Origin of the sequence: Glaciecola punicea (assembly GCF_001756615.1) — a bacterium.
Classification (GTDB): Bacteria; Pseudomonadota; Gammaproteobacteria; order Enterobacterales; family Alteromonadaceae; genus Glaciecola; species Glaciecola punicea.
Genome location: NZ_LZXY01000012.1, coordinates 1 through 57671 on the forward strand (window position 1 = coordinate 1; position 57671 = coordinate 57671).

Annotated in this window: 53 protein-coding genes, 4 tRNA genes, 1 other RNA gene, 2 pseudogenes and 1 riboswitch; of the genes and pseudogenes, 41 read left to right on the forward strand and 19 right to left on the reverse strand. The window is 43.2% G+C overall.

The genetic code is table 11. The features are described 5' to 3' along the window. From tilS to tadA, 3 genes are all read left to right on the forward strand, one after another. Positions 1 to 1370, forward strand: a 1370-nt coding sequence (gene tilS, locus BAE46_RS12405; protein ID WP_070113023.1) for a tRNA lysidine(34) synthetase TilS, incomplete at its 5' end; no start/stop codon positions are given. An 11-nt stretch (positions 1371 to 1381) separates the two neighbouring features. Beyond that, positions 1382 to 1654 carry a DUF480 domain-containing protein gene (locus tag BAE46_RS12410; RefSeq protein WP_070113025.1) on the forward strand — a complete coding sequence of 91 codons (273 nt, stop codon included), beginning with the start codon at positions 1382 to 1384 and terminating at the stop codon, positions 1652 to 1654. Beyond that, positions 1647 to 2171: a tRNA adenosine(34) deaminase TadA gene (gene tadA / locus BAE46_RS12415; RefSeq protein ID WP_070113027.1), complete on the forward strand. Its 525-nt coding sequence runs from the start codon at positions 1647 to 1649 to the stop codon at positions 2169 to 2171. Before BAE46_RS12410 ends, tadA begins: the two co-directional genes overlap by 8 nt. Before the next feature lie 99 nt (positions 2172 to 2270). Here the strand turns inward: tadA and BAE46_RS14850 are convergent, their stop codons facing one another. Both BAE46_RS14850 and mltF read right to left on the reverse strand, forming a co-directional pair. Next, complete coding sequence (locus BAE46_RS14850; RefSeq protein ID WP_006004771.1) at positions 2271 to 2420, reverse strand: hypothetical protein; 150 nt, start codon at positions 2418 to 2420, stop codon at positions 2271 to 2273. 365 nt (positions 2421 to 2785) lie between these two features. Then, the gene (gene mltF, locus BAE46_RS12420; RefSeq protein WP_070113029.1) at positions 2786 to 4288 is read right to left on the reverse strand and encodes a membrane-bound lytic murein transglycosylase MltF; all 1503 of its coding nucleotides are present in this window, start codon (positions 4286 to 4288) and stop codon (positions 2786 to 2788) included. A 440-nt stretch (positions 4289 to 4728) separates the two neighbouring features. On the opposite strand from mltF, the gene purL reads away from it, so the two are divergent. Next, positions 4729 to 8658, forward strand: a complete 3930-nt coding sequence (purL, locus tag BAE46_RS12425) for a phosphoribosylformylglycinamidine synthase (RefSeq protein WP_070113084.1) — start codon at positions 4729 to 4731, stop codon at positions 8656 to 8658. On the opposite strand, the gene tnpA is transcribed toward purL, so the two are convergent. Next, positions 8581 to 8991, reverse strand: a complete 411-nt coding sequence (gene tnpA, locus BAE46_RS15235; protein ID WP_425307108.1) for an IS66 family insertion sequence element accessory protein TnpA — start codon at positions 8989 to 8991, stop codon at positions 8581 to 8583. The genes purL and tnpA overlap by 78 nt on opposite strands. A gap of 660 nt (positions 8992 to 9651) precedes the next feature. Between tnpA and BAE46_RS15240 the strand changes: the two are divergent. Both BAE46_RS15240 and BAE46_RS14670 read left to right on the forward strand, forming a co-directional pair. Then, positions 9652 to 9933 (forward strand): annotated as a pseudogene (locus BAE46_RS15240) (Mu transposase domain-containing protein); the annotation flags it as partial. A gap of 54 nt (positions 9934 to 9987) precedes the next feature. Further along, positions 9988 to 10366: pseudogene (locus tag BAE46_RS14670) on the forward strand (IS1595 family transposase); the annotation flags it as partial. A gap of 206 nt (positions 10367 to 10572) precedes the next feature. Here the strand turns inward: BAE46_RS14670 and BAE46_RS14405 are convergent. From BAE46_RS14405 to BAE46_RS12450, 3 genes are all read right to left on the reverse strand, one after another. Continuing rightward, positions 10573 to 12102: a hypothetical protein gene (locus tag BAE46_RS14405; protein WP_083256874.1), complete on the reverse strand. Its 1530-nt coding sequence runs from the start codon at positions 12100 to 12102 to the stop codon at positions 10573 to 10575. A gap of 208 nt (positions 12103 to 12310) precedes the next feature. Next, entirely contained in the window at positions 12311 to 12895 is a 585-nt protein-coding gene (locus BAE46_RS12445) for a DDE-type integrase/transposase/recombinase (RefSeq protein WP_070113035.1), read from the reverse strand. Beyond that, the gene (locus tag BAE46_RS12450; protein ID WP_070113037.1) at positions 12892 to 13287 is read right to left on the reverse strand and encodes a hypothetical protein; all 396 of its coding nucleotides are present in this window, start codon (positions 13285 to 13287) and stop codon (positions 12892 to 12894) included. The genes BAE46_RS12445 and BAE46_RS12450 overlap by 4 nt, the downstream gene beginning before the upstream one ends. A 436-nt stretch (positions 13288 to 13723) precedes the next feature. Between BAE46_RS12450 and BAE46_RS12455 the strand changes: the two genes are divergently transcribed. Beyond that, on the forward strand, positions 13724 to 14170 hold the full coding sequence (locus BAE46_RS12455; RefSeq protein ID WP_070113039.1) for a hypothetical protein: 447 nt from the start codon (positions 13724 to 13726) through the stop codon (positions 14168 to 14170). A 961-nt stretch (positions 14171 to 15131) separates the two neighbouring features. Here BAE46_RS12455 and BAE46_RS14855 read toward each other — a convergent pair. Then, positions 15132 to 15293, reverse strand: coding sequence for a hypothetical protein (locus BAE46_RS14855; protein ID WP_171901034.1), 162 nt, complete (start codon positions 15291 to 15293; stop codon positions 15132 to 15134). Positions 15294 to 15309: 16 nt separating this feature from the next. Between BAE46_RS14855 and BAE46_RS12460 the strand changes: the two genes are divergently transcribed. Further along, complete coding sequence (locus tag BAE46_RS12460) at positions 15310 to 15546, forward strand: HipA domain-containing protein (RefSeq protein ID WP_141729348.1); 237 nt, start codon at positions 15310 to 15312, stop codon at positions 15544 to 15546. Between the two features lie 164 nt (positions 15547 to 15710). Beyond that, on the forward strand, positions 15711 to 15965 hold the full coding sequence (locus tag BAE46_RS12465; RefSeq protein ID WP_070113043.1) for a hypothetical protein: 255 nt from the start codon (positions 15711 to 15713) through the stop codon (positions 15963 to 15965). A gap of 93 nt (positions 15966 to 16058) precedes the next feature. Here BAE46_RS12465 and smrA read toward each other — a convergent pair whose 3' ends face one another. Beyond that, positions 16059 to 16646, reverse strand: a complete 588-nt coding sequence (gene smrA, locus BAE46_RS12470; protein WP_070113045.1) for a DNA endonuclease SmrA — start codon at positions 16644 to 16646, stop codon at positions 16059 to 16061. Between the two features lie 364 nt (positions 16647 to 17010). On the opposite strand from smrA, the gene BAE46_RS12475 reads away from it, so the two are divergent. Beyond that, entirely contained in the window at positions 17011 to 17928 is a 918-nt protein-coding gene (locus BAE46_RS12475; RefSeq protein ID WP_006004784.1) for a homoserine O-succinyltransferase, read from the forward strand. A gap of 117 nt (positions 17929 to 18045) precedes the next feature. Next, on the forward strand, positions 18046 to 18633 hold the full coding sequence (locus tag BAE46_RS12480; RefSeq protein ID WP_006004786.1) for a DUF938 domain-containing protein: 588 nt from the start codon (positions 18046 to 18048) through the stop codon (positions 18631 to 18633). 46 nt (positions 18634 to 18679) lie between these two features. Here BAE46_RS12480 and BAE46_RS12485 read toward each other — a convergent pair whose 3' ends face one another. Both BAE46_RS12485 and BAE46_RS12490 read right to left on the reverse strand, forming a co-directional pair. Beyond that, the gene (locus BAE46_RS12485) at positions 18680 to 20764 is read right to left on the reverse strand and encodes a M13 family metallopeptidase (RefSeq protein WP_070113047.1); all 2085 of its coding nucleotides are present in this window, start codon (positions 20762 to 20764) and stop codon (positions 18680 to 18682) included. A 236-nt stretch (positions 20765 to 21000) separates the two neighbouring features. After that, complete coding sequence (locus tag BAE46_RS12490) at positions 21001 to 22236, reverse strand: GNAT family N-acetyltransferase (protein WP_006004791.1); 1236 nt, start codon at positions 22234 to 22236, stop codon at positions 21001 to 21003. Positions 22237 to 22280: 44 nt separating this feature from the next. On the opposite strand from BAE46_RS12490, the gene BAE46_RS12495 reads away from it, so the two are divergent. The 9 genes from BAE46_RS12495 (at position 22281) to BAE46_RS12535 (ending at position 30236) form a co-directional block, all read left to right on the forward strand. Further along, positions 22281 to 22724 carry a regulatory protein RecX gene (locus BAE46_RS12495; RefSeq protein ID WP_006004793.1) on the forward strand — a complete coding sequence of 148 codons (444 nt, stop codon included), beginning with the start codon at positions 22281 to 22283 and terminating at the stop codon, positions 22722 to 22724. A 274-nt stretch (positions 22725 to 22998) separates the two neighbouring features. After that, a complete protein-coding gene (alaS, locus tag BAE46_RS12500; protein WP_070113049.1) occupies positions 22999 to 25611 on the forward strand; it encodes an alanine--tRNA ligase in 2613 nt (870 codons plus the stop codon). Positions 25612 to 25920: 309 nt separating this feature from the next. Beyond that, a complete protein-coding gene (gene csrA, locus BAE46_RS12505; protein ID WP_006004799.1) occupies positions 25921 to 26112 on the forward strand; it encodes a carbon storage regulator CsrA in 192 nt (63 codons plus the stop codon). Between the two features lie 156 nt (positions 26113 to 26268). After that, a tRNA-Ser gene (locus BAE46_RS12510) sits at positions 26269 to 26361 on the forward strand. Between the two features lie 22 nt (positions 26362 to 26383). Continuing rightward, positions 26384 to 26460: transfer RNA gene (locus BAE46_RS12515), tRNA-Arg, on the forward strand. Between the two features lie 68 nt (positions 26461 to 26528). Further along, a tRNA-Arg gene (locus BAE46_RS12520) sits at positions 26529 to 26605 on the forward strand. 374 nt (positions 26606 to 26979) lie between these two features. Next, positions 26980 to 27243, forward strand: a complete 264-nt coding sequence (locus tag BAE46_RS12525; protein ID WP_006004801.1) for an OadG family protein — start codon at positions 26980 to 26982, stop codon at positions 27241 to 27243. Positions 27244 to 27301: 58 nt separating this feature from the next. Next, complete coding sequence (gene oadA / locus BAE46_RS12530; protein WP_006004803.1) at positions 27302 to 29104, forward strand: sodium-extruding oxaloacetate decarboxylase subunit alpha; 1803 nt, start codon at positions 27302 to 27304, stop codon at positions 29102 to 29104. A 1-nt stretch (position 29105) separates the two neighbouring features. Further along, positions 29106 to 30236, forward strand: coding sequence for a sodium ion-translocating decarboxylase subunit beta (locus tag BAE46_RS12535; RefSeq protein ID WP_040520487.1), 1131 nt, complete (start codon positions 29106 to 29108; stop codon positions 30234 to 30236). Between the two features lie 192 nt (positions 30237 to 30428). On the opposite strand, the gene BAE46_RS12540 is transcribed toward BAE46_RS12535, so the two are convergent. The 6 genes from BAE46_RS12540 to pspF all read right to left on the reverse strand — a co-directional run bounded on the left by BAE46_RS12540 (position 30429) and on the right by pspF (position 37012). Next, positions 30429 to 31217: an ATP-binding cassette domain-containing protein gene (locus BAE46_RS12540; RefSeq protein ID WP_006004809.1), complete on the reverse strand. Its 789-nt coding sequence runs from the start codon at positions 31215 to 31217 to the stop codon at positions 30429 to 30431. Continuing rightward, on the reverse strand, positions 31210 to 32301 hold the full coding sequence (locus BAE46_RS12545) for an oligopeptide/dipeptide ABC transporter ATP-binding protein (RefSeq protein WP_006004811.1): 1092 nt from the start codon (positions 32299 to 32301) through the stop codon (positions 31210 to 31212). Before BAE46_RS12545 ends, BAE46_RS12540 begins: the two co-directional genes overlap by 8 nt. Continuing rightward, positions 32301 to 33194 (reverse strand): ABC transporter permease subunit, encoded by an 894-nt coding sequence (locus BAE46_RS12550; protein ID WP_006004813.1) that lies wholly within the window; start codon positions 33192 to 33194, stop codon positions 32301 to 32303. The genes BAE46_RS12545 and BAE46_RS12550 overlap by 1 nt, the downstream gene beginning before the upstream one ends. Further along, positions 33181 to 34212: an ABC transporter permease gene (locus BAE46_RS12555; RefSeq protein WP_006004815.1), complete on the reverse strand. Its 1032-nt coding sequence runs from the start codon at positions 34210 to 34212 to the stop codon at positions 33181 to 33183. Before BAE46_RS12555 ends, BAE46_RS12550 begins: the two co-directional genes overlap by 14 nt. Further along, the gene (locus BAE46_RS12560) at positions 34209 to 35810 is read right to left on the reverse strand and encodes an ABC transporter substrate-binding protein (protein WP_040520552.1); all 1602 of its coding nucleotides are present in this window, start codon (positions 35808 to 35810) and stop codon (positions 34209 to 34211) included. Before BAE46_RS12560 ends, BAE46_RS12555 begins: the two co-directional genes overlap by 4 nt. 104 nt (positions 35811 to 35914) lie before the next feature. Further along, a complete protein-coding gene (gene pspF / locus BAE46_RS12565; protein WP_006004817.1) occupies positions 35915 to 37012 on the reverse strand; it encodes a phage shock protein operon transcriptional activator in 1098 nt (365 codons plus the stop codon). A gap of 230 nt (positions 37013 to 37242) precedes the next feature. Here pspF and pspA point away from each other — a divergent pair, with 230 nt between their 5' ends. The 6 genes from pspA (at position 37243) to maiA (ending at position 42158) form a co-directional block, all read left to right on the forward strand. After that, positions 37243 to 37950, forward strand: coding sequence for a phage shock protein PspA (pspA, locus tag BAE46_RS12570; RefSeq protein ID WP_006004819.1), 708 nt, complete (start codon positions 37243 to 37245; stop codon positions 37948 to 37950). Positions 37951 to 38033: 83 nt separating this feature from the next. Next, positions 38034 to 38276, forward strand: a complete 243-nt coding sequence (pspB, locus tag BAE46_RS12575) for an envelope stress response membrane protein PspB (protein ID WP_051987306.1) — start codon at positions 38034 to 38036, stop codon at positions 38274 to 38276. Then, entirely contained in the window at positions 38273 to 38743 is a 471-nt protein-coding gene (locus tag BAE46_RS12580; protein ID WP_006004823.1) for a PspC domain-containing protein, read from the forward strand. Before pspB ends, BAE46_RS12580 begins: the two co-directional genes overlap by 4 nt. 144 nt (positions 38744 to 38887) lie before the next feature. Further along, positions 38888 to 39697, forward strand: coding sequence for a phenylalanine 4-monooxygenase (gene phhA, locus BAE46_RS12585; protein WP_070113051.1), 810 nt, complete (start codon positions 38888 to 38890; stop codon positions 39695 to 39697). A 178-nt stretch (positions 39698 to 39875) separates the two neighbouring features. Beyond that, complete coding sequence (gene tyrR, locus BAE46_RS12590) at positions 39876 to 41432, forward strand: transcriptional regulator TyrR (protein ID WP_006004825.1); 1557 nt, start codon at positions 39876 to 39878, stop codon at positions 41430 to 41432. Between the two features lie 72 nt (positions 41433 to 41504). Then, positions 41505 to 42158 carry a maleylacetoacetate isomerase gene (gene maiA, locus BAE46_RS12595; protein WP_006004826.1) on the forward strand — a complete coding sequence of 218 codons (654 nt, stop codon included), beginning with the start codon at positions 41505 to 41507 and terminating at the stop codon, positions 42156 to 42158. Between the two features lie 22 nt (positions 42159 to 42180). On the opposite strand, the gene BAE46_RS12600 is transcribed toward maiA, so the two are convergent. Then, complete coding sequence (locus BAE46_RS12600; RefSeq protein ID WP_040520558.1) at positions 42181 to 42639, reverse strand: Lrp/AsnC family transcriptional regulator; 459 nt, start codon at positions 42637 to 42639, stop codon at positions 42181 to 42183. Positions 42640 to 42942: 303 nt separating this feature from the next. Between BAE46_RS12600 and BAE46_RS12605 the strand changes: the two genes are divergently transcribed. Together BAE46_RS12605 and ffs are read left to right on the forward strand one after the other, a co-directional pair. Continuing rightward, positions 42943 to 43992, forward strand: a complete 1050-nt coding sequence (locus BAE46_RS12605; protein ID WP_006004828.1) for a Glu/Leu/Phe/Val dehydrogenase dimerization domain-containing protein — start codon at positions 42943 to 42945, stop codon at positions 43990 to 43992. Between the two features lie 208 nt (positions 43993 to 44200). Continuing rightward, positions 44201 to 44297, forward strand: an RNA gene (ffs, locus tag BAE46_RS12610) — signal recognition particle sRNA small type. A 144-nt stretch (positions 44298 to 44441) separates the two neighbouring features. Here the strand turns inward: ffs and BAE46_RS15140 are convergent. Then, positions 44442 to 44585, reverse strand: coding sequence for a hypothetical protein (locus BAE46_RS15140; protein WP_342341491.1), 144 nt, complete (start codon positions 44583 to 44585; stop codon positions 44442 to 44444). 433 nt (positions 44586 to 45018) lie between these two features. Between BAE46_RS15140 and BAE46_RS12620 the strand changes: the two genes are divergently transcribed. The 6 genes from BAE46_RS12620 to BAE46_RS12645 are packed head-to-tail and all read left to right on the forward strand — an operon-like array spanning position 45019 to position 49988. Next, positions 45019 to 45783, forward strand: a complete 765-nt coding sequence (locus tag BAE46_RS12620) for a DUF3450 domain-containing protein (RefSeq protein ID WP_070113053.1) — start codon at positions 45019 to 45021, stop codon at positions 45781 to 45783. Between the two features lie 5 nt (positions 45784 to 45788). Next, complete coding sequence (locus BAE46_RS12625) at positions 45789 to 47153, forward strand: MotA/TolQ/ExbB proton channel family protein (RefSeq protein WP_006004831.1); 1365 nt, start codon at positions 45789 to 45791, stop codon at positions 47151 to 47153. Position 47154: 1 nt separating this feature from the next. Beyond that, positions 47155 to 47679, forward strand: a complete 525-nt coding sequence (locus BAE46_RS12630; protein WP_006004832.1) for a MotA/TolQ/ExbB proton channel family protein — start codon at positions 47155 to 47157, stop codon at positions 47677 to 47679. Between the two features lie 11 nt (positions 47680 to 47690). Next, entirely contained in the window at positions 47691 to 48089 is a 399-nt protein-coding gene (locus tag BAE46_RS12635; RefSeq protein WP_006004833.1) for an ExbD/TolR family protein, read from the forward strand. Positions 48090 to 48091: 2 nt separating this feature from the next. Next, the gene (locus tag BAE46_RS12640; RefSeq protein ID WP_006004834.1) at positions 48092 to 48709 is read left to right on the forward strand and encodes an energy transducer TonB; all 618 of its coding nucleotides are present in this window, start codon (positions 48092 to 48094) and stop codon (positions 48707 to 48709) included. Continuing rightward, a complete protein-coding gene (locus BAE46_RS12645) occupies positions 48702 to 49988 on the forward strand; it encodes a tetratricopeptide repeat protein (RefSeq protein ID WP_006004835.1) in 1287 nt (428 codons plus the stop codon). The genes BAE46_RS12640 and BAE46_RS12645 overlap by 8 nt, the downstream gene beginning before the upstream one ends. Positions 49989 to 50052: 64 nt before the next feature. On the opposite strand, the gene BAE46_RS12650 is transcribed toward BAE46_RS12645, so the two are convergent. Then, entirely contained in the window at positions 50053 to 52293 is a 2241-nt protein-coding gene (locus tag BAE46_RS12650) for a tRNA(Met) cytidine acetyltransferase TmcA domain-containing protein (RefSeq protein WP_070113055.1), read from the reverse strand. Positions 52294 to 52488: 195 nt separating this feature from the next. After that, a riboswitch (TPP riboswitch) is annotated at positions 52489 to 52589 on the forward strand. A 51-nt stretch (positions 52590 to 52640) separates the two neighbouring features. Here BAE46_RS12650 and BAE46_RS12655 point away from each other — a divergent pair. From BAE46_RS12655 to rimI, 7 genes are all read left to right on the forward strand, one after another. Beyond that, complete coding sequence (locus BAE46_RS12655) at positions 52641 to 54770, forward strand: TonB-dependent receptor (RefSeq protein WP_070113057.1); 2130 nt, start codon at positions 52641 to 52643, stop codon at positions 54768 to 54770. 142 nt (positions 54771 to 54912) lie between these two features. After that, positions 54913 to 55167: a YkoF family thiamine/hydroxymethylpyrimidine-binding protein gene (locus BAE46_RS12660; protein ID WP_040520562.1), complete on the forward strand. Its 255-nt coding sequence runs from the start codon at positions 54913 to 54915 to the stop codon at positions 55165 to 55167. A 2-nt stretch (positions 55168 to 55169) separates the two neighbouring features. Further along, positions 55170 to 55778 (forward strand): nicotinamide riboside transporter PnuC, encoded by a 609-nt coding sequence (gene pnuC, locus BAE46_RS12665; RefSeq protein ID WP_006004843.1) that lies wholly within the window; start codon positions 55170 to 55172, stop codon positions 55776 to 55778. Beyond that, positions 55768 to 56616: a phosphotransferase gene (locus tag BAE46_RS12670; protein ID WP_070113059.1), complete on the forward strand. Its 849-nt coding sequence runs from the start codon at positions 55768 to 55770 to the stop codon at positions 56614 to 56616. Before pnuC ends, BAE46_RS12670 begins: the two co-directional genes overlap by 11 nt. A gap of 45 nt (positions 56617 to 56661) precedes the next feature. Further along, positions 56662 to 56738, forward strand: a tRNA-Trp gene (locus BAE46_RS12675). A 64-nt stretch (positions 56739 to 56802) separates the two neighbouring features. Continuing rightward, entirely contained in the window at positions 56803 to 57099 is a 297-nt protein-coding gene (locus BAE46_RS12680) for a hypothetical protein (RefSeq protein WP_006004847.1), read from the forward strand. Between the two features lie 4 nt (positions 57100 to 57103). Further along, positions 57104 to 57559, forward strand: a complete 456-nt coding sequence (gene rimI / locus BAE46_RS12685) for a ribosomal protein S18-alanine N-acetyltransferase (protein WP_158309261.1) — start codon at positions 57104 to 57106, stop codon at positions 57557 to 57559. Positions 57560 to 57671 lie beyond the last annotated feature (112 nt).

The window sequence follows — 57671 nt, forward strand, 5'->3', positions numbered from 1 at the left end:
CAGACCACTGCCAAGGCGTTTTTACCTTTGATGATACCGGGCCCGACGAAGAACCCTTATTTGAGCTATGCCTCGCCTACAGTGGAGGTTTAGATTCAACCGTGCTACTGGATGTTGCAAACCAGGTATGCAAAAAACAAGGTATAAGGCTTACGGCCTTTCACGTAAATCATGGCCTTAGCGCTAACGCGATGCGCTGGCAAAGCCACTGTCAACATGAATGTGAACAACGCCAAATCCCTTTTTTTTCCTGCGCGGTTTCGCTCAAAAAATTGGCCCAAAAAAGCTTAGAAGCACAAGCCCGCGATGCTCGTTATAGTGCGCTTAATAATTATGCGCAAACATCTAAGGTGGTGCTGCTTGCCCAGCATGAAGACGATCAAGCAGAAACATTTTTACTACAGTTAAAGCGCGGAGCTGGCGTGCAAGGGCTCAGTGCAATGCCTATGTACATGACCCACGCTAGCGGCACAATTTACCTGCGACCGTTTTTAAAGCTTTCGCGCGCCCAACTACTGCGCTATGCCAAGCAGCATAGTCTTCTTTGGATTGAAGATGAATCTAACGCAGATAACCGTTATGATCGTAATTTTCTGCGCAATCAAATTATACCAAAACTCACACACCGCTGGCCTAGCATTAATAAAACCATCGCACGAAGCGCTGACAATTGTGCACAAGCGCAACTGCTTATTACTGAATACATGCAAGTGCTTGAAAAAGACATAATAGACGAGCAGAGTGCACTGAGTATAGCGCGCTTTACTCTTCTGTCTGAGCATACCCAAAAAAGCTTTATCAGGCATTGGTTATTAAGTATATATGGGCTTAACATGTCGAGTGTGCAGCTCAATAGCGTGCTAAGTTTTAGCAAGCCCTCACAAAACACCTCACCGTATATTGAAGTGAAAGGTAAGGCGATAGAGCGCTTTCAAGGCAAACTGCATGTTATTGATATGGCCATGACGATAAAAACCGACAGCAATCCCCCAGTTGACATTCAGTGGCACAAGGGTAATGAAATACGCCTTAGCCCATATTTAGTGTTACGCCTGCTTACCAACGATCCTAAAGAAGACACATCAAAAATGCTCTTGCCAGACGCTACACATATATTTAGTTTACCAAAAGAAGGCCTTACCTGCGTTTTTGGCGGCAGTAATTTACGCTTTAAAAGCAGTCAGAAACGACCTGTAAAAAAACTAAAGGCGATGTACCAAGAGTGGCAAATATCGCCTTTGCAACGACGCCAAACGCCGGTTTTTGCCTTGGCCGATGAAGCTATCGCGGTAGCTTTGCCGCAGCTAAAAATCAGCTGTAGCAACATTCAAAACGAAGTCGTGGTAGCTTTGCTTAAAAAATCAATATAACAGGACCTACTATGTTAGTTGAGTTAACCCCGCTTCAAGGTCGTGTGATTGGCGTACTGATTGAAAAAGAAATCACCATGCCTGATCAATACCCACTTTCGCTTAACGCACTAACGTTTGGCTGTAAGCAAAAAAGCAGTCGCGACCCCATAATGCACTTGCGTGAAAGTGAAGTGCAAAGTGTGTTATATGAACTGCGCGATAGTATGAGTAGCAGCGGTAGACAAAATAAAGTGATTAAACTACATAAACTACATAAACTAAAAAATAGAAGCAATGAATAGCACAGTAGATCTGACACAAAAGCAGCACGAATACTTTATGCAACAGGCTATACAGCAGGCTGCATTAGCACAGCAAATTGGTGAAATTCCGGTAGGCGCAGTGGTAGTCTTAGACGGTCGCGTTATTGGCACCGGCTACAACCGCTCAATTACCGATAACGATCCTTCACTGCACGCCGAAATGGTCGCCATCAGAAACGCCGCGGCCAACACTGGCAATTATAGACTGCCTGGTGCGTCTATTTATGTAACCTTAGAGCCGTGCAGCATGTGCGCTGGCTTACTGGTACACAGCCGCATAAAGCAACTGGTGTATGGCGCTCACGATCTAAAAACAGGCGCAGCAGGCTCGGTCATGAACATTGTGCAGCATGATACTTTAAATCATAAGTTAGAGGTGGTTTCAGGCGTGTTAGGGGAGGAGTGCAGTGCGCATTTATCGAAATTTTTCAGTGATAGGCGCGCACAAATAAAAGCGCACAAAGTCCTACGTGAATGGCAAAATAAAAGTGAGTGAAAATCTTGGGTATAGCTTTATAGTAAGGTGTTGTGTAAGCGAGGCGCTTGCTAGACTGTTGTGAAATCTAGTCACGCCGCGCTGGATGTGTTGCCACGATTAGGCTTTTTGAAATTCTTGGTTCAATTCAGTTGCGTCAAACTGCTTACGTCTTAACAGCACTTTTTGGTGCAATTTCTTAAGCAATACTCTACGTTGGTTGTTGCTGCGTAGTCGTCTTGTACGACTCATATTAGTGGTTTTTCTCATTTCAGTGCTACTCCTTGAAGCAAATCTTATGTCGTTTGCTTTTTGTGTTTTCCGATTTTACGGTATTAATCTTTTCGTATTCAATGTTAGGCAGTCAACGCACCATTTTCATGACAGTTTTGTGTATCTTTTTTGACAGAATTCAATAGCATGATGTTGATATTAATACCAATCCTCGCGTAAATATGATCACACGAAATACGTGTTTTGCTCATTTTTCGCAAGAGTATAATGCTATCGACTTAACTATTTTATTCGGATGAGGGTGCTGGCGTGGCGTGGTCTTGTTTTATTTTGTTTAAGACTGTGGCTTCTGTGTCGCTAGGATTGTCAAACGTGCTGTCGGTGTTGCTATTAAAATGTGATTATTCAACTTGCTCGTCGTTACCTTGTACGAAGATAGTGTCAATATCGTTGCTGTCAACATTGTCAAGATCAAATGGTTCATCTATGTTTTGCTCTAACCACATTAGACTATCATAGTAGCGACGAATATTCTCAACATAATTTACCGCTTCGTTACCGCGAGCGTATCCAAAGCGTGTTGTTTTGTAATATTTCTTTTGGCGCAGCAGTGGCAAATGTTTTTTAACGTCTATCCACAAGTCTGGGTTATACCCCTTGCTCTGGGTTATGCGTCTGGCATCTTCTAGGTGGCCAAGCCCGATATTATATGCCGCCATAGCCATCCACTGCCTGTCAGGCATTTGAATTCTGGCGGGAACGCGGCTCAAAAGGCTGGCATAGTAGCGTGCACCGCCGCTAATGCTCTGTTCGGCGTCGGTTCGTTCATCAACTCCTAGGTCTGATGCGGTTGCTCGGGTGAGCATCATTATACCGCGAACCCCGGTTGGCGATACGGCGTCAGGTTCCCAATGGCTTTCCTGATAGGCCATGGCTGCAATTAAGCGCCAGTCAATATCGCCGGCATGCACTTCAAACATTTCTCTGTATTTTGGCAGTTTATTGTTAACTGCGCGCATGAAGGCGCGTGTATCAACAAAGTCAAAGGTGCGCACATGACCATAATACTTGTCTTCAAGCACAGCTAACTTGCCGCTTGATTGCATATAACCAAAATATTCAAGTAAAGCGGCTCTGACCGAGTCGTCGGTGCTTTTGTTTAGCATCCAGCCCAATTTTAAAGTGTCAGTAATTGAAAAGCCTATGCCTAAATTGGGATAGCGACGCCTAGCAACCGCTAAAACATTAGAGTCTGAAATAGTATAGTCAAGTTCACCGTTTGCGACCATTTCTAATAGTTCTTCAATGTCTTTCTCGGCGGTTTCTTGCCAACTAAAATTATACATTTCACCAGCTTTGTCTTGCATGGGTTCGCGATACAAGTCGTTGGCGATAATGGTGAGATCCCCTTGTAAATCCTTTAAGCTGCGTGGTCTGTCTTTACCTTTTTGATAGACTAATTCAAAGTTTAATGTTTGATACGCGGGTCCGAACTTATACGCCTGCTTTCGGGCGCTTGTCATAGTGATGTTTGCGGCAAGCAAATCGACGCGCTTTGCATCTAGCTGCTCAATAAGTTCGGCATACGAGTAATAAGGATAAACTTCTAGTTTAACGCCAAGAAAGTCGGCGAAACCTTCAGCAAGCTCAAATTCGAAGCCTTCTTGAGTAACGGGTCCGTTGAAATAGGTAGTGCGTCCATAAATAGAGCCAACCTTTAACACACCTTCGTTAGTGATACGCGCAAGTTCAGTGGTGTTCGTATAAGGCTGGCAGCTTGCTATAAGCACGAGAACGACCAGCAATGGCAGAAGCTTCATAGCATGCATGAATCTTGCGGCGACCCAATAGTGTTGCAGCTGTGACTTTGTGCACTGTTGATGTAGCACTTTGCGGCTCTTCATTTATTGCTTAATAGCCTTATTAATTTGACCGTTAAATGCACAGTCGTGTGAATCTATTGCTGTAATTATGCAGGTTTTCGATTTCTTGTGCCAGCAAAGAAGACTTTGCGCGATTATACTTTTCATCACTTATAATATAGGCAATCACGAAACTCTATATCATTTCTTGAATTTGTCGAGAAAACCCTGTTAGTAGTGCGAGGTTATGCCAGCAGCGAGCTCATCCACATAAAGGTAACAAAAAAGCGCGCCAATCGTAGAATCGGGTAAGCAAAAGCCTTACTAAATCAATTAGTTTCCTCTATAATTCAAATATATTTTGTGTGTGTAATGCAAGCGCTGGCTTGGGCCCTTGTTGTATCATGTTAAGCGGTGTTTCAATATTGGGCTGCAATATATGCACCATACTTATGTCTTTTATTACCCGGTGGATTAAAACTATGCTCAATTTGTTTGGCTCTTCAATGCTGTCTGATTTTAACAAGCAAAAGCTCTTAGATCAGCTAATTAAACAGGGCGTAAGCGTAACTGACGTATGCGCTCACTTTGTCCATTTTGTGGACACTAAGCAAGACCTTACTAGCATTGAGCAGCAAACGTTAACAAGCTTGTTAACCTACGGGCCATCGGCAATGTCTGCAGCGCGCGCCGGAAACGAAGACTTAGTGTTGGTAGTTGCACCGCGCATGGGTACTATTTCGCCCTGGTCGAGTAAAGCCACTAATATTGCAAACAACTGCGGGCTTGACGCAATAAAGCGTATTGAGCGCGGAATTGAATATAAGTTTTGGGGTGAAAATTTAAGCCAGCACTTAGTTCTTATTGAAAATGCTATTCACGATCGGATGACCCAAATGGTATTAGCAAAGCAGCATGACGCGCTTTGTTTATTCACGCAAAGCCAACCCAAGCCATTAAGCCCTATCGATGTGCTAGGGCTTGGCAGAAAAGCCTTAGAAGACGCCAACAACATACTTGGCTTAGCCTTAGCTGAAGACGAAATAGATTACTTACACAGCAGCTTTGAAGGCCTTGGGCGAAATCCGCATGACGTTGAACTATATATGTTTGCGCAAGCCAACTCTGAACACTGCCGACATAAAATATTTAACGCCGACTGGACCATAGACGGCGCAGTACAGCCTAAATCGTTGTTTAAAATGATTAAAAATACCTTTGCTGTGACCCCTGAATTTGTGTCCTCGGCCTATAAGGACAATGCCGCGGTAATGGATGGCTATAGCGCAGGGCGCTTTTATGCAGACCCTATTACCCATCAATATAGCTACAACCATGAAGCTATTGATATATTAATGAAGGTAGAAACGCATAATCATCCTACTGCTATTTCCCCGTTTGCAGGGGCAGCGACCGGTTCAGGTGGCGAAATAAGAGACGAAGGCGCAACCGGCCGGGGCTCAAAACCTAAAGCTGGGCTGGTAGGCTTTAGTGTATCTAATTTACATATACCCAATCATGCGCAGCCTTGGGAGCAGCCTTACGGCAAGCCTAGCCGTATTGTTGACGCTTTGGAAATAATGACCCAAGGCCCGCTTGGCGCAGCGGCCTTTAATAACGAATTTGGACGACCTAACATTCTTGGTTATTTTCGTACTTATGAGCAAAGCGTGAATAGTTTTAATGGACTTGAAGTACGCGGTTACCACAAACCCATTATGTTAGCAGGTGGTGTAGGCAATATAAAACGCAGCCACATTGAAAAAGGTGAAATTACCAAAGGCGCTAAGCTCATTGCTTTAGGTGGCCCCGCCATGAATATTGGTTTAGGCGGCAGTGCGGCATCGTCTGTTGCGTCAGGGCAAAGTAATGAAGACTTAGATTTTGCTTCAGTGCAGCGTGAAAACCCAGAAATGGAGCGCCGCTGTCAAGAAGTGATTGATAGATGCTGGCAGCTAGGCGACAGTAATCCCATTCAGTTTATTCACGATGTCGGCGCCGGGGGCTTGTCAAATGCCTTTCCTGAGCTGGTTAACGATGCCGGCCGCGGTGGCGTATTTGAATTACGAGAAGTGCCCTGTGATGAGTCGGGTATGTCGCCTTTAGAAATTTGGTGTAACGAGTCTCAAGAGCGCTATGTAATGTCGGTAGCGCCAGAAAACATGCCTTTGTTCATTGAAATATGCGAACGCGAGCGTACTCCTTTTAAGGTTGTTGGGCATGCCACGCTTGAACAGCACCTTACCCTAAGCGATAAAAAGTTTGGCAATAAACCCATTGATATGCCCCTTGATGTACTACTAGGCAAACCGCCAAAAATGCATCGAGACGTAGTAAGCACCACCGCAAAAGGCGACGATTTCGACGCCCAACACATAGACCTAAACGACGCTGCGCAGCGTCTGTTGGCATTGCCGACAATAGCCGATAAAACATTTTTAATCACGATTGGCGATAGAAGTGTAACGGGCATGGTCTGTCGCGACCAAATGGTAGGCCCGTGGCAGGTGCCGGTGGCCGACGTTGGTGTAACAAGCGCATCGTTTGATTCTTACTACGGCGAAGCCATGGCGATTGGCGAGCGAACACCCGTTGCATTATTAAACCATGCGGCGGCTGCTCGTTTAGCGGTGGCAGAGTCGCTAACTAACATTGCCGCGGCTAATATAGGCGATATAAAACGCATTAAGCTTTCAGCAAACTGGATGGCATCGGCTAACCATCCGGGTGAAGACGCAGGACTATACGCCGCCGTTAAAGCCGTGGGCGAAGAATTATGCCCAGCATTAGGATTGGCTATTCCGGTTGGAAAGGACTCTATGTCTATGCGTACGGCGTGGTCACAAGAGAGTGAAAGTGGACCGCAAGAAAAATCAGTTACCTCGCCGCTGTCGCTCGTGATTACCGCCTTTGGCGCTGTTAAAGATGTGCGTAAAACATTAACGCCTGAGCTTACTGTCAATATTGAGTCAAGTCTGCTCCTAATTGATTTAGGCAGAGGCAAGGCGCGCATGGGCGGCTCTTGTCTAGCCCAAGTATATAATGCGCTAGGACATGAAGTCCCCGATGTAGACTGCGCCAACGATTTGCTCAATTTTTATAATTTAATCCAAAAGCTAGGTGAAAAGGAACTTATTCAAGCCTATCACGATCGCTCCGACGGTGGCTTATTTACCACCGTTGTAGAAATGGCTTTTGCCGGTAACGCAGGAATCGATATAGACCTTACTCAAATTAGCTTAGCTAACGCTGACATTCCAAGCAGTAACCTAGCAAAAATTCTCTTCAATGAAGAATTAGGCGCCGTTATACAAGTTGCTGATGTTGACTTAGCGGCGGTCAAAAGCATCATTGAAGCGTTTTCATTGAGCGATTGCGTGCATGAAATTGGGCATGTAAATACCCATGATAAGGTGCGTATAAGCCATAACAATGAAGTGGTGCTTGAAAACACTCGCACACATTATCGCCTAGCGTGGGCTAGTACCACCTTGGCAATGCAGTCGCTGCGAGACAATCCACAAAGCGCTGAGCAAGAGCATGCCCTTAGGGGAGACAATAAAAACCCAGGGCTACACGCGCGTTTAAGTTATGATCTTAACCAAGATGTGTCATCGCCCTACATTAATAAAGGTCGCAAACCCAAAATAGCCATATTACGCGAGCAAGGCGTTAATTCTCATGTAGAAATGGCAGCAGCGTTTAATCGCGCAGGTTTCGACGCGATTGACGTACATATGAGCGACCTAGTCACGAAACGCAAGCAGCTCAACGATTTTAAAGGTTTAGTCGCCTGCGGCGGGTTCTCCTTCGGTGACGTGCTCGGCGCGGGCGAAGGCTGGGCCAAGTCTATTTTATACAACACGTATTTACGCGATATCTTTGCCGAGTATTTCGCCAATACGGACACGTTTAGCTTGGGTGTATGTAACGGCTGTCAAATGCTGTCTAATTTAAAGACGCTTATTCCAGGCGCTGAGCATTGGCCGCATTTTGTGCAAAATGAGTCAGCGCGTTTTGAAGCACGCGTCGCGATGGTTGAAATTCAAGATAGCCCGTCAATTTTCTTAAACGGTATGCACGGTTCTCGCATGCCTATTGCGGTTTCTCACGGTGAAGGCCATGCGCTGTTTGCATCTTCTAAGCAGCTTGCTTCATTAGAGCAGCAAAACTTGGTTGCTATGCGATTTGTAGACAACTACGCTAAGGTAACCCAGCAGTATCCTGCTAATCCAAATGGTTCTGTTAACGGCATAACGGGACTAAGCTCCAGCGATGGGCGCGCAACTATTATGATGCCGCACCCTGAGCGGGTATTTAGAGCGGTAAACAACTCATGGCGTGATCCAAGCTGGGGTGAAGACAGCCCGTGGATGCGCATGTTTAGAAATGCGCGGGTGTTTATAGATTAGCAGCGGTGGCGCAAGGTCACCGGGGGCATAAGGTGGCAAAAGGGACCAATAGTAATAGCCCCCGGTAACATTATTAGCCTCAATACCTGACAGCGAAAGGCCACTGGTAAAGTGAAGCGTCAAAGGTACTTGCCTTTCTTTGCGGGCTACTTGCGCAACCGGTATTTTAATAAAGCCACTGCTACCGGTTGTTTCGGGCTTAGTCTTGAGCTTGTGGTAACTGAAGCGGTTTGTTTTCAAGCCGTGTTGTTTGCAATATTTCGTCTGGCTCAAGGTAGACTTTTGCCACTGGCTAATATGCTGCCAGTATGATTGAGTTTGTTTAGTTTTCAGCTATTTTCCTCGTGGGTTATGCCGAAAAATTATGCCCATTATAATTAAGAAAATAAGGACGTGGGTTTAATTGGCGTTTACATCCAACCGATTACTTTATTGGACAAACTCGACGAATTATTTCCGGGAATATATGACCAATCAAAGTTAAGAACGCTTCAACGTCGCGTCAATAAGTGGTTGGCGACCGAAGGGCCAGATAAAGAAGTTATCTTCCGGCAAACGCACGAGCCTGGGGCGATGGCCTTGTGTGATTATACGTGGATGAATGCGCTAGAAATAACCATTGCCAACCAGTTATTTACCCACAAACTGTTTCACTATCGTTTAATTTACAGTAGTTGGACCTATGCCCAAGTGGTACTCGGAGGTGAGAGTTTCGCGTCATTGTCTAGCGGTTTACAAAGTGCATTTTGGCGCCGCGGCGGTGTACTAAAAGAAATTCGTACAAACAGTTTAAGCGCAGCGTTTAACAATCACTACGAACAACAGGTGTACACCGAACGTTATCAAAAACTATGCAAGTTCTATCAGGTACAAGCTTCCCGAAATAATCGAGGTGTGGCCCATGAAAATGGTGGCATTGAATCGCCTAATGGTCATTTGAAAAACAAGATTGACCAACAATTACGGCTTCGTGGCAGCCGTAATTTCGATACTATGGATGATTACCAGAGCTTTATCGAAAGTATTGTCGCCAAAATTAATCGGCAAGCCAAATCCCGCTTTGCACAAGAGCGTGAAGCACTAGGCGAATTACCCAAACGCAAAACACATGATTACAGCGAACTGTATGTCAAAGTCACGTCAAGTAGCACAATCAACGTAAAACGGGTGACCTACACTGTGCCCTCTCGGTTAATTGGGACGCAACTACTGGTGCATATTCATGATGATAAATTAGATGTCTTTCACGGACACCAGCTCACCTTGAGTCTTAAACGCGTGTATGCGCCAAAGTCGCTGCGCAGTCGTTCGGTTGATTATCGGCATATTGTTCATTCGTTAGCCAAAAATACCTATGAAGCGATATTGCCCAACGTCACAACGGCAACTTTGCACCAAGAATTGAATGGCAGGTTAGTGAAAGACAGTGTGCTATGTACGGATGGTTTTAGAGCGTATATTGGCTTTGCTCGCCAACAAGATGTTATTCATAAGCGACTGGCTGTACCCGCTGGCGTAAAGACAATAGAGCGAGTATTTCACATTCAAAATGTGAATGCGTACCATAGCCGCTTGAAAGGATGGATAAACCGTTTTCATGGAGTGGCAACGAAATACCTAGACCATTATTTAGGGTGGTTTAGACAAAGATGAAAACATGAATAAAAACAATATGTTTAGTATTCAGCAACAGTTAATACAAACATAGCCATCCTTTTTAGTATCGTAAATCGTGACACCATCACTGAAAGGCTCAGAAAAAATAACATTGTCCATGCTGTTTTCTGAAATAGCTTTATAAGTTTCAGGCCTGACTTTTGACACAGATTTCTCCGAGTATATGCAAACCGTTCAACACGAGTTTATTTGGCATGAACAGCATGCCAAATAAACACTACGTCGTTCGGCATGCTACTATTTAATCCTCTGCACGGTTACAGAGTCAACCATACTCTCAACCTGCATCTGATATATGCCATTTTTTCTGAATATTATTACATCTGGTGCGTACTTGTATCTGTACCTGTATCTCGAGCTAGTTTGCTCCCAGATTTGCCCGCTCCTAAGTTTATAAATGTTCCCATATTTATAGCCCTCAAACTCATTGTCAATCTTGCTTTCGATTAGACTTGCCGTGCCATCCGGGCCTGGGCGCTGCACTGCTCTTTGGGAAGGCGGCGTTGTGGATATTATACTTATACTGAGCGACTTCCCATTAAGTATCAGAATTGACCGGTTTGGGCACACTGTGACTGAAGGGTAGTATTCATAAAGATACTCATACTCAGCGCCGACCTCCCCTATAGTCCCGTCTGAAAGCTTAAAAAGTTCACCGCTATTACCCATAAACGGAGTTGGAGTTTGAATTGTAGATGAATAACAGGTGTCACTCGTTGCACCGGTTGATAAGCCTCCTGATACTTTGTCCTGTGTCGTATTTTTGAGTTTAGCAATTTCTTTTTGCAACTTTTTATTAGCGGCTAATAGTTTATCAAGTTTAGAGTTAGGATTTGTAAAATATTCTGGGAATTCCGATTTAACCCTCTCATCTATTTTTCTGTAATATTCATCGCTAGTTGGGTCTGAACCATCAAAAATAAGTTTTTCATGAGTTTTTAGTGCAAAATCTGTCATTTCTTTTTCAGAATTGAACCATGGGTTATCTTTGACCCAAGCTTCCGCCTTACGATCAATAGGTGGACCAGATTGAGATTTTTTAGAAAGCTGTGGATGAACTACCGTTGACTCAGCACTGGAGCTGCTGAGCATAAGTCTATCATTACATTCAGTTCCCTCGATCCTGAGCGTTTCAGAAATAGTATTTTGATTCATGCCATTTAATTTGTGATTAACATTTACTTCAATCTGAGACAACCACTTTAACACTTTACAAAAGATTTCTGGATTATCAGTTGATAACTTTTTTAATGCATCCAGATTCTTAATCTGGTTTGGGAAAGCAACAACTGACCAGTAAGAGTTTGCCATAAAAATGTTGAATGGTTTCCCTTCTGTCATTGCGTTGTGGATCGCTGATTGCGCAGGTTCAGACCAGATGGCTAAAGAGTGATAATGGTCTCTCTTTACAAAGTCAACTTTGAAGTCTTCGATAGAATTTAGGGGGGAATGCCAAGATGACATATTAGTACCATCCCCAAAAAAATCGTTTATTGAGAATACTGAGGGAGGGTTGGCAAACAGTTTCTTAACGTGGGTAACTGAATCGAAGTAATTTACAACAATGTTTGGGTCATTTGATCCATCGTTTTTATCATATAACAGCACTATTAAATCATTATCAACTGCAACAAATAAATCAAAGTTTGATTGAGGTGATGCAGCTATTCCTGAAGAAAAATAAATTATTAAAATCAGGGTTAATATATTTGATAATCTGAAATATTTGATTTTTCTACCCTCTCCAGAAAGAATGATTGTAGGCATGCTAGCTCACACCATTTGATGTTCCTTTAACAAAGCTTTGTTCGAATAAAAGATGCGCTAGGTGTAAACAAGAGTGTATGCCGCTGTTAAAGAAGGATGCGCAAAGTGTTATCGACGGATTAAAAATAGCTGCTGAATTAATACCGTTTGTATTTCAAGTTTTAGATACTGATTGTGGCAGTGAGTTTATCAATTATGACTTGCTCGATTATTGTGAAGACAACCACATTACGTCTTGCATGAGTTGCGATGATAACGCGCTATTTTCCTTGCGTGATAACATCCACGCGACAATGTAGCGACTAAATAAGTCCATGACCACATACAATGATAAGTATTCACCGCGTTGTTGTGTGGCTAATTTTGCGATATCCCATGTCCAGACTTCATTGGGTCTTGTCGCACTTAGCCGCGGTATCGCGTGCGATTGAGGAGCACGCTGGTGGCGCCGCTCCCCTTGCAAAGCTTGCTCGCGCAATATCCTGTGCATTGTGCTGACAGAGCACAGGTACTGACCTGTTTGCAACAGCTGATGATACACTTGCATTGGCGGTTGATTACAATACGCCTCACTGGTGAGGATATCGCTTACATGCTCTCGCTCAGCAATTGACAGCGCATTGGCTTGCTGATGGGTGTTGCGCTTAACGCGATGTTGTCGAGGCAATACGGGCCCACAGAAGTTGTCTCGTGCCGTGTGAGCGCGTAACGTTCCACGGTTGATATTTAACACATCACAGGCCATACGCTGCGAAAGTAAAGACGGCAATGGCGCCTGTGTCAACACGCTCATTCGCTCGCTTGCTCGAGGGTCTCGACCAATAAGATGGCTTTTTTTTGGAGTGAAATGCACTGGTCTTTGACTTCTAACTGATACCGCAAGCGCGCATTTTCTTTCTCTAGTTGGGTAATGCGTTTTTGTTCAGCGCTATTTACAGGCGCTGGGCCGGGTCGAGACTTGTTGAGACCTTCAACGCCTTTATCAGCAAACTCTTGTCGCCAGTTAGCCACTTGCGTAGAATACAGTTTTTCACGGCGCAGCAGTTTACCTAAATCGCCATACTTACATGCATCGGCCTGTTGAATAATGGATAATTTATATTCTGTAGTAAAGCTACGTCTACCGCGTTTTTCTAACTCGGGTTTGGGCAGTACTTGTGTAACAACGGTCGCGTTTTTTGGCATTTCATTTACTCAAATCAAACCCTGAATTACATATTAACTTAAAGTGTTATGATGCTCCCATACCATTTCAGGCGCTCGTTCGTCAGCCATATTAAGCGAAGCGCGATAGCTGTATGCATTAAACCTAGTGAATTGGAATATTATCTATACTTATAGTCTAGTTTTAATGTGATGTGTATTTGAGGTAACTTATTGACTAATACTTGATTCTCACAAGTACACTCGTCCTGCTGTCAAATCTCGTAAATCCTAGTATAGCCATTCTATGTGAGCACTTTTCTTATGTAGCGGACCAAAAACTTATATTTACGAGCTGAGTTTTTTATTAGCCGCTTATTTTTTATTAAAACTTGAACTTAAATTAAAGTGTAATCCTGTAGCGTCATCATAATATTTCTGATATTTTACTTTTCAGTGAATTTAAAAGGAAGTAAATATGAGAGTACTAATTCTAATTATAGCGACTATTTTTATAACTGGCTGTGCAAGTATGTTTGAGGATACTTATAGAATAACCTATAAAACAGATATGGCTGGCGCCTCGATATATTGCAATGGTAAAAACTGGGGCTACGCACCAGTAACTCTAACGTATTCACCAAACAAAGAAGCCAGAAAGTCAGGCTACTTCTATTCTCGAGCCTGTGAAGCTAGATGGGTCAGTGGTGCACGAGAAAGTTTTTCTACTTCGTGGGATTTAAACAAATTTCCAAATGGAGTCGAGCAAACAGTACGAAGACCAAATGTACCTAATTATCAGCAAGATGCGGAGTTTGCACTAAAGGTTCAAACTATGCAAGCACAACAAAAACAGGCAAAAGCGGCTTCCAACAAATCAATATACTGTTTTAAAGGCGCTCTCGGTATGGTGTTTTGTAATTAATCGAGAACAACTACCTGCTCTCTTAATGATTTTCAAGTCAAGCTCGATGTGAATGGTAGGAGTAATTGCGTCCTAAATCTAGCGAGTTAACGAGCATCAAAAACTGTACTCTGGTGAAACAACAACCTAGCTAGTTCCCATTCGTTTGTTACATGGTAGCCTACTTTCATTCTGGCCTTTATCAGAACTAGGGGGGTACTTAGTTACTAGAATGACGTTCAGAAAGTATATGTGTGGTAAAAATGCAGGCATATTTTAACATGACGTTTTGTGTACTTTCATGTACCTTTAGGCTTAAGTGTACTTTAGTGTTATCATTTTACTAAGAAAGAACTTGCTGATACAACTAGTTTAGCTACCTACCCATAAACCCATAAAACGGCCTATCGTGCCATGAGCAGAAATTTAGCATATCCTACGAATGATTGAAATAAGTAGCTGGTGAAGCGGAATGTTCCGTGAAATGAGTACCTAAAGGGTGGTGTTAAAAAGCCTAATGCTAATTACAAAAATAATAATAAAGATCTATACTTACTGCTTTCTATATCAGCTGTTACCGGTCAACACAACTACGGGGTAAGCCTCGCTTAAAGGCCGCTACCTAACATTCCATGGCAGTAATTACTCAATATCAGATTGGTGAAGGCTTATATAACTCAAATTATTTGAGCTATCATGCCAAAATCTGTAACTCGTTCCTATTGTAGATATACCGAATAAGCAATTACGCTCTTCTCTAGGCTATCCGTGCCGCCGATTAGAAATGAAATTAAGCGCTCAAGAAGTTGCTGAGCGTGTGGGTATTTCCAGAAGCATGCTTCAGTGAATCGAAAAAGCGGATTTAAAATGTGAATTAGGTTCAGTATTTGAAGTAGCGCCTATTGTCGGCGTAAACTTATTCGTAAACGGTCATTTTAGACCGTTAGCTCGATCTCAATGAGCCATTTTATAAATTGTGCGACTAATGCTTACCCGATAGCTTAATTTTCTCGACGTCGGCTCTGGCTTCACAGCTGAATATGATCTCGCCATCAGGCTCTTCTCTTACCCAGCGCTTTCCTACCGCACGTAAATCGTGTGCGTATTTCGTCTTTTTGCATTTGATAAGTCGTTTTACTTCCAATAAAGCTTGGCGCTCATTGGCTAATGCCGAGGTGCTGTATTTTGGTAAGCAAAAGGCGCTCAGTGTTGAACGTTTAGACCGTAAATATACAGCAGCTCGCTCGTGGAATATGCGTTTACCTCAAGAAGGCTCTTGTCAGGCAAAGGTTACCTCTTCTGCGAAAAAGTATCAATCAGATGGCGGCCCCAGTATCGCTGATTGCCTGCAATTGTTGTCTGCATCTTCAAATATTCAAGATAGAGATACTTTTTAAAACTCAAATCCTCTTTTGATTACTAGCGGCAATTGATGGTCACGGTAAGAATTTTAGTGTGTTTTTGGAGCCTGGAAACAGATACAGAATGATGCTGCGGCACGATATTCTGTTAGGATACCCTGTTATGTCAAAAAAAAGCTTACAAGCTCAAAAAATTAAAAATGGCGATGTCCTTAAAAGGAAAAAATACCCAATATAAGTTGAACCGCATTCAACCTCGTCATTTTGTCTCAACAGCAGAGTATTGTATGTACCCCATAGACAAAGCAGCAAAACATTATGAGTACTTCGTTGATAATGTTGAATACGCAATTGCTGAAGTAAAAGGGAATATTTCGGCTGGCTTTCCTGAATGTGTAGCCGCGGCTATATATGCAGGCTTAAGAAAACAAGCGAGAAAACGCTTTCCTAAATAAAATAAGTAGAGCAATTACTCGGCTTTTTTATTTATTACCTATACATAATATTCTAACGGCTGTTCGTCCTTGACAAAAATAGCCACATTAAGCTTAGCTGCGCTTTTGGTGTACTTCGCGGTTAATTTGCTTTTGATTAGGATGCTTTTTAAGTAAAACATACACACTTGCTAAACCTCCGTGCTGTTTCAAAGCGGTATGATAGGCAATTACCGCTTCTATCTCACTAAGCCATCTATGTACATAGCTTTTCATAAAGCCGGCAAAGGGTTTTGACTGCAGCCCCATTCCGTGATCAACTAATAGGGTGCGTATTCCACGCTCGTGGCAGTCGGTAATAGTATCGAAAAGCGACAGCCGTGCGTCATCAAATTTAACCCCCCGTAATGACAGACGAGAATCTATTTGATACTTGCCTAAGCGAAGGTTTTTAAAAACGCCTTCTTGCACGCCATCTTTTTTGTACGATAAAAAAGCATATGGGTCTAGTGGCGTAACACTGTCTATACTAAGACCGTTGTCGTCTAAGGCAATTTGCTTTTCGAGCGCCTCGCGTTTTAGCCGTTGGCTAAGGGTTTCACTGTGGCTATTGGCCACTGCAACTTTATTCACCTTGGCAATTGGGACGACATCTTCCATTTGTGACATAAAAGAGATGTCATGGTCGTTTTGTTGATTCATAAAGCTCTCCTTCAGTAACACCTTAAGCGGATTAGTACGCTATTTATCACAAAATCTATCACTCAATTAACCATTGTCTTTGAAAAATAGTGAACACTCCTATGCAAATAAACAGACATAAAATAAACAAATACAGACAGCGGAACAATACAAAGTGCGTTCACTTTAAAATGAAACGCAATTGTTGCGGCAAGAATATCTGGGCCGTAGCTATTTTGAAGCTATGTTTAGACGTCTAGACGTAAACTGATTGACTTTTATCCTGTAATCGCCACAATAGTGTTATTCACCTTTTATTAGCGCCTGTGACCTTTACGCTTAAAAGATCATGGGCTTTTGATAGCCAAAGAAGAGTTTATACTTTATGCCAATAAATATACCTGCTGAACTCCCCGCGCTGGAAGAATTACTCAGTGAGAATATTTTTGCAATGAACGATGCCCGCGCGACCAGCCAAAATATTCGTCCTATGCAAATTGGCATCTTAAATTTAATGCCTAATAAAATAGAAACTGAACTACAAATACTGCGTTTACTGTCTAATACGCCGCTGCAAATTAACATCGATTTGATTCGATTTGACGAAACGGCGCCTAAGAACACACCCGCTTCCCATATGCAGGCTTTTTATCATTTGTTTAGCCAAGTAAAAAACAAAAAATACGATGGTCTAATCGTTACCGGTGCACCGCTTGGCACGCTAGACTATGAAGACGTGCACTACTGGCCACAAATGTGCGAACTAATGGATTGGGCAAAGCATAATGTGCAGTCAACCTTTTATATATGTTGGGCTGCACATGCTGCTATGTACCATTATTTTGGCGCCCAAAAGAGCTTACTTGACGGTAAGCTGTCGGGCGTGTTTAATCACAAAGTACAAGACGAACAAAATGAGCTAATGAGAGGCTTTGATCCTGAATTTTGGGCGCCGCATTCGAGGGTAGCACAAGTTAATCGGTCTACCTACGCTAGTATTAGCGGCCTTGAAATACTGGCTGAGTCGGAGCAAGCTGGCGTTTATGCCGCCGCCACCACCGACAAACGGCTGGTATTTGTAACAGGTCATCCTGAATATGATACCGCTACGCTTGAGCAAGAGTTTGCGCGCGACACTCAATCAGGCTTGTTGCCGCAAGTGCCTTCTAATTACTTCAAAAACGACGTGCCTGAGCATGGTATTATGGTGCGCTGGAAGTCTCATGGGAATTTACTGTTTACTAATTGGTTAAATTATTACGTGTATCAAACAACGCCATATGACTTAACGCAGTTGACCTAAGCTTAGTGTATGTATTGCGGCATGATCTTTTAGCATAATCTTTTAGCATAATGCTCGCAGCATAAGCAGCATAGCCAGTATTATGCATGGTTCAAGCTTCACGTAAGGAAAAAAGCAGTGCAAGATAAACCTTTTAGTCAGGCATGTGAAAATAACAAACCTTTCATTCTTAAGGAGCTACTTAAGCACTTTGCTAACGCCAGCAAGGTCTTAGAAATAGGCTCAGGTACTGGTCAGCACGCAGTATACTTTGCCGCAAATCTTTCTCATGTTCAGTGGTATTGTTCAGATCAAAGCGATTACCACAGCGCCATTAATGCATGGATAGACGACACTCCCAGTGAAAATTTGCACAGGCCTGTCGCGCTGAGCTTTCCAGATGACGACCTGCCTCTAGTAGAATTTGATGCAATATTTACGGCTAACACCGCCCATATTATGCAGAACGATCAGGTAAAAGCGATGATGCAAAAAGTGGCCGCTAAGTTACCCAGTAAAGGTGTGTTTTGCCAGTATGGCCCATTTACAATCAAAGGCCAATTTAGCAGTCACAGTAACCTCGACTTTCATCAGCACTTATTAGACATTGGCTGCGGTGGCTATAGGGGAATTGAAGAACTACAGCAGTTTGCACCTTCATTAAAGCTGTTAGCCCCAATAACGATGCCTGCAAATAACATGTTGCTCGTGTGGCATAAACGCTGATACAGCCACTGCCAGCAGATATGTTGCTGACAACGACAAAAAGCGTCTACCAAATGCGCACGCGATCTTCTGGGGCTAAGTACAAAGCATCGCCTGGCTGTACGTCAAACGCTTCATACCATGCATCGTGATTGCGCGGTGCTAATGCTCTAAAACGACCCGGCGCGTGCGTGCCGCCTTTAAGTCTGTTTAGTAAAGCCTCTTCGGTAAACTTAACACGCCATACTTGTGCCCACGCTAAAAAGAAACGTTGATCGCCGCTTAGGCCGTCAATAATGGGTGCTTCTTTACCGTCAAGGCTTAGCCTGTAGGCGTGATATGCCATGGCCAAACCGCCTACATCGCCTATGTTTTCACCTAGACTGTTGGCGCCGTTCACAAATTGACCATCAAGTGCTTCATATGCGCTGTATTGAGCAATTAATTTTTCTGTTTTTGCTTCAAAAGCGGCTCTGTCTTCGTCGGTCCACCAGTTACGCTGTACACCCATGGCGTCAGATTTTGAACCTTGATCGTCAAAACCATGGCCAATTTCATGGCCAATAACCGCACCAATTGCGCCATAATTCACTGCTGGGTCTGCATTCGGATCAAAAAACGGAGGTTGCAGTATAGCGGCTGGAAACACAATTTCGTTAAAAGACGAATTATAGTAGGCATTGACGCGCTGAGGGGTCATGAACCAGTCTTGTCGATTGGTCGGTTTTAGCTCGTCGCGAATGCTTTGCTCTCTAAAAAACTGACGCATGGCAATAGTATTGCCGACAAGATCGGTGCTACTCATGCTGAGGCCTTCAAATGACTGCCATTCATCTGGATAGCCAATTTTTGGCACAAATGTGTCTAATTTAAGCTGTGCATTTTTCTTAGTTTCTTCGCCCATCCAATCAAGATTGGTAATACGCTCCTCTAAGGCAGTGCGTAGGTTGGCCACCAGCTCACCCATTTGCTGCTTCGAGCTTTGCGGGAAGTGACGCTCTACAAACACTTTACCAATGGCAAAACCTAGTGACTGGGTATCGCCCATAGAAGCAACAGCTCGTTTCCAGCGAGGGCGAGGCTCTTGCTGGCCGTTTAAGACTTTGCCATAAAATGCAAAGTTTGCGTTATAAATGTCATCTGACAACATGTCGGCGTTGCTTGATACAAGATGGTAGGTCAAATATAGTTTCCATATATCAAGCGGCGTATTATTAATAATGTCTATTACGTCGTTAATAGGCTGGGGCTGAGTCATGTTTAAATTTTCGGCGGTGTAGCCCTGCGCACTAAAATACGTATCCCAATCAAAGTCTGGGTATTCACTGGCTAGATCTGTGCGCGCAATTTGGTTTAAGGTTAAATCGCGGTTACGGCGTTTTTCTCGTGGCCATTGGGCCTGCGCAATGTCAGTTTCTAATGCAATAATTTTGCCTGCTGCAGCTTGTGCGTCTTCGTCAGACATGTCGCTTGTAAACGCTAACATAATGGCAATATTATTTTTATACTCACTTAAAATATCAGCAAAGCGTTCGTTTTCTTCCAAGTAGTAGGAACGATCAGGTAAGCCTAAACCGCCTACACCCACCGACATTTGATATTCATCGGGATTTTTACGATTAAAGCCCAATCCTGCAGCTATAGGTGATTGGGTATTTATAAGCCACGATTTACCGAAAGTTTCGGTAAGCTTTTGCACACTGTCAATAGCCGCGATGTCTTTAAGCATGGGACGTAAGGGTTCAATTCCCTTCGCATTTATCGCTTCAATATCCATGTATGAATTGTAGTAATCCGAGATAAGCTTTTCTTCATCACTTAAATCTGTCTTAGCGGCGAGATCTTCTATAATCGCTTTTACACGGTCTTCGCTGCGCTCTGCTAGCACGGCAAATGCACCGTAGCTTGTCTTATCAGCCGGAATGACATAGTTATCATACCATGTGCCGTTTGTGTGCATGAAAAAGTCGTCACCCGGCTTTATGTCAAGGTTGCGTGCGCTTAAGTCTATACCAAAGCGGCCTAATTCGGGCGTGGTGACAGTATCTGTCACGGCCGGTTTGACGTCATCTGCGGGCAGAGTACTATTGTCGCTACAGGCGCTAATGGCAAAAGCGCCACATATAGCGATTGCTAAAAAAGATTTTTTCATAATTTTCCTTGCATTGATTAACTCGTTATTATTAATAGTAGTGTTTGTGCATAGTGATTCTTGAGAACCGCGAATTTATAATTGTTTTAATACTGCGCAGTTTAACCGTTACACGACACTGCCTGAACTTGTCGCGCCCATATTTTTATATATTGGTTGTCAACTATACTGAATTATTCCCTTTAATTAAAGCGCTAGCCAACGCTATGATTGCGCTTGACACGGCTTGTAACAATTTATTCACTTTCATCATGTCGTCTGTACGGCAATAAAGACGCAGACTTTTCTGCGTAATCAATAATATGAGGTGTCTCTCGCTGCAAGAAATCGGCAATGGCGTCGTCAAATGCCTTTTCTTGCATTTTATGATTTGAATAACACAGTGTAGGCGCAAAGCCACGTAAAATCTTATGCTCACCTTGGGTTCCGGGATTGAAAATGGCAATGTCTTGCTCAATGCAAAATTCAATGCCTTGATAGTAACAAGCTTCAAAGTGCAGGCCAGATACATCCGTTAAGGCTCCCCAGTAGCGTCCATACAGCCCATTTTCGTCGTATAGAAACAAGGCGGCTGCAATAGGCGTAGCGCTTTTAATGTCCTTGCTATTTGCCGTTTCTGTAATGGCTAACTGTTGACTATCGCGAGCGGGTTGTAAACGCTGTTCGGCGATTACCAAGAGTAAATTTTCCGGCATGTCTTGCAGCAGGGTTTCAAAAAACGCCGAGCTTAAATATCCGTTATGACCACTGCGTTTTAAATAAGTTTGCTGATAACAGCGATAGAAAAACGCCATATCAAGTGCAGTAATAGCGCCACCCACTATACGATTCACCTGCACGCCCTGTTTGGCGATGCCCGTTCTCTCTTTTCGAATAGAGCGGCGACGCCTTGCGGTAAGCTCCGCCATAAAATCGTCAAAGTGCGCGTACTGCTTATTGTGCCAATTAAACTGAACTGACTGACGCTGGTGAAAACCGCGGGTGAGTAATTCGTTCGACGTTTGCTTAGGCGCAAATAAAATATGCACAGAAGCAACATGCAAAGATTGCATTAACTCATCGCTTATTTGCTCAATGTACTGCGCCATTTTTTCAAGCGCAATATTTTGTGCGAGCAGGATGCGCGGGCCAGTAACAGGCGTAAACGGCACCGCAACAATAAGTTTTGGATAATACGCTAGGTTATGCTGCTGATATGCGTGCGCCCAGCTATGATCAAACACATATTCTCCGTAGGAATGAGTTTTGATGTAAGCCGGTAAGAAGCCAATTAGCGTTTGTGTTTCATCGCGAATTATTATGTGGCGGGTGAGCCAGCCTGTGTTGCCGCCCACGCAGCGCGTCTCTTCAAATGCTCGCAAAAATTCGAATTTTAAAAATGGCGAGCTTGGGTGGCTGCTGTGGGTTAAAACGTCAAATTCTGGTTGCGCGAGTGCATTTATGCTATCAATGCTTGTCCATTGCCAATTCATGCGTAAAATAACAGGCTCTATTAAAAATTTTATATGTAAGCAATATGAGTGAAGACCAAGCAAAGATCATAAATCACACCATTACACGTTTATTGTCTAGACGCGAACACAGCCAGTTTGAATTAATTCAAAAGCTGGTGGCACGAGACCTTGATGAAAAGCTGTGCTACAAGCAGCTCCAATTCTTTATTGATAGACGCATTCAGTGTGACCAGCGCTATGTAGAAGCTTACGTGCGCAGCGCTTTTTTAAAAGGGAAGGGCCCGCAGGTGATCCGTCAAACCCTTAGCCAGCATAATATTGAAGGCGTTCAGGTGAACGATAATATTTATCGTGAAGAATATGACTGGTATAATTTAGCTGAAGTGGTGCGTGAAAAACGTTTTGGTGAAGCACCGCCCGTAGACTTTATTGATAAACAAAAACAAATGTGCTTTTTACAGTATCGTGGCTTTGAACAGGCTCATATAAAGGCTGCTGCTGGTTAATATAAATCGCTAGCGAGTAAAATCAATCTAAATGCTTTTATAGCCTCTTTGCGGGCTTAATTTTATTGGGTAAAAATGATATTATTTGAAATAAATAGCTAACTCACTTAATTAGCGTTATGTGTTGATGATAGCTGTATATGACTTTTACATGATTGCGCATTGCAATTACATAACAAACACGTGGCATGGACAAACCTTGCCCTGCAGTATTCAAACCCAGCTTAACAGTGCATTTTTACATAACACTAGCGGGTATTACATAGGAATTTAAATGACACGCTCTACCGCCCAAATTCGCCGCGCCTTTCTCGATTTCTTTGCCAGCAAACAACATCAAGAGGTCGCCACCTCGTCGTTAGTGCCTGTTGACGATCCTACCTTGTTGTTTACAAATGCCGGCATGAATCAGTTTAAAGATGTATTTTTAGGCACCGAGCAACGTAATTATACCCGTGCAACTTCGTCTCAGCGCTGTGTGCGTGCCGGCGGGAAACACAATGATTTAGAGAATGTAGGCTACACTGCCCGCCATCACACATTTTTTGAAATGTTGGGCAACTTCAGCTTTGGTGATTATTTCAAACAACAGGCTATTCAGTACGCGTGGGATTTTTTAACCATTGAGCTGGGCTTAGCCAAAGAAAAGCTGCTAGTCACCGTATATCATGACGATGACGAAGCCTTCGATATTTGGGAAAAACAAATTGGCGTGCCCAAAGATCGCATCATAAGAATTGCTACCTCGGACAACTTTTGGTCCATGGGTGACACGGGGCCATGCGGACCCTGTTCGGAAATATTTTATGATCACGGCGAGCACATTTGGGGCGGTCCTCCGGGGTCGCCCGATGAAGACGGTGATCGCTTTATTGAAATATGGAACCTAGTGTTCATGCAGTACAATCGCCAAACCAATGGCGATATGCTGGCGCTTCCTAAACCTTCAATAGACACGGGCATGGGGCTTGAACGCGTATCGGCCATAATGCAAAACGTGCACAGCAATTATGAAATCGACCTTTTTCAGGCGCTTATAAAAGCTGCCGCCGTCATAGTAGGCACTAGCGATTTAGAAGACAAATCGCTGCGCGTGATAGCTGACCATATCCGTTCTTGCTCCTTCTTAATTTGCGACGGCGTGATCCCCTCTAATGAAGGCCGCGGCTACGTGCTGCGTCGAATTATTAGACGCGCGGTGCGTCATGGCAATAAATTAGGCGCTAAAGATGTATTTTTCTACAAGCTAGTAGACGAACTTGTCAACCAAATGGCCCACGCCTTTCCTGAATTAGCCCAGCAGCAGCTTATGATTGTAAAAGTGTTAAAAGCAGAAGAAGAGCAGTTTTCAGCTACGCTAGAGCGCGGCATGGGTATTTTAAATGATTCCTTAGCTAAGCTCACCACCAAAGTAGTGCCGGGCGAGTTAGTCTTTAAACTGTATGATACCTTCGGCTTCCCCGCCGATTTAACCAATGATGTAGCACGCGAACAAGATTTTACGATAGATGAAGCGGGCTTTAACCTGTCTATGCAGGCACAAAAGGCCTTAGCGCAGTCGGCCAGCAAGTTTAGTGCCGACTACAATAACATTATAAAACTTGATCATGAAACGATGTTTACGGGTTATGGCGAGCTAAGCGCAAGTGCCACAGTAACCGCGCTACTTGTTGATCAAGTGTCTGTACAAGAGGCAGCATCAGGTGATGTGCTGGTAGTGCTTGATACTACGCCTTTTTATGCGGAGTCTGGCGGTCAAACCGGCGACACGGGTACGCTTGGTTTTGCCAATGTTAGCGTGAATATACTTGATACACAAAAAGTAGGTACCGCCTTTGTGCATAAAGTATCGCTTAAAGACAGCGTTGACAGCACGCTAAAAGTGGGCGATACGGTTATGGTTACGGTCGACTATGCTCGTCGCGAGGCAATAAAGCTTAACCACAGCGCGACGCATTTATTACATGCCGCGCTGCGCAATATTTTAGGGGAACACGTTACGCAAAAAGGTTCATTGGTAGACGCTGACAAACTTCGCTTTGATTTCTCTCATTTTGAAGGTATCAGCGTCACTAAGGTAGTGGCAATAGAGAACAGTGTAAATCAGCAAATTAGGGCTAACCATGCACTAAGTACAAAACTGATGGAGCTTGAGCAAGCAAAACAGGCAGGCGCAATGGCCTTATTTGGAGAAAAGTACGACGATGAAGTAAGAGTGGTACAAATGGGTGATTTTTCTACCGAGCTGTGTGGCGGCACGCACGTTGGGCGCACCGGCGACATTGGCTTATTTAGAATTGTGTCAGAAGGCGGTATTTCCTCAGGAGTGCGCCGTATAGAAGCCATTACCGGGCAGGCTGCCTTGGATTATTTGCATAGCGATGCAGACAGTCTGTTCACTATTGCAGGCTTGCTGAAGTCTGACAAAGCAAGTTTAGTGAAAAAAACGCAGCAAGTCCTGGCGCAATTGAAGCAAAGTGACAAAGAATTAAACCAGTTAAAGCAACAGTTATCTGGACAAAAATCTAAAGACTTAGTTAAAAGCAGCGTGAGCGTAAAGGGCATTAATTTATTAGTGAACAAACTTGAGAATACGGACTCTACTTCATTACGAAGCATGATGGACGATTTGAAAGTGCAGATGAAATCGGGTGTCATTGTGTTAGGGCTACAGGCCGATGGTAAAGTGAACATAATTGCTGGCGTAACTAAGGACTTAACCAAGCAAGTGCATGCAGGTAAGCTAGTAAGCTTCTTAGCGCAGCAAGTTGGCGGTAAGGGTGGTGGTAGACCCGATATGGCGCAAGCTGGAGGCACGCAGGTTGAGGCATTAGACTCTGCATTAGCGTCTGTTGAGGCTTGGTTACGTGACAATTTAGACAATTAATGTTAGAAAAAACATAAAAACGTTGTGAAATACCCACACTGCGCTATTGTAATAAGCATCGGGTCAGGTGCTGGCGGTAACTACCTGATATTGCTAGAATGAAGGCGTTAATATTGAAAGAAGTGTGATCCCTACAACATATTTTCTACTATTTAATAGTATGGGTTGGTGAGATGGAATCTGTTGTGCCTGAGCTTCGTACCGAGCAAACGTTCATTGCAAATATGCAAAACATGCGCTTAAAAGCGCCGCATTGAATCGCCAAGGTATGGCGAACAATAAAAAAGTTATAATTAATAGGAGCAAGACATGCTAATTCTTACACGCCGCGTTGGCGAAACCCTTATGATTGGTGACAACGTTACGGTTACTGTTTTGGGTGTTAAGGGGAATCAGGTCCGTATTGGAGTAAATGCACCGAAAGACGTATCTGTGCACCGTGAAGAAATTTATATGCGCATTCAGGCTGAAAAAGGAAACGGCAACGTTCCCGAGGTCTAAGGTGATTTGTGTGAAAAAAGCTCGGTTAACGCCGAGCTTTTGCGTTTTAGTCACTAAATGTTTACCGAACTGCTTAAATTTGTATCAATCAATATTTTCTAGCCAAAAAAGCATTGACTTACCGCGCTGTATCAGTAAACTTGCGCTCCACAAATCGGAGAGGTGGCCGAGTGGCTGAAGGCGCTCCCCTGCTAAGGGAGTATAGAGTTTATAGCTCTATCGAGGGTTCGAATCCCTCCCTCTCCGCCATTATTTGTTGTATAGATTTTGCGCGTGCGTAGCTCAGCTGGATAGAGTACCTGGCTACGAACCAGGCGGTCGGAGGTTCGAATCCTTCCGCACGCGCCAATTTTTTTAACACATGGGTCTGTACATGAAGGTGCAGAGTAAAAGATTTTAAGTTGTACCATTTTTGCGCGTGCGTAGCTCAGCTGGATAGAGTACCTGGCTACGAACCAGGCGGTCGGAGGTTCGAATCCTTCCGCACGCGCCAATCATTATAGACCACCTCCGGGTGGTTTTTTTGTGCCTGTGATTTAATGCTGTTAAGGCATTGAGTGTTGTTAACTTTATGGATAACTGCATAATAAACTTGATTTGCCGTATGTTTATAAAGTTTTTTCGTTGTTTTTTAGCAATTCTCGTGATATTCAATGTTCATTGAACTTCATATAGTACAGCTGTGTAAACTATATGCGTAAAACATAACAGCGTAGACGAGCAGAGCTTAAATTCGCATGGCCTAGACCCGCAAAGTGAAGCTGCGCAGAGGTATGTATAATTATCAAGTTTGGTGGGCTCATCGCGTTAATAAGTATTCATAAAGGTAGCCTAGCATTCGTAACCTTAAATATAGGAGCATAACTTATGATGACGGATCAATTAGCACAAGCAGCAGTATTATTTGCAGTAGGCATGAGCGTAGTATTTGCCTTTTTAACCCTGCTTATTGGCGGCATACACAGCATTGCATGGTTTGCTAGAGTATTTCCGGAGCCTGAAGCAGTTTCACATCACAAAAAACCAAAATACACCCAGCAGAATAAAAATAATACAACTGAAACGACAGTAGACCCAAGCATTGTCACGGTTATTACTGCGGCGGTAAATGCACACAGGCGTAAAGGCTAATATAAAAATAATAATGTTTTGGCCACCGTTATAAAATTTACTAAAAAGGGAAGTGTTGATGTCTACAACGTTGAAAATTACCGAGCTTGCATTTCGTGATGCTCATCAGTCTTTACTTGCCACTCGTTTGCGCTTAGATGACATGCTGCCCATTGCCCAAACCCTAGACAAAGTAGGGTATTGGTCGATGGAGTCGTGGGGTGGGGCTACTTTTGATGCCTGCATCCGCTATTTAGGCGAAGATCCTTGGGAGCGCATTCGCGCCATTAAAAAAGCAATGCCTAACACCAAGCAGCAGATGCTATTGCGCGGTCAAAATTTGCTAGGTTACCGCCATTACGCCGACGACGTCGTCATCAAGTTTGTAGAGCGCGCGCACAAAAACGGCGTAGACGTATTTAGAATATTCGACGCCATGAACGATGTGCGCAATTTAACCACTGCGATAAAAGCCACTAAAGATGTGGGCGCACACGCGCAAGGCACACTGGCTTACACCATAAGCCCGGTGCACACCCTACAGTTTTGGCTAGACATGGCTAAACAAGTTGAAGACTTAGGCGTTGATTCAATATGCATAAAAGACATGGCAGGCTTGCTCAAACCTTACGACTGCGAAGAACTCATTACTGAGCTTAAGGCCACCATAAAAGTGCCTATTGCCATGCAGTGTCATGCCACAACCGGGCTAAGCACTGCCACTTACCAAAAGGCAATAGACGCCGGCATAGATATGCTCGACACCGCCATTAGCTCAATGAGCATGACTTACGGCCACACCCCCACAGAGACCATAGCCTCTATTGTAGAGGGCACTGCTCGTGATACAGGCTTAGACAAGCCGCTTATGGCTGAAGCTGCAGCCTATTTTAGGGGTGTACGCCGTAAATACGCCAAATTCGAGGGCAGCCTAAAAGGCGTAGACGCGCGCATTTTAACCGCGCAGGTACCAGGCGGCATGCTAACGAATATGGAAAGCCAGTTAAAAGAGCAGGGTGGCGAAGATAAATTTGATGAAGTGTTGCTTGAAATCCCGCGCGTGCGTGAAGATCTTGGTTTTATTCCATTAGTCACACCTACCTCACAAATTGTAGGCACCCAAGCGGTCATTAATGTATTAACAGGTGAGCGCTATAAATCTATTACCAAAGAAACTGCCGGCGTGTTAAGAGGCGAATATGGCGCAACCGCTGCACCGGTAAATAAAGAGCTGCAGGCTAGAGTACTCGAAGGCGCTGAGCCGATTACCTGTCGTCCAGCCGACAACATCCCGGGCGAACTGCATGATTTAGAAGCCGGGCTGAGCGTTATTGCCAAAGAGAAAAACCTACGTTTAGCCAGTGACAGTATTGACGATGTACTTACCTATGCTTTGTTTCCTCAAATTGGCTTAAAGTTTATTGAAAACCGCGATAACCCATCTGCATTTGAACCTGCGCCATCAAACGAACCAGAGGCGCTTAGCGGCCAAGACATTGCGCCATTTGCGTCTGACGCTGCGAGCTACGCGGTGAAAGTAGACGGCAAGGTTTACCATGTAGAGGTGGCAGCCGGTGGCGAATTAACGCATGTTTCACGCAAGCATTTATCTACTCCCACCAATGAGCTTTCGCACAGCGCAGCGCAAACATCCTCTCATAGTGCCAACAGTACCGATATAAAAGCACCCCTTTCAGGCAACATATTTAAAGTAATAGTAGATGATGGGCAGCTCATAGAGGAAGGTGACGTAATTTTAATACTCGAAGCCATGAAGATGGAAACCGAAGTGCGCAGCACCGTTAGCGGCACCGTGACCCACATAAGCGTAAAAGAAGGCGACGCTGTGCAGGTAGGCCAAACTATGATGTTGGTAGGCTAATATGGAAAAGCTAGCTATGTTGTGGCAAAGCACATCCTTGCCGCACTTTGAAATAGGCCAAATTATCATGATGCTGGTGGGTCTTGGTTTATTATACCTTGCCATTGTGAAAAAATTTGAGCCGCTGTTATTACTGCCCATTGGCTTTGGCGCGGTGTTAACAAACATTCCATTAGCGGGGTTTAGCGAAGTAGGTGGTATACTTCATTATATTTATTATATAGGGGTAGATACAGGCGTATTTCCACTGCTCATATTCATGGGTGTTGGCGCAATGACCGACTTTAGCGCGCTTATCGCTAATCCTCGAATGCTCTTGTTAGGCGCTGCGGCGCAGTTTGGTATATTTGCGACATTGTTTGGGGCTATTTTGTTAAACGGCCTACCGGGCTTTAATTTTACCCTTCAAGACGCCTCAGCTATTGCTATAATCGGCGGGGCCGATGGACCTACTGCTATATTTCTAGCCTCAAAGCTCGCGCCAGAGTTATTAGGCGCTATTGCTGTTGCTGCTTATTCTTATATGGCATTAGTGCCTATTATTCAGCCGCCGATTATGAAAGCACTGACTACCCCTGAAGAACGTAAGTTAGAAATGAAGCAGTTGCGTGTGGTATCGCAAAGAGAGAAGATCTTATTTCCTATCGCGGTGCTAATATTAACGTTAATACTTTTACCCACCGCTACGCCCTTAGTTGGTATGTTTTGTTTTGGTAACTTACTCAAAGAAAGCGGCGTGGTAGAACGCTTAAGCTACACCGTGCAAAATTCACTTATTAACACCGTAACCATATTCTTAGGCTTAGGCGTGGGTTCTAAACTATCGTCTGAAGCTTTTTTGACGGTAGAGACCCTAGGGATCTTGGCGCTTGGCGCGGTGGCTTTTTCAATTGGCACTGCTGCTGGGGTGTTGATGGCTAAAGTTATGAACAAATTCAGCAAGGAAACCATAAACCCGTTAATAGGTGCTGCTGGCGTTTCTGCGGTGCCTATGGCGGCACGTGTGGTGAACAAAGTTGGCCTAGAGGCAAATCCGCATAACTTCCTGCTGATGCATGCTATGGGGCCAAATGTTGCCGGAGTGTTGGGGAGCGCGGTTGCCGCAGGGATATTGTTGGCTCTGGTGGGTTAGCTTGACGAAATAGTACATGAAATAAAGTATTTACGTTTGCGACCGATAAGTGATTAATAAAAATGCGTTTTGTGCAAGCAGGCTTGATTATGCAAACATTAACTGAAACATTTATAGACGGATGTCTAAAGGGCTATCAGGCTCCCATGATTGATAGAAATGATAATATATTTGCTATGTTGTGGGCTGAGATTACACTAAACTCGCATGCCGCTCCACCAAACTAAAATGCGACTGCACCAACTTCTGCGTTAACACCTCTTTGGGATCAGCAAGCACCTCCTCGGTTCTACCCGCCTCAATAATTTGCCCTTTATCCATCACCAGCACCCTGTCACTTATATGACGCACTATGCCAATATTATGCGATATAAACACAAAACCTAAGCCAAGCTCATGCTGCAGCTTCAAAATAAGATTAACGGTTTGCGAACGAACCGAAGGGTCAAGCGCGGCAAAGGGTTCGTCGGCAACTATAATTTTGGGGTCAAGGATGAGGGCGCGGGCGAGGGCGGCGCGCTGCTGCTGCCCGTCCGACATCATATGGCTATAATAATAATAATGGTCGCGTAATAGCCCAACGAGCTTAAGCGTTTCTTTAATTTTTTCTTGGCGCTGGGCTTCATCCAAACGGGTATTGAGTTTTAGCGTATTGTGCAGCACGCTGCCTAAAGACAACGCGGGATTCATGGCGCTGCTGCTGTGCTGCAGTATCATGCGTATGGGGTGTGAATGTGAGCTTTGCTGGCTTGTTTCATCGGTAATGAAGGTAATACTGCCTGAGCTTGGGCGTATAGCGCCGGCCAATACTTTTGCCGTTAAGCTTTTTCCTGCGCCGTTGTTGCCTATAATGGCAATGGTTTCGCCTTTCACCATGTCAAAGCTAATAGGGCCAAGCACAAAGGTGCGCGGTGCTGAAAACAAGCCTGTTTTCCTGCTGTTGGTATAGCTAAGATCTTTGACGCAGAGTATCTTAGTCATCGGCGCTATCCTCTTCTAAAGCAGGATTAATAAGGTTGAACTTTATCGGGTCCTGCTCACCGAACTTGTCGTCTGTAGGGTCCTTCTTGCCAGCTTTTGGTAAGTGCAGTGGATAATGGCAGCTATAATTATGGCCTTGAATGCTGCGCATTATAGGTACCTGTACACATTTTTTTCGTGCGTTAGGACAGCGTGGTCCTAAGCGACAGCCTGCTGGCAAATGCTGCAGGCTGGGAATTGTGCCGCTTAAGGCTGTTAAGGGGGATTTTGTTTTCAAGGCGCTTTGAAAGCTTGGCACGCTGTCTAAAAGTGCTTTTGTATAGGGATGAAGCGGGCGTTTTAATAAAGATTTTACCTTACCCGACTCAACCGTCTGTCCGCAGTAAAGTACGGTTATGGTGTCTGCAATAGTGGTAATAGCGAGTAGGTCATGACTCACAAATAAAATAGACAAATTTTTCGTTTTGTTGAGTTTTAACAATAGCTTTAGCACTTGCGTTTTGGTGGTACTTTCCATACCGCGGGTTGAGTCATCGGCAATTAAAATACGCGGCTCTGACGCAAGCGCCATGGCAATCATTATTTTTTGGCTTACATCGGCCGGTAATTGATAGGGATAGGAGTTCATCCAGCGATCATGCTCTCTTATGCCCACTTTATGCAGTAGACCAGTGGCTATTTCTTTTCGCTGCTTGTTGCGCTCCCAAAACCACTTTTTAGTGACAAACTCATCGGGAATACTCTCTTGTATCTGCTCGCCTAATTTCACAGACGGGTCGAGTGAGGAGGTGGGCTCTTGAAAAACTACTGCAATTTCGCGGCGCATTATTTGCCGGCGCTGCTCGTAATTCATTTTCAGCAAGTCTTGGCCTTTGTAGGTTAAACGGTCAGCTTTTACTCGCCAATGTTCGGGCAGGGCGCCAATAATAGCTTTTACCACCAAGGTTTTGCCTGAACCCGACTCGCCCACCAGTGCTTTTATTTCACCTTCTTGTAGCGTGAAGGTGACCTTTTCAAGCGCCTTGATTGTTTCGCCTGGCCCGTCTAGATAAAGCGTGAGGTTTTTGATGTCAAGTAAGGCCATTAGTGTTTAAACCTATTTCGTAGCGCGCTGCGCAGGCCTTCACCCACAATATTCACCGATAGCACCATCATAAAAATAACCAAGCCGGGCAGGGCAATCAGCCAAGGCGCTACGTAAGCGGCATTAAGGCTTTGTGACAGCATTTGGCCCAGTTCAATCGTAGGGTTTTGGGCACCTAATGACAAGAATCCTAAGGCTGAAATGTCCAAAATAGCGATTGATAACGCAATGGTGGCCTGTATAACAATTAGTTCAAACATGCCCGGTAAAATAGAGGTGAAAAAGATGCGCACTGAGCCGGCGCCGTCCAGTTTGTCTAATAATACATAGTCTTTGCTAAGTTCTTCTTTCACAAAGCTTCGGGTTTGGTGAATAAATTGGGGAATAAGTGCAAGCGTAATAGCAAACATGCTGTTGTACAAACCAGTGCCCATTATAGCCACGACTATTATAGCGATTAGTAAGGTGGGAATAGACATTATAGAGTCAAATAGGTGATTCACTATGCTTGAACGCACACCCCTTAATAAACCCGCCAATGCGCCAACGCCTACACCAATAATCATGGCCACAAACACAATAAATAAGCTGCTGCCCAAGGTTACCCGAATGCCATACAGTAAACGTGAAAATACATCGCGCCCAAGCGCGTCTGTCCCAAGCAAATGGGAAACAGAACCGCTGGCTTCCCACGCCGGCGGCAGCAATAATGCATTGGTGTTTTGAAGATCAGGGTTATATGGTGCCACGATAGGCACCAGCACCGTGATCAGCAAAAATATGATAATAAAAATCAAGCCAACTACGGCCAAATGGCTGCGCTTAAACTCTATCCACACGTTTTCAAGCGGTGAAGCATGATACTCTTCTTGGTATAAATCAAACCGCTGCACGGGCTGTTTCGTCCTTAGTTGGGTCGATGGCTCGAGTAATGAATTCAAGAGTAATGGTTAACGTTAACACAAATAACGCCACCACCAACATACCGGCGCGAATAGCCGGATAATCTTGTTGATAAATCGCCTGAATGAGCCAGTTACCTATTCCAGGCCAAGAAAATATCGTTTCTACAATCATTGCGTTTGTGACTAATGTTGAAATTTGCAGCGCTAATATAGGCAATATGGGAATTAAGGCGTTTTTAAAGCTGTGTTTGATGAAAATTTGCCATTGTGTAAACCCGCGCGATTTTGCTGCAATTATGTAGCCTTTTTGCATAACATCCATTATAGAGCGGCGGGTAAAGCGAATAAACAAACAAGTGGTCACAATCGATATCGACAAAGTGGGCAGTATCGCGTGGCGAAACGCATTTTCTATGGCCTCTTTTGTATTGTTCAAATCTGACAGTATAATGTCTATAAACACGAAGCCCGTGATATGTTTAACTTCAAACAATAAATCGATTCTTCCACTCATGGGCAGCCATTCAAGCTGCAGGCAAAACAGAGTGATAAATACCAGCGCGAGCCAAAATACAGGAAAGGAATAGCCCACAATGCTAAACGTCACTACGCCCATATCGGCTGGATTATGGTGTTTTAACCCTGATAAAAAGCCTACCGGAATACCCACAAAAGTGGCCACAAAAAGAGCGTATAGCATTAGTTCCAAAGTCGCTGGAAAAGCGTAAGCTATTTCGTCATATAAATTTAGCTGCGATACGCTGCTAACGCCCCAGTCGCCTGCAAAAAAGTTAGAAAGGTATACTTGAAACTGAACAAAAATACTTTCATTTAACGCAAACGCTTTCTCCAAAGCTTGTCTTTGCTCAAGGCTTTGTGGGGTAATGCCAGAAATATTGGTGAGTAAATCGCCCGGGAAAAAGAAAGGCAGCATAAACGAGAGTAAAACTAAAGCAAATATGGTTATCACCATTAAATTAATGTAGCGAATGAAGAGCTTTATCATGGCATGCGCTCTACATTGTCAAAGCCAATGCCGCCAAATGGGTTAATTTCCATGCCGGTTATATCACTGCGTAAGGCTTGGTATTGATAAGCATGGGCAATAGGCATTAGCGGCATTTGTGCAAACAACAGTTCGTTGGCTTGCTTGTATATTTGTTTACGTTTTTCAAAGTTGTCGGTCAATAAGGCCTGCTGTACTAGTGCGTCAAAGTCTTTATTACACCACATGGCACGATTGGTGCCAGAGGGTATAGCATCGCAGGTTAGCAAGGGGCGATAAAAGTTATCGGGGTCGCCGTTGTCTGCATTCCAGCCTATTAACACACTGTCGTGCATGCCTAAGGTTAGGTTTTCTCTAAATATGTTCCAGTCATAGCTGATAATATTTAAGGTGATGCCAATTTCGTTCAAGTAACTTTTGATGAGCTGCGCCATTTTCATCGCATTAGGGTTATAAGCTCGCTGTACCGGCATAGCCCATATGTCCATGGTAAAACTGTCTGGTAATCCAGCTTCATCTAACAATTCTCGGGCTCGCACGGGGTTATATCCAAGCTCTGGGGCGTCGCTTTGATAAGCCCACGACGCCGACGGTATAAGACTCTTTGCCCGCGTGGCTTGACCTAGAAAGACCGCTTCTAGTAAGGATGTTTTGTCGACCGCTAGCACCAATGCTCTGCGAACCTTGGGATCATCAAAAGGGGCTTTGCTAGTATTAAAGGCCCAAAAGCCGATGTTTAGGCCGGGTTTTTCCAACAGGGTTAAGTCGTCTCGCTCGCTTATAACGGCTAGGTCGCTCTGTGAGGTGAATGCAATGGCATCGCATTCACCGGTAATCAATTTAGCCATACGTAAAGACGGTTTAGGTGTTATATCAAAAATAAGGTGTTCAGCCCCTGTGGTTGGCAGAAAATAATCGGGGTGGCGGATATACCGTATGTATTGATTTTGTTTATATACGGAAAATTTAAAAGGGCCGGTGCCTATTGGATAATAATCAATTTTACTGGGCGTGCCAATTTCGAGTAAGTTTTGCGCGTACTCCTGCGACAAGATAACTGAAAAGTCGGTGGCTAAGTTGGCCAAAAATGCACTGTCGGGTGTGTATAAAGTAATTTCAACTCTGTAGCCATTGATGCGTTTTACATCTTTAATGGTTTTATCTAAACCCAGGCTATCAAAATAGGGGTAGATGCCACCGCTTACTTCGTGGTAGGGGTGTGACGCTAGGCGCCATCTGTTAATACTAAAGATAACGTCGTCTGCATTGAAGGTGCGCGTTGGTGTAAAGTAGTCAGTTTGATGAAAAGCGACGTCGCGCTGTAGTTGAAAAGTGTAGGTTAAACCATCGTTACTCACTAGCCAACTGCTAGCAAGACCTCGCTCAATGCGTCCATCTGTGGGATTAAATTCCAGTAGGCGATCGTATAGCTGATGAGCAGACGCGTCGGCGGTTGTACTTGAAGTATCAAGCTGGGGATTAAAATAAGTGGGGTTACTCTCCGAACAAAAAGTAATGGCGTCATCGTTTATATTACTTTGTTTACCACAGCCTGCTAATAAAAAAATAGCGCACAGTACGCGGCACAAATACCTCATAAACCGGCTTGTGCAATCGCCGAAATTGCTGATATTAAAGCCGCGATCCCCGCAAATAGTCATGCTATTAATACGCTCATGTAATAAACCACCCTTGCCAGACATTACATTGACTCAGTATTCTCAAGTAGATTATACTTTTTCAAGTACCCTCTTAGCTGATGATATGTCAGCGACAATTTTTCTGCAGTCTTTTTTTGATTATATTGCGAATCTTTAAGTGCCTGCTGCAGCATACTAATTTCATAGTCTTGAGAAGTTTGTTTCAAATCTACCGGAAACTCAAAGTCATTAGCAGGAAAAATACCTTTAAAAAGGTCCGTTGCAGCAACAATATCGGCGCTTGCCTTAGGTTTTTTGGGCATAAGATCCTGTGTTGCTGCGGCATTTGTTGTGGCAGACTTAGCGCGCGATGAAGGACGAAATTTAGAATCAAAAGGGTCCAATATTATATCATGCACGGGTACGTTGGGCGGTGTTCTATACACCGCTCGTTCAACCACGTTTTTTAATTCTCGTATGTTGCCTGGCCAATTGTAATCAAGTAAAAGGTCGCGAGATTTTTTACTAAAGCCTGCAAACAGCTCGAGTTCGAGCTCCCTTGCCATATTGATAGCGAAGTGCTCTGCTAACATCATAATATCGGCTTTTCTCTCGCGCAGCGGCGGAATGGTGATGACATCAAAGGCTAAGCGGTCTAGAAGGTCGGCCCTAAAGTCACCTGCTTGGGCTAAGGAAGGCAGGTCTTCATTGGTGGCAGCGATTATTCTCACATCTACTTTTACTGGGCGTGAGCCGCCCACCCGTTCAAATTCACCGTATTCTATTACGCGAAGCAGCTTTTCTTGAATTAAGGTAGAAGTATTGGCTAGTTCATCTAAAAACAAAGTGCCTTGGTCAGCATATTCAAAGCGGCCTTCTCTGCGTTTGCTAGCGCCAGAAAATGCGCCGGCTTCATGACCAAATAGCTCGGACTCAAGCAAATTGTCGTTTAAGGCTGCGCAGTTTAATTTTACGTAATTTTGTTCCCAGCGCTTTGACAAAAAGTGCAGCCTAGCAGCAATGAGTTCTTTGCCTGTGCCGCGCTCGCCTATTACCAATACAGGTTTGTCTAAGGGAGCCACCATGGAGGTTTGTTCGAGTATTTCTAAAAAGCTATTGGCTTGGCCAATCAAATTATCGTTTTGTTTGAACATGCTCATAATAAAGCCTAAGTATTTTGGTCAAAATAACTAAAACTTAGTGTACTTTAAAAGTTAGAGAATTGCCTGTTAAATTCTAAAAATAATATTATGTAACTAAATCATATATTTACTGGTTTTTAGTAAGTTGGCAAGCATATTGTATAAGCACTAAATAGACAAGACATGATACCAAATTGTGATTTATCGCGAATTGTTATTTTAAGCATCAACTAAAGAGGTATTGCACCATGGGAATTTTTTCACGTTTTACTGATATCATCAATTCGAATATCAACGCTATATTAGATAAAGCTGAAGATCCAGAAAAAATGGTACGCTTAATCATTCAAGAGATGGAAGATACCTTGGTAGAAGTGCGCTCTGCATCGGCAAAGACCATTGCTAACAAAAAAGATGTAGTGCATCAAATCAACAAATATGAAAGCCAAGCAGCTGACTGGGAAGCTAAGGCAGAACTCGCCTTAAGCAAAGAGCGCGAAGATTTAGCCAGAGCGGCTTTGCAAGAGCGTAAGAAAGCGGCTGAAGCAGCAGTTACCTTAAATAATGAACTAGGGTTGATTGATAGTGAGCTAAGTAAACTGCAGACCGAAACTGGTCAGCTTCAAGATAAACTAGCGGATGCAAAAAGTCGTCAAAAGACCATAATTATGCGTCAAAAAACAGTAAGTTCTCGGTTGGAGGTCAAAAAGCGCCTTGACTCAAGCACAGTTGATGACGCAATGGGACGTTTTGAGCAGTTTGAACGCAAAATTGGTGACTTAGAGTCGCAGGTAGAAGCTTATGATGTAGGCACGCGCTCTTTAAAAGACGAAATAGCACGTCTTGAAGCCGACAGCAAAATTGATGACGAATTGGCCGCTCTTAAGCAACGAATGAGTGCTAATAAAGCGAAGGCCTCGGGCGTATCTGATGTAAGTCAGGCTAACAAAGCATAAGGTTATTATTGCCAGCATGTTTGAAGAAAAAAATTCATGCATGCAAGCTTAACGCATAGCCTTATCAAAACGAAGGAAGGAGAATGATAGTGGGAAGTTTTTTTACATTAACAGGTGTAACTCTTGTAGTGTTTATGATATTCGTCGCCCCCATTTGGCTAATATTACATTACCGCAGCAAAAAGCAAGTCAGCCAAGGCTTATCTGAGACTGAGCTTCGTTCATTGCAGAACTTAGCTGAAAAGGCTGAACTTATGGCAGATAGAATTCAAACCCTCGAAAGTATTTTAGATGCCGAGGCCCCAAATTGGAGGAATAGAGCATGAAACGCGGCGAACTATTAAGAAACAAACGCAATGGTAAAATAGGCGGTGTATGTGCAGGGGTAGCCGACTACTTTGGCATGGAAGCGTGGTTAGTAAGAATTCTGACCATAACTGCTTTCTTATTGTTAGCAGGACCATTTGTGTTAGTAGGCTATATAGCGTTATGGCTGATTTTAGAAGATAAATCAGGGGCAAAATCGCATACATCTAGCCATAAAGGTTTTGTAAATGCTCAGCAAAGCTCAAATACGAGCACTTATGACGGCAAAGGTTTTAAAAATTCTCCCTTTGACGATTACCATAAAGTCGAAGTGAAATCAAAAGTGTGGCAGTCTGGGGTGCCTCCTCGTCAAGCGTTTATTGATATAAAGCAGCAGTATGAGAACGTCGAAAATAAACTCAGAAGGCTAGAAAGTTATGTCACGTCTAAAGAGTTTGAGATTAACCGTGAAATAAACCGACTTTAAGCATTGCTGCGCGCTTTGTATTTAATTACTTACAATAACACGTGGTAATACCAGTTGTAGTAACGCCAAATATATAGGCCCTTTCCCCCTTATTGATATATACCTAGGACACATTATTCTGCAAAAAGGGCGTGTGCTTAGGCTATGTCAACGCAATCAAAATATATTTCCAAACAGGCCGATAATAACGGTATTATTCATTGGTCCAAAGAAGAAAACCAGCGCTGGCAGAGTTTATACGATCGTCAAATGAAACTTCTTCAGGGCAGAGCATGTAAACAATATATGCACGGCGTTGATTTATTGGGCATGACAGCTAATGAGATCCCACAGCTCAAAGATATAGACAAAGTGCTTCTAGCTACAACAGGCTGGCGCACAGCGCCGGTACCGTCGCTGATTAACTTTACTGAGTTCTTCACCTTACTGGCTAACAAACAGTTTCCAGTGGCTACGTTTATCCGTAGTGAAGAGGAATTTGACTATCTGCAGGAGCCTGACGTTTTTCATGAAATTTTTGGTCACTGCCCCTTATTGACTAATCCTGCATTTGCGCATTTCACGCATACCTACGGTCAGCTTGGCTTGGCAGCGAGTAAAGAAGATAGAGTGTTTTTAGCGCGTTTATATTGGTTCACGGTAGAGTTTGGTTTACTAAGTACCCCTGAGGGTTTGCAAATATATGGCGGTGGTATTCTATCTTCTCCGGGTGAAACCATACATGCACTTGAATCTGACTCACCCATTAGGCAGCCGCTTACGCCTTTAGACGCTATGCGCACGCCTTATAGAATTGATATAATGCAGCCTATCTATTACGTGCTTGAGCAAGCCAACGATTTAGACGAGATGGCCAATATGGACTTGATGGCGCTGGTAGAAGAGGCGAAAAAGCTTGGTTTATTTACGCCTAAATTTGCTCCTAAAGTAAGTGTTCAACCGGCTATAAGTTAGAGCGGCGTGCTTTTTGTGAAAAGCTTGTGACAGCTGCGTTACAGGCTTTTAAACAAACATTAAAGTTTAGTAATAATGCGCTTTAGCAGCGCTCTTTCTTGATCTGCTTATCGAGTTCCTCGTAAACATGAACATACAAGTAATTATATGTTTACATGCGTACTAGGAGATATCAGTTATGCGTTTGGAAATTAGCTGCGAAGATAGAACAGGGATCACGCAAGATGTACTAGACGTGCTCAACGAGTACGAAATAGACTTACGCGGAATAGAAATAGATGAATTGGGAAAGCTATTTTTGGATTTCCCCACCATAGAGTTTTCAAATTTTCAAAATCTCATGTTAAAACTACGCCGAGTAGAAGGCATTGTAGATGTGCGAACCACCCCATTCATGCCCATTCAGCGTGAGCGTAATCAGCTGCGAACCTTGCTTGAGACATTGCCTGACCCCGTTTTTTCAACAGATGCCAACGGCAAAATAATTTTATATAACGATGTAGTGGCTTCCACCTTAGAAATGTCGGCAGATGAAATTCGAGAGCTCAATATCGATGATCTAATCGAAGGCTTTAACTTTACCAAATGGCTACATTCTAAATCTGTCAGCCCGCAAACGCACAAAGTGCAATTTATCCAGCAAGACTATATTGCTGATTTGTTGCCTGTTAACATTCCTGACAATGGTAAAAATATACTCGCAGGGGCTGTTGTAACCTTAAAATCCGAAGTAAGATTAGGCGCTCAAATCAATGCGTTTAGAAAACCTGACTCGGGGAGCTTTGATAATTTTGAAGCAAATTCTACCGCTATGAAACGGGTAGTCAGAGAAGCTAAGCGTATGTCTGACTTAGACGGCAATATTTTAATCACGGGTGACACTGGCACCGGCAAAGAACAAATAGCAAAAGCCTGCCACGATAATAGCAGGCGTTCAGACGGTGAGTTTGTGACTTTAAATTGTGCCTCTTTGCCCGACGAGGCCGCTGAAACCGAACTCTTTGGCTATGCTGTGGGTTCAGCAGAAGAATCAGAAGGTAAAGCGGGACTGTTTGAACAGGCCGCAGGCGGTTCCATATTATTTGATGAAGTGTCTGAAATGTCGGTATCCCTGCAGGCGAAGCTACTGCGAGTGTTAGAATATGGCACTTATCATCAACTTGGAGACAGTCGGGTTAAGTATATAGACTGCCGTATTATTTGTACAAGCTGTAAGGATCTATCACAGTGCGTTCAAGACGGTACATTCAGAGAAGATTTATACTATCGCCTAAACGTATTGGGTTTAGTTGTGCCATCTTTGCGTGAAAGGAAGGCCGATATTATTCCACTTGCAAACAGTATTGTGCTTCAACACAGTAAAAAATTGAGTATACAGGCGCCCAAGCTGAGTAAACCTTGTATAGAGTATTTAGAGTCATATCCTTGGCCCGGCAATATAAGACAGCTAAAAAATGCACTTTACAGAGCGATTTCTCTCATAGACGGCAATGAAATCACAAAGGAAGCTATTCAATTACCTAGCTGTACAGCAAGCGTGACTTATATCGATGAAAACTTCGATGGCACACTTGAGCAGGAAGTAAAACGTTTTGAGCGGGATATGCTCAAACGGCTCTATCCTTCTTACCCAAGTACTCGTCAATTAGCGCGAAAACTAGGTTTGAGTCATACCGCCATTGCTAACAAGCTTAGAGAATATGGTATTAGTAAACACTCGGTTAAAATGCAGTAGTAGTTAAGGGTAGGTGCACCTGCACCTGCTTTATGTGATACTGAAGGAAGGAAATCAATTGAGACATTTAACATGAATATAAAGTTATATAGTTATTGGCGTTCTTCTGCTAGCTATCGCGTAAGAATTGCGCTTAATTTAAAACAATTGGAATACGAGTATGTCCCTGTGCATCTTGTTAATAGCGGTGGTGAACAAAAAGGCGATGCATACAAAGGCTTGAATCCGTCTATGTTGGTGCCGACATTTGTTGATGAAAATGAAGATGTTATACTGAATCAATCTCTGGCTATAATTGAGTATTTGGATGAAAAATATCCAAGTGAATCGCCATTTTTACCTCAGCACAGCTTGGACCGGGCACGCATAAGAATGATCGCACAAGATGTATGTTGCGATATACAGCCGGTGTCTAACTTACGTGTGTTAAATAAACTAAAAAGTGAGTTTAATGCCAACGGTGACGCTGTCACAAAATGGTCACATGACGTGATACACGCAGGTTTTGAAGCAATAGAAAGCAGATTGGGCACAAGAGCAGGAAAATATGCATATGGCTATGATGTTACTCTCGCCGATATATGTATAGTACCTCAGGTTTACAATGCGCTACGATTTGAAGTAGACATGAGCAAGTTCCCAACGATACATAAAGTGTATAACAATTGTCAGAAACTGCCTGCCTTTATCGACGCCGCGCCACAGAATCAGCTCGACGCTCCTTAAATATCGCGTATTTAGGGATTGTTTAGATAGGCAGCGCGGTGGTATTTTTCACTTGCTTTAATGCAAACGTGGAGCTTATATGGTCAACAAGTGGCAAACTTGTCAACTTTGTTTTAAGTAACAGTTCATACTCTTCAATACTTTGCACAATTACCTTCAACAAATAGTCCTTTTCGCCGCTGGTAGTGTGACATTCAACCACCTCGTTTATGTCTTGTACTGCATTCTCGAATTTTGTGAGTGAATCACCGTCATGATTTTTGAGCGTTACGTAAATAAACACCGAAACCCCTAAATTGAGTTTCTTGGCGTCAAGTAAAGTGACTTTTTGGCGAATAATGCCGTCGGCCTCCATCCGCTTTACCCGTCGCCAGCAGGGTGTATGAGACAAGCCGACATGCTGGCTAAGTTCAGCCATAGAAACGGTCGCATCTCGCTGCATTACCCGAAGTATTTCGCGGTCAAATTTATCTAGCTTTATAATCACATTTTCTTTTTGCATAGTGTTTATCATTTAAATAAGGTTAAGTTAATTTTAAGTATATAAAAATCGTTACTCACAACGGTTAGGATCCTATAGCCTTAGTATAGGATGAATATCCTATAAATCATAAATAAATATATGATTATGTGAATGTTCGTTTAGCATTCTGGTGCAATAGCAAAACCTATCCTTTGGTATTTCAGATATCATGATCACCAAAGCAGTGATAATGGATGCTATGAGGAAAACAGATCCGAGACAATGCGGATTCTTGAAACAGTAAAAATAATGAGAAGCAAAATGGCCTTATTTGAACACTCTGATTTTGACAATCACGAACAAGTTGCATTTCACCATGATAAATTAACAGGCCTTAAAGCGATTATCGCTGTGCATAACACAAATTTAGGCCCCAGTTTAGGCGGCTGTAGAATGTGGCCATATGCCTCAAGTGACGAAGCGCTAACGGATGTGTTAAGGCTGTCAAGTGGTATGTCTTATAAGGCTGCCATGGCTAATTTACCGAAAGGTGGAGGAAAAGCAGTTATCATTGGCAATCCGCGAGAGCATAAGAGTGAGGCGTTAATGCAGGCAATGGGCCGCTTTGTTGATAGTTTTAATGGTCGTTATATTATTGCTGAAGACTCAGGTATAAACGTACAAGATATTAATCAAATGGCCAGCCAGACGAAATACGCGTCAGGTAATAAAGCGCGCTACTCAGTAGACGGCACACAGCCAGATGGCAATCCAGGCCCATCGACATCATACGGCGTGTTTTGCGGTATTAAGGCCGCTGTAAAGCATCTTTATGGCAGCGATTTACAGGGTAAAACTATTGCTATTCAGGGGGTTGGAAATGTGGGGCTTCGCTTAGCCAAATACCTTCATCAGGCCGGCGCTCACATATTCGTTTCTGATATTTTCGAGGAAAACCTACTAATTGCGCATGAAGAATTCGGCGCTACCATAGTGGATAATAAAACTATTCATAGCCTTGATGTAGACGTGTTTGCCCCTTGTGCACTGGGCGGTGCAGTAAATGAAAATACAATAGAAGCGTTTAAGGCAAAGATCATAGCGGGCGCTGCCAATAACCAACTGGCTAACAGCACTATGGATTTAGCATTGATGAATAGACGTATTACTTATGTACCAGACTACGTGTTAAATGCGGGCGGCATTATCGATATTCATCATCAGACCCTTGACGATAGCAGCGATGAAAAGTTAAAACATCAGATTAGCAATATTGGCAATACTGTAGTTACGGTATTGGAGCAAGCGCAAGAACAAGGCTTACCGACGCAGCAAGTTGCTAATAAAATTGCGGCGAGTCGATTTGGTTAAACAAGTAAAGGTTAAAAAATACTGTGCGTAAAATGTACGTTTTATAGTGCTCAGTATTTTTTGTCAATAAACACAACAGCAATTTAGTATACATAATGTGCAATCAGGCGTTTACGGCTTATAAAACTAGGGTCACTGCTTGCATAAACAGCATGAACTCGGCATAATGCGGCGGCCTTGATAATATTTTTCAAGGTTCTATGGTAAACTCTGGTTCTCTCGCAATGATACATTGGGAACTCGGTCAGACCCGGAAGGGAGCAGCCGTACTAATGGACTCATGTGCCGAGATGTGGCTGGGGTTTGCCACCACTTATTTCTCTTTACTTGCTAGCGTCAAACTTATCTAAAAAATCTGCACCGGATTGCACTGCACCAATTACATTGAGCCTCATTTTTTGACTTTCTGAGTTGGGTAAGTAAAATGCCGCAGCGAGCGCATATCTTATTTACCGTGGTGATAGCTGATTCAAAGCTAGACGGGTAAGGTCGGCCAAATAGTCGTAGCCTTTTGCTGTTTCCAGCCCCATTTCCACAATATGTTTAAATACCATATGTTCATGATAATAAAGAATATTATCATCTAATTTCATCTGTTTTCTCATTTGACGGGCGTGAGTAAGCCAATATAGCTGTGTAAGTCGTGTAACGGCGCGGTGATAATTTTGATGAATTTTTTTGCAACTGCTGTGTAAGCGTAGTTTGTCGTAGGTTAAGCAAAAGAAAATCGGCTAAGGCGCTGCGACGAAAGCAATTTACTAAATAATTTGTTAACGCTAAATATGTTTTAACAAGATACTTGGTAATGAACTATTGACAACAAATCACCTTTAGCTAAAAATCAAGAAAAATATAAACACTTTTTTTTGTTTAAGGGTGTCGAGTTTCTTGACATTTATGCAACATCCTGTGAGTATTTATAGGTGTGCCGGACTTTGTAATGGCATAAATATAAATAACTATAAACCTTATTAGGTCCCACAGTGGCCTTAACAACAGACTTTAATGGTTGGGAATATGTCCAAAATGAGCAATAGAACTCAAATCGCAGCTTGCATTGCTGGTGCTTTAGCACTTACATCAGCAAGTATAGCCTTTGCCGGTCCGCTAGAAGAAGTGCAAACGGAACAGCGTAAAATCCATGTGGCAGCGGCTCAGTCTCAAGAAAAGATAAATGGTCTTTTTGAGCAATCTCAAGAGCTGTTGATTGATTATCGCGCGGTTGTCGATCAAACAGAGAATCTTAAAATATACAATGATTACGTTGCCCGGCTGGTTACCGACCAACAGCGTGTGGTGGATTCTTTGCAGCGTCAAATAGACTCAATTGAAGAAACCAAACAGAATATTGTTCCGCTTATGGGCCGCATGATAGACAGCTTAGAGAAGTTTATTAACCTAGACGTTCCGATCAATAAGCAAGAGCGTCTTGATCGTGTTCAGCGTTTACGTGACGTAATGGGTAACTCAAGTGTCACTGTTTCTGAGCAGTTTCGTTTAGTGCTTGATGCATACTCAATTGAAAATGCATACGGCACCCGCATTAATGCATACGAAGGAAATATTCAGGTAAACGGTGAAGATATTTCAGTTGAGTTCTTTAACCTTGGCAGAACAGCATTGCTAGCGTTAACGCTTGATCAGCAAACAGCTTGGGCTTGGGACAATGACACCAGAAGCTGGCAAAAGTTAGGCGATGAATATCTCAATTCAGTTATTCAAGCAACCCGTATGGCAGGGGGTCTAGTACCCGAAGACTTAATTAAATTACCAATCAAAGCGGCGGAGTAAGGTAAATGAAAACAACAATAAAAGCGCTTATCGCAACTGCCTCTATCACTTTGATGGCGAGTATGGCCAGTGCACAAGCACCGGCACCAACTAGTTTGCAAGAATTACTTAACCAAGTTAAAAATGATCGTGTGTCTGAAGCACGTGTTAATCAAGAGCGTGAGGCAGAATTTACCAGTGCACGCGCTGACAAGCAGGCACTTTTGCGCAGAGCTCAAGGGCAATTAAGAGATGAAGAGCAACGTGGTGATCGTTTAGGCGCACAATTTGCCGCAAACGAACAAACCATCATAGACAAAGAAATTGAGTTAGACCAAGCAAGCGGTACTTTAGGTGAAATGTTTGGCGTAGTACGCCAGGCATCAGCCGATGCATACGGCACCATATCAACTTCTATAGTTAGTGCTGAATTTCCAGGTCGTGAGTCGTTTCTACAAGAAATGGCACAAGACTCTAAGGGCCTTCCTAACATTCGTGAGTTAGAAGAGCTATGGATTTCATTGCAAACTGAAATGACTGAGTCTGGCCAAATATCTAAATTCACTGCTGACGTAGTCGATTTAACAGGTGGTTCGTCGTCTCAAGAAGTGTTACGCGTGGGTACGTTCAACTTAATTGGTGAACAGGGATATTTAGTGTTTGATGAAGCCACACAGACTATCCGTCCTTTAGGTCGCCAGCCGGACGGGCACCAGGTAGCATCAACACAAAACTTATTAAATGCCACTAGTGGATTTATACCGACGTTTGTTGACCCATCACGTGGCGTGATACTAAACTTGTTCAAGCAAAAAGCCACCATGTCTGACCGTTACCATCAAGGTGGTTTAGTTGGTTATATAATCACGGTTATGTTAGCAATTGGTTTATCAATTGGTGTTTTTAAAATTGTTCAGCTAACGATTGTTAGTGGCAAAATGAGAAAACAAATGAACAACATCGACAATCCATCCAATGCCAACCCACTAGGGCGTATATTAACTGTTTACAATGCCAACAAAAAAGCTGATGTAGAAGGGTTAGAGTTAAAACTCGATGAAGCCATTCTCAAAGAGCTACCGCGGGTAGATGCAGGGGTCAATATTATTAAGATATTTGCTGCAATTGCACCGCTGTTAGGTCTTCTAGGTACGGTTATAGGGATGATTGCGACGTTCCAACAAATAACCTTGTTTGGAACGGGTGACCCACGCATTATGGCGGGTTCGATCTCTATGGCACTTGTAACCACTGCCCAAGGTATAATCGCAGCATTGCCACTAATACTGATGCACAGCATCGTTGCAGGTCGTGCTAAGTCGATTGTTCACATACTTGACGAGCAGACTGCAGGCGTTATCGCTGCGCATGCAGAGTCGGAGAAAGCATAATATGTTATTCCTAGTAGGCTTATGGGAAACGGTTAGAGAATTCTTGTCAGCAGGAGGCGACGTACTGTATTTTGTTGCCGGCGCTCTCTTCTTAATGTGGGCATTAATGATAGAGCGCTATTGGTATTTAACGTCGGTTTTTCCACCAATAAGAAAGAAAATTATTGATGATTGGGAAGCGCGAGTTGACACTACCTCTTGGCATGCACATAGAATTCGTGAGGCATGGATTTCACAAGCCTCTGACGGTTTGACCGCTAGACTGATAATAATCAGAACTTTAGTCGCAATGTGTCCTCTAATAGGGTTATTAGGTACTGTAACAGGAATGATTGGCGTATTTGAGACAATGGCCACCCAAGGTACTGGTAACCCAAGATTGATGGCTGCGGGTATTTCGATGGCAACTATTCCCACAATGGCAGGAATGGTTGCAGCTCTGTCTGGATTATTTGTAAGCTCACGCATTGAAGCAAAAGCTAAGAATTTGAAAGAGCAGTTAGTCGACAGCTTGCCACATAATTAAGAGAGGTTGTTATGGGACGTAAAGTTAGAGAACTTCAAGATGATGCAGCAATTGATATGACGCCAATGCTCGACATTGTGTTTATCATGCTCATATTCTTTATTGTAACAACAGTATTTGTTAAGCAAGCCGGTATTGACGTAAACAAACCTGAAGGCATAACTGCAACTAAATTCAAAAATGCGAATATTTTTATTGCGGTCACTGAAGATGGTGCAGTGTGGATTGATCGCCGTGAAATTTCGCTAGAAGCAGTCAGGCCTAACGTAGAGAAATTATTGTTAGAGCAGCCTACTGATGCCGTATACATAGAGGCAGACGTGAAAGCGAAACATGGTGTAGTAATCAAAGTAATGGATCAGGTTAAACAGGCTGGTGTTGACAAAGTCGCTATTGCGGTAAGGAGTTAATAATGATTAGATTTATTGCATCAATATTCCTTGGTGGCGTGGTGGCTTTCTCACTGTTTGTGCTGATGGCAAAATTAATTGAAAACGATGGCGTGGCGGGTAAGCCAGTAGATCCGCCACCCATTATTGATATTATTATGGCCGACCCAGACGAAAACTTAAACACACGCGTGCGCAGGCCACCACCACCACCACCTCCGCCTAAGGAGCCGCCTAAAGTTGAAATGGTAGAGCCTGATGCAGCGGAGCCTGATGCAAATGCCTTTAGTATAAATATACCGGGTATCGATACGGGCAGTGTTGGCGTAAATATAGGCGGCATTGGCGCGATGATGCGTGACGGTGATGCAACGCCAATAGTGCGTATAGATCCAAAATATCCGCCCGAAGCGGCACGTGATGGAAAAGAAGGATGGGTTGACCTATCGTTCACCATCAACGAGGTGGGCGGGGTTGAGGATGTAGAGGTGCTTGAAGCAGATCCAAAACGAATTTTTGACCGTGAAGCAAAAAGAGCACTGCGTAAGTGGAAGTACAGACCAAAAGTTGTCGACGGTATTGCACAAAGACAGCCTGGTTTGAGAGTTCGACTAGAATTTAGTTTAGGCGGAGATGATTAATATGAAAAAATTAAATAAAGTCTTGATGACAGCTGGTGTCGCTTTGTTTGGTTCATATTCGACACTTGCGATTGCGCAACAGTCAGCTGCTATTGTTTGTCCGGGTTATGAACCGGCCAAAACACAGCTGTTAGGCGAGCGTTCTGGTAAGAAGCTTCAGCGAGCATATGAAGTCTATCTAAACGAAGAGCTTGACGAAAGAGAAAGGGTTAAAGAAGCAATCAGCATGCTGCGGGATATTGATTCAAAAGAAGATTTTGATACCGCAACTGTTAATAGATTTCTTGGACAATTGTTGGTGTCAGAAGACGGTAAACAGTTAGAGGCTCTATCACTGCTTACACGGGCTGCTGATTTAGGCGTTTTGAATGATAAAGACCAAGCCGATATTTTAAAGTTGGTGGCTGACTTGTCTATTCAAGAAGAAAAGTATGAAAACTCCATCAAGTATTATAAGAAATGGATGTCGTTTACCTGTAAAGAAGATCCGGACATTTATACGCGTATGGCGAAAGCTTATACTGAAATGAAAGACTTTGATAATGTGCTACTTACCGCCGATCTTGCTATTGCGAATTATGTTCAACCAAACAAGAACCCTTTCGCATTAAAGATAAATGCTTTTCACGAGAAAAAACAATATGATGGCGCCGTTGAGGTTGCTGAAATACTTGTTTCCTTGTTCCCAGGAGAGAAAAACTGGTGGTCACAGCTAGGCTTTTTCTACATGTTGGTAGAGGACTATACCAAAGCACTTTCTACGTTCTCATTAGCACATAAACAAGGATATTTAACAAAACGGTCAGAGTTTAAGGCTTTAGCCCAGCTATATGCCTCAAGTGATGTGCCTTATAAGTCTGCTCAGTTGCAAAAGAAATACATGGCGTCGGGTATGCTTGAATCGGAAGCTAGTGACATTGCCAGTTTGGCAAATACGCTTCAGTTAGCACGTGAGTACAGCGAAGCGGCTAAGTATTATGGACAGGCCGCAGCAAAAAGCGCTGATCCTGACCATTACCGCAAGCAAGGTGTTTTATTGTTAACGGCGGAAGATTATAGAGGGGCTATAACGGCGCTTACTAAATCTATAGAGTCGGGCATAGACGAAGAGGGCAAGGTGCATTTCTCGTTGATGGAAGCTAATTTCTATATGGGTAATTTTCGGAAAGCCTATGAGCATGCTACCGAGGCTCAGAAAGATCCCAGCTTACGCAGGAATGCTTTAGCTTGGATACCTTATATCAAGCAAAAAGCTGAAAATCGTGGCGTTAAAATATAGACGAATGTAGATAATCGAAATCCCGCTTACATTAGCGGGTTTTTTTTTGCCTTGAAATATAGATTCATAAGTAGTCAAAGAGGTGATCCTGTTCCGTATATACCCTAAAAATATCGCTAACAGCACTAAATACGACATGTTCTATTTCACACTTTTCCGGCTTATGAATACCTTTTTCATGATATCTTAATATCAGTTCTTGGATGGACCGTGCCGATATCGGTAAGATGTGAGCATCGTCGTGTGTTAACAACCATAGCAAGATAGGCGCTATTTTTTCTAAATTTATATCTTTTGCTAAGTAGCGTTTAAGCGCTTTATTGACAAATTGCTTATGCACTGTATCGGTAAACATAAAATCCGCTTTAAAGGTTTGATATATGCTTTGATATAAAGTGTGTAAGCGTTTATGCGTTTCGCGTAAGTACTGTCGTTCTATTTGTAAGCGAAACTGCAGTAAACTTTTGCTCAATTTAGGGATATCACGCAATGGTTTAAGCATTAATAGGCTGCAGGTTCCACTAGCAGTATCAATACGATGTCCAAGCTTAGCCATTGTAAAGTCATTTTTTAGCCAAAACGAATATAGAGAAGAAGTAAAACCATAAGATACACTAACACAGTCAACGTTTGTAGAATGCGCGTATTGTTCACAAAACTGCAGCAGATTAGTGCCTATGTTAAGTCGTTTATGCGCCTGCTTGACTGCAATTCTGTTGATGCGTAAATACTTCAGTTCACACAAATCAGAATCTAATAAGTAGAGTGACAGTGCCTGAGGACTCAAATGTCCTTGCACCCTTCTTTTACCAAGACTTATGTCATGCTTTAGTGATGAAAGGAGTTCCCCTCCCTCTTCAAACAAAATGGCTACGCCTAGCACTTGACGATTGGCCTTATTGATATGGGAGCTGTTTTTATAGGCGATTGCTATTATGCAGTCATTAGCATCTAAGGTTCTTACAATATCGTTAGGGGTGGTTTGATAATGGGCGTCGCTAAGCAATGTAAATATTTGAGCATAAAGCTTATTGCTTTTGACCAATATTGTTTTGTCTATGATTTCAAATTGTACATCATGTAAAACATCTTTATTTATCTTGCTCTGTAAGGATTTATCAGTTGTGTGTGCGGTTCTTGTCGATGATCCCATATTTGGCATATAACCAAGCAGTGAGTGTAAACACGTTTCTACGGTGTCTCCTTTTAGCCACCTAAACGGTTTGCTTAAGGTGTATACGTGCGTATTTTTATGGGAGACTAAGTAAGGCAATACTCTATGTATAAAGCCATTGCCGCTACCCTCATAACCGTCTGTAGTGCCAGTAAGTATGCAGTGTGAAAAATGAGAAATAGTACGCTTAAGCAGCGCCGGCGCGATCGACGCTAATTCATCAATAATCACTATGGAATGGGGCGGGGCAAGTGCGGTGATCTCATCCATCGCGTAGAATTTAATTTCATTTTTTTGAATAGCATGTTTTTCTAAAGGTGCATTACGGTTCGCTTCGTAAGGAGCTTGGCTCGCTGTGTTCACGTCGTAAAAACGCTGTAATTGACGTTTCTTTAATGCACTGACCACGACAGGGGTATTCTGGTTATTTACCTTAGCGGATAATCTACTTGCAATATGACCTATCAACGTAGACTTGCCCCTTCCGCGTGGGCCAAGAATAATTGAAACTGACCCCGTGGATGCTTTAGCGTTGATCCTTTGCGTTATTTTGGTTTCGATATCAGTCTGGTCTTTTGATAGTTGCCAGTCTTGCTGATTTGTTTGTGTTTCGTGTTCAATTGCTTGCTTCAAAGGAGATGATATGGCACTACTTGGAAAAAACGAGTGCGTGGGATCTACGTAAGCTCCATTGTTTTTTTTAACGTGTCGTATAAAAACGTCAGTGAAATATGATGTTTTAGGTGTATACCCATAGCTAAACTTTAGTGGGCCTAAATTTGGCTTATATGAGCTTTCAGATGCCAGCAGCACCACAATAATTCCGCCTGCCTGAACCATGCCAGCGCTTGCATACAGCGCATTTAAGTGAAACCCATTTCTGGCATCAAAAATAAGAGAGTTGGTTTGCTGTCCCAAATAGTCTTGGTAGCGAGTTAAAGGGATGTGTTTCACATGGCTTATGCATAAGTTATTTGAAACAACAGAGCTGTCTTTATAATCTGCCACTACAGCCTCTAGGAAAAACATTGCTTCATCTAAAGGCAATGATAAAAGTAAGAACTGCCTATGGTGAAAGCCCGTCTTTTTTACGCTAAGCCATTTTGTGAATGCTTCTTTATTCGGCATCATTTTTTAACATAGTCACGATAATCCAGAAAGTTGAGTTCATACTATATTTGTTGAGATTAACTCACTTGGCAATAAATCGCTAAAATTTTAGTAACAATGCGTAAACAGGCATTGATTATTGCCTGATTCTTGCTATTCTCTGCGCGAGTGTGATTTTTAACTAATAAACTTAGGTTTATGTTTACCTCATACTTATGTTGAACCAAGGGGTGCGTTAATTCGCTGAGATTCATTAAGAGAACCCTTAGTTACCTGATCCGGTTAGTACCGGCGTAGGAATGGTCAATTACTTACCTTCTCAATGCCACGGTTGCCGGATCTTTTCGTATTCTTGAAGAGATCCATACATGTATAAGACATCAAAAAAAGTTTCATTATTACTCACGCCAATTGCTATTTCTTGCAGCCTTTTATATGCGTCTAGCCTTCATGCTATGCAAGTAATCGAGGGTAACGATAGTTCACAAGCAGGCCGTGATGATTTAACGTCAGTTGAACGAATTGTGGTTACGGCTGATTTATCGCAGCGAGATTTATCTGAACTACCCGCCAGTGCCTTTGTTATAGGTGAGGCCGCTATTAACTCACGCCAAGCGAGGCACATTCAAGATATTATTGGCATGGTGCCCAACTTGAATTTTTCGAGTGGCGCTTCACGTGGCAAGTTTTTGCAAATTAGAGGCATAGGCGAACGTTCGCAGTTCGCTGAGCCGATTAACCCGTCGATTGGTTTGTTTCTAAACGACATCGATATTTCCGGCATTGGCGGCTTAGCGACCGTTAATGATATAAGGCAGATAGAAGTGTTGTCTGGACCACAGTCAGTTGCCAGCGGCGCAAATAGCATTGGTGGTATAGTGAAGCTAGTGAGCAACGCGCCAAGCGATGATTTATTTGCCAATGTTAATATCAGTTACGGGCAATTTAACGAGTCTCGGCTCGCCGGCACTTACTCAAATGCCTTATCAAACAATATATCTACAAGAGTCTCTATACAACAGACTAAAAGCGATGGTTTTATCAAAAACGCTTTTTTAAACACAGACGACACCAATCGCATTGACGAAACCACCGCGTCTATTATTACCAGCGTTGCCCTCAATGCCGTTAGCAGCTTAGATATAAGCGCGTTCACTTTTGATATAGACAACGGCTATGACATTTTTTCGCTTGACAATGCCTCAACGCTTGCAGACAAACCTGGTTTTGACAGGGTGGATGCTAGCGCAGGCAGCTTAAAATATAACTACCGATTTGACCAACACAAACTACAGGTCAGTGCTTATTTGTTAGATGCGCAAACCGAATACGGTTTTGATGAAGATTGGACATTTGTCGGAATACACCCTGATGGCTATTCGTCATTTGATTTTTATCAGCGTGATATAAAAAGAACCGGACTTGATATAAAGCTTGCAAGTACAATTGCAAGAGGGCAAAACAGCTACTTACTTGGCGCTAATATTACCGATAGCGATGAAGATTTATTACGCCAGAATACTTTTTTTGAAAGTGATTACTTGAGTACTTATGAGCGCTCTAATCAATCAGTCTTTGGTCAGTACGTGCATGTGCTTAACGACAAAACAAACATTACCAGTGCAGGGCGGGTCGAGCGTTTCAATACTGACTTTGCAGATGCAGTCGGCAGCTCAAACATAAGTGACACCTTGGTGGCAGCTTCGCTTGCGCTTGACTACCAGTTAGGTGAGAACTTAGTTTTTGCCAGTATTTCGCGCGGTTATAAAGCTGCAGGTTATAATATAGATGCCCGACTTGCCGCTGATAGCCGTACATTTGACCCAGAATATAATATGAACTACGAGATAGGGGTAAAAGGCCGCGCCTATGACGGCTTGGCCACTCTTAATTTAACGTTCTTTTACATGCAAAGAGACGACGCGCAGGTTAGCGACTCTGTCCTTTTTGCGATTGACGATACAGGCGCAAGTTCATTCGCCGACGCCATTGGCAATGCTGACACGGGCACGAATAAAGGCTTTGAATTTTCAGGTACGTGGGATATTGCAGGAAACTGGTATTTACAAACTAATGTAGGTTACCTAGATGCTACATTTGGGGGTTATACAAAAGAAAATGGCGAGTTTGTGGGCATTCAGCAACAGGCGCATGCGCCTAAATACACTGCCTATCTGGCGTCTAACTGGCAGCTCTCAAATAGCGTAAACTGGTTTGTAGATATAGACGTAAAAGATGATTTTAGATTAGGTATAAACCATGATGTGCGCGCACCTTCTACCACTGTCATTAACTCTGAACTAACCTGGCGGGCAATGGGAAAGCACGCATACTCTTTCAAGCTGTGGGTAAAAAACGTGACCGACAAGGCGATTGTGACGCGCGGCTTTGGTAGCTTCCCTAATGATCCACGTGACGGCTACAGCACTAACGGCCCGTATTTTCAGTTTGGCCAACCTCGCCAAATAGGCGTAACGTTTAACTATGATTGGGAGTAGGCTTAACACTGTGCTATGACGCCTCTATGACGCCTTTATATCTTACTGCGATTAGATATAAAGGCGACTATACATAATTGACAGCAAAGATGAACTGACACTAACACAACTTTACATGAGAAAACTTATGAATGAGAACACCCTGCAGTTAGGCGTTGAAATTTCTCTTTATCCGCTGCATCAAGAGTATGTGCCCTACATCAAAGATTTTATAGATAGATTAAACACCGATCAGCATTTACACGTGCAAACAAGCCACACTTCTACCTTGGTGAGCGGCGAGTTTGCGTATGTAATGAAGGTGATACAAACCGAAATGAAAACCACGTTTGAACAAGTCGGGCAGGCTGTTTTTGTATGTAAGTTTCTAAATGCCACGCATATGAACTTATCCTGACATTGGCATTTTTTGAAGCCGTTTCGCAACAGTGGCAGCAGCAAAGTATAAGCGAGGTTTTCGCTGTCTTGTTAGCGGTGGTGTATGTTTGGTTGGCCGCTCAAGAGTCTCTTTGGTGTTGGCCTGCTGGGTTTATAAGCACATGCTTATACGCCTATATTTACTGGGATGTTACGCTTTTTTTTCAAATGATATTAAATGTCTACTACATGGCAGTGGCGGTGTGGGGATTTATTTATTGGGGCAGAAGCGGAGATAAAAAAGTTAGCATTTCGCGTATGAACTGGCACAATCATGTTAGTGTCCTACTGTTTGGCGCCGTAACAAGCACCGTTATTTTTTTTATTGCGATTCAATTTCTTAACTATGAGCTTGTACTACTCGACATTACCCTGACCGTATTTTCGCTCATTACTACTTATTTAACGGTCACTAAAAAGTTAGAAAATTGGATTTATTGGAGCATTATTAACGTCGTGAGCATGGTGCTTTTATACGACAGAGGCTTATACTTAACGACAGTACTTATGCTCATTTACCTTGTGCTCGCATTAAGAGGTCTAATGCATTGGCAAAGTGTGTACCGTCAGGGAAAGGACTATGTCGCCTAAACCTTTGAAGAAAGAAAAAGATCGCTTATCCATTCTCAAAATGCTTGAGCGTTATGAGGTGGTGGATGTCACCAGCCCTAATTTTGAGATAAATCGTGTTAGAAGCGGCACCATCAATCGTAACTTTAAAGTTTGTGATGGCGATAAAACGCTGATGCTAAAACTGTTTGATAGCAACGAATTGCTGCCTGTAGATCGAAGGCAAGTATTTAGGATGCAAGAAGAGCTTGCTATTTTAGGCTTAGCGCCAGCACCCGTTTTTTTAAGCGTAAACGGCAAGGTTTATTGTGAGCAGTGGGTCGACATTCGCCAGCATGAAGACGCAAAACATGGGCGTAAGGTCAACTCGGGTAACGCCATGGGTGATAAAGTAGAAACCTTGGCCGAAGTATTGTACAAGGTGCATAGCTCGTTCGTGTCAGCGCCGCTGCTTGCATTAGATGAGCACTGGGAAGTGTACTGGGATAAAATTGAGTCTCCATCACCGCAGCTTCAGCAAAAATATTTGCAGGTTAAACAGCAGTGGCAACGCTATTTGGACGTCTGCATTGATGAATTCGTGCTTTGCCATAACGATTTGCACATTGATCATATTAGTTATTTAAACGGGCCTGTTTTTGATTGGGAATATGCGGGTATGGGCTGTCGTTATTTTGATATGGCTAGCTGCTGCACCATTAATAATTTAAACCAAAGTGAAATAAAAAGCTTGTGTATTTATTATGCAAATTTGGCTAGTCGAGACATACAAGAAGTATGTGATAAAATGCATCAAGCCAGTGTTATGGTGAGCTTTACCTACGAATTATGGGAAACGTCGCTTAACATTTCAAAATAAAGTCCTTTATTTATTCACAATGCTCGCTATAATGCCATCGGCAATAGGAGTGTAGTTCCAATTGGTAGAACAGCGGTCTCCAAAACCGATGGCTGGGGGTTCGAGTCCCTCCACTCCTGCCACTTTTTCATGCCAACGGGCGCAAGTAACTGGCATATATATAGCGCCTAATAGGAACTTAAGAACGTGTCTGCTTCATTAACCGCCAGTTGCCAGCATTTTTCAGCCCAGCAAAAAGCGCAGCTTTTAGCTATGGGTATAAGTCTGTATGAGCCCACTGTGCCCATTGACCTCAAGCAAATGCCATGGATTGCCGATGTATGTAAATTACTCAAAATTTCACCCCAAAGTTGCTTATTTGATAGCAGCCAACCGCTGTTTAACAGTAAAACGCAAACACTCCATCTCCCTCTGGTAAGCTATGCAAACGAAGCCAATATTAAAAAGTCAATTTGGCTAAGTATTCGCCAGTACGTTGACTAAAACGGTGAATAATATTCGTATTGTTTATTCGGCTGATGCAATTAGTTTGCATCAACGGGCATATTCAATATTTTGTGCGCATCGAGATAGTCCTTGGCAATTTACCACCTTTGAAAAAGCACTCATGCTGCCAAACTCTTTAATTGCTATTATAGATAATGAATGTGTGGGATATGCGCTGATTACTGTGGTGCTTGGTGAGGTCGAAATAGAAGACATTTGTGCTCTGCCAGATTTAAGAAGACAAGGTATTGCGAGCACCTTACTTTCGCATGTGATTAGTGACGCCAATCGTCGCCGCGACGATTATATTTTACTTGAGGTTGCCCAGAAAAATAAACCGGCAAAGGCTTTATATGAAAAGCATGGTTTTGCTCTCGTTACTACTCGCAAAAACTATTATCGCTTGGTTAACAACACCTTTGATGATGCGCTACTGTTAAAAAAGATATTGCCGTAGCGGGCGATTTAGTCGATCGTTTTGTTGGGTTAAATGCCGAATTTAGCGAAGCAGAAGAACATAAATTTCGGTAGAATACGACGCGGTTTTCGCTGACGCGATCATTGTTAAA

Excerpts from the sequence above, each read along its gene's own strand:
- BAE46_RS12410 (WP_070113025.1), top strand. The coding sequence starts at position 1,382 with ATGTTAGTTGAGTTAACCCCGCTTCAAGGTCGTGTGATTGGCGTACTG.
- tadA (WP_070113027.1), top strand. The coding sequence starts at position 1,647 with ATGAATAGCACAGTAGATCTGACACAAAAGCAGCACGAATACTTTATG.
- BAE46_RS14850 (WP_006004771.1), bottom strand. The coding sequence starts at position 2,420 with ATGAGAAAAACCACTAATATGAGTCGTACAAGACGACTACGCAGCAAC.
- mltF (WP_070113029.1), bottom strand. The coding sequence starts at position 4,288 with ATGAAGAGCCGCAAAGTGCTACATCAACAGTGCACAAAGTCACAGCTG.
- purL (WP_070113084.1), top strand. The coding sequence starts at position 4,729 with ATGCTCAATTTGTTTGGCTCTTCAATGCTGTCTGATTTTAACAAGCAA.
- BAE46_RS14405 (WP_083256874.1), bottom strand. The coding sequence starts at position 12,102 with ATGCCTACAATCATTCTTTCTGGAGAGGGTAGAAAAATCAAATATTTC.
- BAE46_RS12445 (WP_070113035.1), bottom strand. The coding sequence starts at position 12,895 with ATGAGCGTGTTGACACAGGCGCCATTGCCGTCTTTACTTTCGCAGCGT.
- BAE46_RS12450 (WP_070113037.1), bottom strand. The coding sequence starts at position 13,287 with ATGCCAAAAAACGCGACCGTTGTTACACAAGTACTGCCCAAACCCGAG.
- BAE46_RS12455 (WP_070113039.1), top strand. The coding sequence starts at position 13,724 with ATGAGAGTACTAATTCTAATTATAGCGACTATTTTTATAACTGGCTGT.
- BAE46_RS12465 (WP_070113043.1), top strand. The coding sequence starts at position 15,711 with ATGGCGATGTCCTTAAAAGGAAAAAATACCCAATATAAGTTGAACCGC.
- smrA (WP_070113045.1), bottom strand. The coding sequence starts at position 16,646 with ATGAATCAACAAAACGACCATGACATCTCTTTTATGTCACAAATGGAA.
- BAE46_RS12475 (WP_006004784.1), top strand. The coding sequence starts at position 17,011 with ATGCCAATAAATATACCTGCTGAACTCCCCGCGCTGGAAGAATTACTC.
- BAE46_RS12485 (WP_070113047.1), bottom strand. The coding sequence starts at position 20,764 with ATGAAAAAATCTTTTTTAGCAATCGCTATATGTGGCGCTTTTGCCATT.
- BAE46_RS12490 (WP_006004791.1), bottom strand. The coding sequence starts at position 22,236 with ATGAATTGGCAATGGACAAGCATTGATAGCATAAATGCACTCGCGCAA.
- BAE46_RS12495 (WP_006004793.1), top strand. The coding sequence starts at position 22,281 with ATGAGTGAAGACCAAGCAAAGATCATAAATCACACCATTACACGTTTA.
- alaS (WP_070113049.1), top strand. The coding sequence starts at position 22,999 with ATGACACGCTCTACCGCCCAAATTCGCCGCGCCTTTCTCGATTTCTTT.
- csrA (WP_006004799.1), top strand. The coding sequence starts at position 25,921 with ATGCTAATTCTTACACGCCGCGTTGGCGAAACCCTTATGATTGGTGAC.
- BAE46_RS12525 (WP_006004801.1), top strand. The coding sequence starts at position 26,980 with ATGATGACGGATCAATTAGCACAAGCAGCAGTATTATTTGCAGTAGGC.
- oadA (WP_006004803.1), top strand. The coding sequence starts at position 27,302 with ATGTCTACAACGTTGAAAATTACCGAGCTTGCATTTCGTGATGCTCAT.
- BAE46_RS12535 (WP_040520487.1), top strand. The coding sequence starts at position 29,106 with ATGGAAAAGCTAGCTATGTTGTGGCAAAGCACATCCTTGCCGCACTTT.
- BAE46_RS12540 (WP_006004809.1), bottom strand. The coding sequence starts at position 31,217 with ATGACTAAGATACTCTGCGTCAAAGATCTTAGCTATACCAACAGCAGG.
- BAE46_RS12545 (WP_006004811.1), bottom strand. The coding sequence starts at position 32,301 with ATGGCCTTACTTGACATCAAAAACCTCACGCTTTATCTAGACGGGCCA.
- BAE46_RS12555 (WP_006004815.1), bottom strand. The coding sequence starts at position 34,212 with ATGATAAAGCTCTTCATTCGCTACATTAATTTAATGGTGATAACCATA.
- BAE46_RS12560 (WP_040520552.1), bottom strand. The coding sequence starts at position 35,810 with ATGAGGTATTTGTGCCGCGTACTGTGCGCTATTTTTTTATTAGCAGGC.
- pspF (WP_006004817.1), bottom strand. The coding sequence starts at position 37,012 with ATGAGCATGTTCAAACAAAACGATAATTTGATTGGCCAAGCCAATAGC.
- pspA (WP_006004819.1), top strand. The coding sequence starts at position 37,243 with ATGGGAATTTTTTCACGTTTTACTGATATCATCAATTCGAATATCAAC.
- pspB (WP_051987306.1), top strand. The coding sequence starts at position 38,034 with ATGATAGTGGGAAGTTTTTTTACATTAACAGGTGTAACTCTTGTAGTG.
- BAE46_RS12580 (WP_006004823.1), top strand. The coding sequence starts at position 38,273 with ATGAAACGCGGCGAACTATTAAGAAACAAACGCAATGGTAAAATAGGC.
- phhA (WP_070113051.1), top strand. The coding sequence starts at position 38,888 with ATGTCAACGCAATCAAAATATATTTCCAAACAGGCCGATAATAACGGT.
- tyrR (WP_006004825.1), top strand. The coding sequence starts at position 39,876 with ATGCGTTTGGAAATTAGCTGCGAAGATAGAACAGGGATCACGCAAGAT.
- maiA (WP_006004826.1), top strand. The coding sequence starts at position 41,505 with ATGAATATAAAGTTATATAGTTATTGGCGTTCTTCTGCTAGCTATCGC.
- BAE46_RS12605 (WP_006004828.1), top strand. The coding sequence starts at position 42,943 with ATGGCCTTATTTGAACACTCTGATTTTGACAATCACGAACAAGTTGCA.
- BAE46_RS15140 (WP_342341491.1), bottom strand. The coding sequence starts at position 44,585 with ATGAAATTAGATGATAATATTCTTTATTATCATGAACATATGGTATTT.
- BAE46_RS12620 (WP_070113053.1), top strand. The coding sequence starts at position 45,019 with ATGAGCAATAGAACTCAAATCGCAGCTTGCATTGCTGGTGCTTTAGCA.
- BAE46_RS12625 (WP_006004831.1), top strand. The coding sequence starts at position 45,789 with ATGAAAACAACAATAAAAGCGCTTATCGCAACTGCCTCTATCACTTTG.
- BAE46_RS12630 (WP_006004832.1), top strand. The coding sequence starts at position 47,155 with ATGTTATTCCTAGTAGGCTTATGGGAAACGGTTAGAGAATTCTTGTCA.
- BAE46_RS12635 (WP_006004833.1), top strand. The coding sequence starts at position 47,691 with ATGGGACGTAAAGTTAGAGAACTTCAAGATGATGCAGCAATTGATATG.
- BAE46_RS12640 (WP_006004834.1), top strand. The coding sequence starts at position 48,092 with ATGATTAGATTTATTGCATCAATATTCCTTGGTGGCGTGGTGGCTTTC.
- BAE46_RS12645 (WP_006004835.1), top strand. The coding sequence starts at position 48,702 with ATGATTAATATGAAAAAATTAAATAAAGTCTTGATGACAGCTGGTGTC.
- BAE46_RS12650 (WP_070113055.1), bottom strand. The coding sequence starts at position 52,293 with ATGATGCCGAATAAAGAAGCATTCACAAAATGGCTTAGCGTAAAAAAG.
- BAE46_RS12655 (WP_070113057.1), top strand. The coding sequence starts at position 52,641 with ATGTATAAGACATCAAAAAAAGTTTCATTATTACTCACGCCAATTGCT.
- BAE46_RS12670 (WP_070113059.1), top strand. The coding sequence starts at position 55,768 with ATGTCGCCTAAACCTTTGAAGAAAGAAAAAGATCGCTTATCCATTCTC.